General features: G+C 73.3%; 49 protein-coding genes and 2 tRNA genes (2 of these 51 cut by a window edge). 17 read left to right on the forward strand and 34 right to left on the reverse strand.

The window, feature by feature from the left end; translation table 11 throughout:
- Positions 1 to 160: the 3' portion of a DUF2809 domain-containing protein gene (locus ACIRSU_RS15615; protein WP_403792290.1), read on the forward strand. It extends 263 nt beyond the left edge of the window; the window shows 160 of its 423 coding nt (coding positions 264-423); its start codon lies beyond the left edge, outside the window; its stop codon occupies positions 158 to 160.
- Here the strand turns inward: ACIRSU_RS15615 and def are convergent.
- From def to ACIRSU_RS15655, 8 genes are all read right to left on the reverse strand, one after another.
- The gene (def, locus tag ACIRSU_RS15620) at positions 136 to 786 is read right to left on the reverse strand and encodes a peptide deformylase (protein ID WP_403792291.1); all 651 of its coding nucleotides are present in this window, start codon (positions 784 to 786) and stop codon (positions 136 to 138) included. The two genes, ACIRSU_RS15615 and def, sit on opposite strands and share 25 nt — an antisense overlap.
- A gap of 78 nt (positions 787 to 864) precedes the next feature.
- The gene (locus tag ACIRSU_RS15625; protein ID WP_403792292.1) at positions 865 to 1,845 is read right to left on the reverse strand and encodes a tetratricopeptide repeat protein; all 981 of its coding nucleotides are present in this window, start codon (positions 1,843 to 1,845) and stop codon (positions 865 to 867) included.
- 79 nt (positions 1,846 to 1,924) lie between these two features.
- Complete coding sequence (locus ACIRSU_RS15630) at positions 1,925 to 3,226, reverse strand: HD-GYP domain-containing protein (protein WP_403792294.1); 1,302 nt, start codon at positions 3,224 to 3,226, stop codon at positions 1,925 to 1,927.
- The gene (locus tag ACIRSU_RS15635; protein WP_403792585.1) at positions 3,223 to 4,710 is read right to left on the reverse strand and encodes an HD-GYP domain-containing protein; all 1,488 of its coding nucleotides are present in this window, start codon (positions 4,708 to 4,710) and stop codon (positions 3,223 to 3,225) included. The genes ACIRSU_RS15630 and ACIRSU_RS15635 overlap by 4 nt, the downstream gene beginning before the upstream one ends.
- A gap of 197 nt (positions 4,711 to 4,907) precedes the next feature.
- Positions 4,908 to 5,219, reverse strand: coding sequence for a mycothiol system anti-sigma-R factor (gene rsrA, locus ACIRSU_RS15640; protein WP_403792296.1), 312 nt, complete (start codon positions 5,217 to 5,219; stop codon positions 4,908 to 4,910).
- A complete protein-coding gene (locus tag ACIRSU_RS15645) occupies positions 5,216 to 5,872 on the reverse strand; it encodes a sigma-70 family RNA polymerase sigma factor (RefSeq protein ID WP_403792298.1) in 657 nt (218 codons plus the stop codon). The genes rsrA and ACIRSU_RS15645 overlap by 4 nt, the downstream gene beginning before the upstream one ends.
- A 343-nt stretch (positions 5,873 to 6,215) precedes the next feature.
- Entirely contained in the window at positions 6,216 to 6,884 is a 669-nt protein-coding gene (locus tag ACIRSU_RS15650; protein ID WP_403792299.1) for an alpha/beta family hydrolase, read from the reverse strand.
- A 25-nt stretch (positions 6,885 to 6,909) separates the two neighbouring features.
- The gene (locus ACIRSU_RS15655) at positions 6,910 to 7,725 is read right to left on the reverse strand and encodes an SOS response-associated peptidase (protein ID WP_403792301.1); all 816 of its coding nucleotides are present in this window, start codon (positions 7,723 to 7,725) and stop codon (positions 6,910 to 6,912) included.
- Between the two features lie 60 nt (positions 7,726 to 7,785).
- Between ACIRSU_RS15655 and ACIRSU_RS15660 the strand changes: the two genes are divergently transcribed.
- The 4 genes from ACIRSU_RS15660 to ACIRSU_RS15675 all read left to right on the forward strand — a co-directional run bounded on the left by ACIRSU_RS15660 (position 7,786) and on the right by ACIRSU_RS15675 (position 11,300).
- Positions 7,786 to 8,472, forward strand: coding sequence for a M50 family metallopeptidase (locus ACIRSU_RS15660; protein WP_403792586.1), 687 nt, complete (start codon positions 7,786 to 7,788; stop codon positions 8,470 to 8,472).
- 31 nt (positions 8,473 to 8,503) lie between these two features.
- Complete coding sequence (gene aroA / locus ACIRSU_RS15665; RefSeq protein WP_403792303.1) at positions 8,504 to 9,856, forward strand: 3-phosphoshikimate 1-carboxyvinyltransferase; 1,353 nt, start codon at positions 8,504 to 8,506, stop codon at positions 9,854 to 9,856.
- Positions 9,857 to 9,859: 3 nt separating this feature from the next.
- The gene (gene rsgA, locus ACIRSU_RS15670) at positions 9,860 to 10,870 is read left to right on the forward strand and encodes a ribosome small subunit-dependent GTPase A (protein WP_403792305.1); all 1,011 of its coding nucleotides are present in this window, start codon (positions 9,860 to 9,862) and stop codon (positions 10,868 to 10,870) included.
- Positions 10,871 to 10,976: 106 nt separating this feature from the next.
- Positions 10,977 to 11,300 carry a DMT family transporter gene (locus ACIRSU_RS15675; protein WP_403792307.1) on the forward strand — a complete coding sequence of 108 codons (324 nt, stop codon included), beginning with the start codon at positions 10,977 to 10,979 and terminating at the stop codon, positions 11,298 to 11,300.
- Here ACIRSU_RS15675 and ACIRSU_RS15680 read toward each other — a convergent pair.
- A complete protein-coding gene (locus ACIRSU_RS15680; protein ID WP_403792310.1) occupies positions 11,192 to 11,830 on the reverse strand; it encodes a TetR/AcrR family transcriptional regulator in 639 nt (212 codons plus the stop codon). The genes ACIRSU_RS15675 and ACIRSU_RS15680 overlap by 109 nt on opposite strands.
- Positions 11,831 to 11,982: 152 nt before the next feature.
- Between ACIRSU_RS15680 and hisN the strand changes: the two genes are divergently transcribed.
- From hisN to ACIRSU_RS15695, 3 genes are all read left to right on the forward strand, one after another.
- A complete protein-coding gene (gene hisN, locus ACIRSU_RS15685; protein WP_403792312.1) occupies positions 11,983 to 12,795 on the forward strand; it encodes a histidinol-phosphatase in 813 nt (270 codons plus the stop codon).
- A 157-nt stretch (positions 12,796 to 12,952) separates the two neighbouring features.
- A complete protein-coding gene (locus tag ACIRSU_RS15690) occupies positions 12,953 to 13,339 on the forward strand; it encodes a cyclic nucleotide-binding/CBS domain-containing protein (RefSeq protein WP_403792313.1) in 387 nt (128 codons plus the stop codon).
- A 184-nt stretch (positions 13,340 to 13,523) separates the two neighbouring features.
- Positions 13,524 to 13,943: a Fur family transcriptional regulator gene (locus tag ACIRSU_RS15695; RefSeq protein WP_403792314.1), complete on the forward strand. Its 420-nt coding sequence runs from the start codon at positions 13,524 to 13,526 to the stop codon at positions 13,941 to 13,943.
- A 170-nt stretch (positions 13,944 to 14,113) separates the two neighbouring features.
- Here ACIRSU_RS15695 and ACIRSU_RS15700 read toward each other — a convergent pair.
- From ACIRSU_RS15700 to ACIRSU_RS15715, 4 genes are all read right to left on the reverse strand, one after another.
- Positions 14,114 to 14,187, reverse strand: a tRNA-Met gene (locus ACIRSU_RS15700).
- Positions 14,188 to 14,233: 46 nt separating this feature from the next.
- Positions 14,234 to 16,339, reverse strand: coding sequence for a tetratricopeptide repeat protein (locus ACIRSU_RS15705; RefSeq protein ID WP_403792316.1), 2,106 nt, complete (start codon positions 16,337 to 16,339; stop codon positions 14,234 to 14,236).
- Positions 16,340 to 16,544: 205 nt separating this feature from the next.
- Positions 16,545 to 16,618: transfer RNA gene (locus ACIRSU_RS15710), tRNA-Met, on the reverse strand.
- Between the two features lie 47 nt (positions 16,619 to 16,665).
- Positions 16,666 to 19,665 (reverse strand): UPF0182 family protein, encoded by a 3,000-nt coding sequence (locus ACIRSU_RS15715; protein ID WP_403792317.1) that lies wholly within the window; start codon positions 19,663 to 19,665, stop codon positions 16,666 to 16,668.
- A 174-nt stretch (positions 19,666 to 19,839) separates the two neighbouring features.
- Here ACIRSU_RS15715 and ACIRSU_RS15720 point away from each other — a divergent pair, with 174 nt between their 5' ends.
- Entirely contained in the window at positions 19,840 to 20,394 is a 555-nt protein-coding gene (locus ACIRSU_RS15720) for a PPA1309 family protein (RefSeq protein WP_403792319.1), read from the forward strand.
- Between the two features lie 33 nt (positions 20,395 to 20,427).
- Here ACIRSU_RS15720 and ACIRSU_RS15725 read toward each other — a convergent pair whose 3' ends face one another.
- The 4 genes from ACIRSU_RS15725 to ACIRSU_RS15740 all read right to left on the reverse strand — a co-directional run bounded on the left by ACIRSU_RS15725 (position 20,428) and on the right by ACIRSU_RS15740 (position 23,670).
- Entirely contained in the window at positions 20,428 to 21,516 is a 1,089-nt protein-coding gene (locus ACIRSU_RS15725) for a PDZ domain-containing protein (RefSeq protein WP_403792321.1), read from the reverse strand.
- Positions 21,517 to 21,573: 57 nt separating this feature from the next.
- Complete coding sequence (locus ACIRSU_RS15730) at positions 21,574 to 21,798, reverse strand: hypothetical protein (protein WP_403792323.1); 225 nt, start codon at positions 21,796 to 21,798, stop codon at positions 21,574 to 21,576.
- Positions 21,799 to 22,011: 213 nt separating this feature from the next.
- A complete protein-coding gene (locus ACIRSU_RS15735) occupies positions 22,012 to 22,482 on the reverse strand; it encodes a molybdenum cofactor biosynthesis protein MoaE (RefSeq protein WP_403792325.1) in 471 nt (156 codons plus the stop codon).
- A gap of 78 nt (positions 22,483 to 22,560) precedes the next feature.
- Positions 22,561 to 23,670, reverse strand: coding sequence for an SDR family oxidoreductase (locus ACIRSU_RS15740; protein ID WP_403792327.1), 1,110 nt, complete (start codon positions 23,668 to 23,670; stop codon positions 22,561 to 22,563).
- Between the two features lie 232 nt (positions 23,671 to 23,902).
- On the opposite strand from ACIRSU_RS15740, the gene ACIRSU_RS15745 reads away from it, so the two are divergent.
- Positions 23,903 to 25,366 carry a zinc-dependent metalloprotease gene (locus ACIRSU_RS15745; RefSeq protein WP_403792328.1) on the forward strand — a complete coding sequence of 488 codons (1,464 nt, stop codon included), beginning with the start codon at positions 23,903 to 23,905 and terminating at the stop codon, positions 25,364 to 25,366.
- On the forward strand, positions 25,363 to 25,884 hold the full coding sequence (locus ACIRSU_RS15750) for an NUDIX hydrolase (RefSeq protein ID WP_403792329.1): 522 nt from the start codon (positions 25,363 to 25,365) through the stop codon (positions 25,882 to 25,884). The genes ACIRSU_RS15745 and ACIRSU_RS15750 overlap by 4 nt, the downstream gene beginning before the upstream one ends.
- Positions 25,885 to 25,949: 65 nt before the next feature.
- Here the strand turns inward: ACIRSU_RS15750 and ACIRSU_RS15755 are convergent, their stop codons facing one another.
- The 4 genes from ACIRSU_RS15755 to ACIRSU_RS15770 all read right to left on the reverse strand — a co-directional run bounded on the left by ACIRSU_RS15755 (position 25,950) and on the right by ACIRSU_RS15770 (position 29,792).
- On the reverse strand, positions 25,950 to 26,705 hold the full coding sequence (locus ACIRSU_RS15755; protein ID WP_403792331.1) for an AIM24 family protein: 756 nt from the start codon (positions 26,703 to 26,705) through the stop codon (positions 25,950 to 25,952).
- 17 nt (positions 26,706 to 26,722) lie between these two features.
- Positions 26,723 to 27,403 carry an AIM24 family protein gene (locus tag ACIRSU_RS15760; protein ID WP_403792333.1) on the reverse strand — a complete coding sequence of 227 codons (681 nt, stop codon included), beginning with the start codon at positions 27,401 to 27,403 and terminating at the stop codon, positions 26,723 to 26,725.
- Positions 27,404 to 27,414: 11 nt separating this feature from the next.
- Positions 27,415 to 29,079, reverse strand: coding sequence for a TerD family protein (locus ACIRSU_RS15765; protein ID WP_403792335.1), 1,665 nt, complete (start codon positions 29,077 to 29,079; stop codon positions 27,415 to 27,417).
- Positions 29,080 to 29,216: 137 nt separating this feature from the next.
- Positions 29,217 to 29,792, reverse strand: coding sequence for a M48 family metallopeptidase (locus ACIRSU_RS15770; RefSeq protein WP_403792336.1), 576 nt, complete (start codon positions 29,790 to 29,792; stop codon positions 29,217 to 29,219).
- A gap of 165 nt (positions 29,793 to 29,957) precedes the next feature.
- Here ACIRSU_RS15770 and ACIRSU_RS15775 point away from each other — a divergent pair, with 165 nt between their 5' ends.
- On the forward strand, positions 29,958 to 31,115 hold the full coding sequence (locus ACIRSU_RS15775) for a TOMM precursor leader peptide-binding protein (RefSeq protein ID WP_403792338.1): 1,158 nt from the start codon (positions 29,958 to 29,960) through the stop codon (positions 31,113 to 31,115).
- A 56-nt stretch (positions 31,116 to 31,171) separates the two neighbouring features.
- A complete protein-coding gene (locus ACIRSU_RS15780) occupies positions 31,172 to 32,524 on the forward strand; it encodes an ABC1 kinase family protein (RefSeq protein WP_403792340.1) in 1,353 nt (450 codons plus the stop codon).
- A 12-nt stretch (positions 32,525 to 32,536) separates the two neighbouring features.
- Here the strand turns inward: ACIRSU_RS15780 and ACIRSU_RS15785 are convergent, their stop codons facing one another.
- From ACIRSU_RS15785 to ACIRSU_RS15805, 5 genes are all read right to left on the reverse strand, one after another.
- Positions 32,537 to 32,719, reverse strand: coding sequence for a hypothetical protein (locus ACIRSU_RS15785; RefSeq protein WP_403792341.1), 183 nt, complete (start codon positions 32,717 to 32,719; stop codon positions 32,537 to 32,539).
- Positions 32,720 to 32,817: 98 nt separating this feature from the next.
- The gene (locus tag ACIRSU_RS15790; RefSeq protein ID WP_403792343.1) at positions 32,818 to 33,141 is read right to left on the reverse strand and encodes a hypothetical protein; all 324 of its coding nucleotides are present in this window, start codon (positions 33,139 to 33,141) and stop codon (positions 32,818 to 32,820) included.
- Positions 33,138 to 33,515 (reverse strand): WhiB family transcriptional regulator, encoded by a 378-nt coding sequence (locus tag ACIRSU_RS15795; RefSeq protein WP_403792345.1) that lies wholly within the window; start codon positions 33,513 to 33,515, stop codon positions 33,138 to 33,140. Before ACIRSU_RS15795 ends, ACIRSU_RS15790 begins: the two co-directional genes overlap by 4 nt.
- Positions 33,516 to 33,689: 174 nt before the next feature.
- Positions 33,690 to 34,037, reverse strand: coding sequence for a hypothetical protein (locus tag ACIRSU_RS15800; RefSeq protein ID WP_403792347.1), 348 nt, complete (start codon positions 34,035 to 34,037; stop codon positions 33,690 to 33,692).
- A 171-nt stretch (positions 34,038 to 34,208) separates the two neighbouring features.
- Positions 34,209 to 36,392 (reverse strand): ATP-dependent DNA helicase UvrD2, encoded by a 2,184-nt coding sequence (locus tag ACIRSU_RS15805; RefSeq protein WP_403792349.1) that lies wholly within the window; start codon positions 36,390 to 36,392, stop codon positions 34,209 to 34,211.
- Between the two features lie 170 nt (positions 36,393 to 36,562).
- On the opposite strand from ACIRSU_RS15805, the gene ACIRSU_RS15810 reads away from it, so the two are divergent.
- On the forward strand, positions 36,563 to 36,820 hold the full coding sequence (locus ACIRSU_RS15810; protein WP_403792351.1) for a mycoredoxin: 258 nt from the start codon (positions 36,563 to 36,565) through the stop codon (positions 36,818 to 36,820).
- Positions 36,821 to 36,924: 104 nt separating this feature from the next.
- Here ACIRSU_RS15810 and nudC read toward each other — a convergent pair whose 3' ends face one another.
- The 7 genes from nudC to ACIRSU_RS15845 form a co-directional block, all read right to left on the reverse strand.
- Entirely contained in the window at positions 36,925 to 37,872 is a 948-nt protein-coding gene (gene nudC, locus ACIRSU_RS15815) for an NAD(+) diphosphatase (protein ID WP_403792353.1), read from the reverse strand.
- A gap of 44 nt (positions 37,873 to 37,916) precedes the next feature.
- A complete protein-coding gene (locus ACIRSU_RS15820; RefSeq protein WP_403792355.1) occupies positions 37,917 to 39,329 on the reverse strand; it encodes a dipeptidase in 1,413 nt (470 codons plus the stop codon).
- Between the two features lie 10 nt (positions 39,330 to 39,339).
- Entirely contained in the window at positions 39,340 to 42,777 is a 3,438-nt protein-coding gene (locus tag ACIRSU_RS15825; RefSeq protein ID WP_403792357.1) for a UvrD-helicase domain-containing protein, read from the reverse strand.
- Positions 42,778 to 42,906: 129 nt separating this feature from the next.
- Positions 42,907 to 43,725 carry a hypothetical protein gene (locus ACIRSU_RS15830; protein ID WP_403792359.1) on the reverse strand — a complete coding sequence of 273 codons (819 nt, stop codon included), beginning with the start codon at positions 43,723 to 43,725 and terminating at the stop codon, positions 42,907 to 42,909.
- A gap of 146 nt (positions 43,726 to 43,871) precedes the next feature.
- Entirely contained in the window at positions 43,872 to 44,711 is an 840-nt protein-coding gene (locus ACIRSU_RS15835; RefSeq protein WP_403792361.1) for a hypothetical protein, read from the reverse strand.
- A gap of 122 nt (positions 44,712 to 44,833) precedes the next feature.
- Complete coding sequence (locus tag ACIRSU_RS15840; protein ID WP_403792588.1) at positions 44,834 to 48,271, reverse strand: ATP-dependent helicase; 3,438 nt, start codon at positions 48,269 to 48,271, stop codon at positions 44,834 to 44,836.
- A gap of 159 nt (positions 48,272 to 48,430) precedes the next feature.
- Complete coding sequence (locus tag ACIRSU_RS15845) at positions 48,431 to 48,772, reverse strand: MGMT family protein (protein ID WP_403792363.1); 342 nt, start codon at positions 48,770 to 48,772, stop codon at positions 48,431 to 48,433.
- A gap of 189 nt (positions 48,773 to 48,961) precedes the next feature.
- Here ACIRSU_RS15845 and ACIRSU_RS15850 point away from each other — a divergent pair, with 189 nt between their 5' ends.
- Complete coding sequence (locus tag ACIRSU_RS15850; protein WP_403792365.1) at positions 48,962 to 51,763, forward strand: flippase-like domain-containing protein; 2,802 nt, start codon at positions 48,962 to 48,964, stop codon at positions 51,761 to 51,763.
- A gap of 15 nt (positions 51,764 to 51,778) precedes the next feature.
- On the opposite strand, the gene ACIRSU_RS15855 is transcribed toward ACIRSU_RS15850, so the two are convergent.
- On the reverse strand, positions 51,779 to 52,258 hold the full coding sequence (locus tag ACIRSU_RS15855; protein WP_403792366.1) for an IS5 family transposase: 480 nt from the start codon (positions 52,256 to 52,258) through the stop codon (positions 51,779 to 51,781).
- Positions 52,259 to 52,420: 162 nt separating this feature from the next.
- Between ACIRSU_RS15855 and ACIRSU_RS15860 the strand changes: the two genes are divergently transcribed.
- Positions 52,421 to 55,978 carry a protein kinase gene (locus ACIRSU_RS15860; protein WP_403792368.1) on the forward strand — a complete coding sequence of 1,186 codons (3,558 nt, stop codon included), beginning with the start codon at positions 52,421 to 52,423 and terminating at the stop codon, positions 55,976 to 55,978.
- 133 nt (positions 55,979 to 56,111) lie between these two features.
- Positions 56,112 to 56,738, forward strand: the 5' portion of a protein-coding gene (locus ACIRSU_RS15865; RefSeq protein ID WP_403792369.1) for an alpha/beta hydrolase. It continues 957 nt past the right edge of the window; the window shows 627 of its 1,584 coding nt (coding positions 1-627); it begins with the start codon at positions 56,112 to 56,114; its stop codon lies off the right edge, out of view.

The raw sequence follows: 56,738 nt of genomic DNA on the forward strand, positions 1-56,738 counted from the left end.
GCTGTCCGCGCGCAGCACGCTCGCGCGCCTCGTGCTCGGCACGACGTTCAACGTGCCGGACCTGTTCTGGTACGCGACCGGCGCGGCGGTCGGCTGGGCCGTCCACCGCGCCGTCGGTGCGCGAAGGGGCGGGCGTCAGTCGTTCGGGACGACCGGGTAGCGCGGCGTGCCCTCTTCCATCTGACGCAGGGCGTCCTTGCGGTCCCGCTTCGACAGCTTGTCGATGTAGAGGAAGCCGTAGAGGTGGTCCGTCTCGTGCTGGAGGCAGCGGGCGAAGTAGCCGGTGCCACGCACCTTGATCGGGTTGCCCTTCATGTCCTGGCCGGTGACCTCGGCGTAGTCCGGGCGGGCGAGCTCGGCGTACGCGGTCGGGACCGAGAGGCAGCCCTCGTTGGAATCGTCGAGGTGCCGCCGGTCGGCCGGCAGGTCGACGAGGACCGGGTTGATCACGTGACCGACGTGGCGCCTGCCCTCGTCGTCCATGCAGTCGTAGACGAAGACCTTCAGGTCGACGCCGATCTGGTTGGCGGCGAGGCCCACGCCCTCGGCGGTGCGCTGGCTGGCGAACATGTCGTCGATGAGCTGCGCCAGCTCCTCGTCGAAGTCGGTGACGTCCTTGCACTCCCGGTGCAGGACGGGGTTGCCCACGACCGTGATGGGGCGCGAGGTGCCGCGCTCGCGGTGGGCGGCCTCGCGGGCCTCGGTGTCCTCGGTGTCGACGATGAAGCCCTCGTCGTCCACCGCGTACACGCCCGTCTGCTCCTGCTCAGTGCCCTGCTGCGACATGTCCGCCGTACGCCTTCTTCCTCGACCCGGTACACCCCGACGGTAGATACGGGGCTGGGTACAGCCTACGGGCAGCGGTCAGCAGACTTCCTCCAGATCACGCCATTCCCGGCTGTCCGGACTGTCCGCCACCCAGCTGTCCAGCAGCCCCCGGACCAGGCCGGCGGGGGCCGCGATGCCGCATTCCCGCTCGGGCACCCACAGCTCGCCGGGCGAGCGGTGGCCGAGCGGACCGGGGTGCCCCGGCTCGCTGTGGTCGTGCGGGTCGAGGTGCTCGCCCTCGCCCTCGGCGCTGGGCATGGTCGACTCGGAGCAGGCGCGGCAGAGCAGCCGTACGGAGGACGACCAGTCCTCGGCGGCGAAGCCCGCGTCGGCGGCGAGCTGCTCCAGGGCGTCCCGGTCGGCCTCGGTGGCGGCCTCCAGGAGCACCACCCAGGTGGGCACCGGCGACGGCGCCCACAGCTCGATCTCGTCGAAGACCGGGTACGAGGGACCCGCGCTGGTGGTGCGCTCGCCGTTGGGCACGCCGTCGTGCAGCACGACCTCGCCCCAGCGCCGCCCGGACGACGGCAGCGGGATGGACAGGACCTCGATCCGGGCCGGGTCGAGCCGGCGGCCCCAGACGACCTCGGCCTCGCCCTCCGGGGAGAGCCGCACGGCCGCGCTGCCCAGCTCCATCCCGGCCGGCTCGCCGGTGCCGGCGGAGGCCCCGGGGACCTTCAGGCCGTACGCCTGCCAGGCGCGGCGGGCCAGCGGCCAGTCCTGCAGGGCGGTGGCGGCGATGCCCACGTTCCACCAGTCCGGGGCGCCGGTCTCCTTGTCGAGCAGCGCGACGGCCCGCAGGCCCGCGGCCCTGGCCTGCTCCCAGTCGTGGCGGAACTTGTGCAGCAGGGCCAGGTTGAACCAGGACTCGGAGAGCCAGGGCTCCAGGTCCGCCGCGCGCGTCAGCAGCGCGCCCGCGTCCTCGTACCGGCCGTCGCCGATCAGCGTGAACGCGCGGTCGGTGGCCTGCCGCCACGAGGCGGAGGGCCGATGCCGTACCTTCCCGAAGATCCTCACGATTCCCGCCTGCCGGTCGCTTCACCCTCTTGTTCGCATCCAACCATGCCCGGTCGGACGCGCGCTCATTACCCGTGGGTTACCCCGGCGGAACGGGGGCGATGCCGCCCTTGACGCCTCCTCTCGCGAGGACCCGGGCGAGCGATTCGACGACGTCGGGGTGGTAGTCGCGGGCGGTGCCGAGCCGGAGCCGTTCGAGCGCGCCCAGGCCGCCGCCCGCGCTGCCCGCGGCGAGGTCGTCGTAGGCGTTGACGACCCGGACGATCCGGGCGGGCAGCGGCTGCTCGCGGTACGGGTCGGCCTGCCGCTCGACGACGACGGCGACGGCCGCCGGGACGCCGGTCTGGCGCACCACGGCCGCGCCGAGCAGGGCGATCCGGCGCTGCTCCTCGGCGGGCAGCAGCGCGGTGGCGCCGCCGTCGACGGGATCGACGAGGGAGAGCTGACCGATGTCGTGCATCAGCGCGGCGTATTCGAGGACGGTCAGGTCGGGCCCGGACAGGCCCAGCTCCCGGCCCACCGCCCGGCTGAGCGCGGCGACCCGGTGGGCGTGGCCGGGCGGGGTGCAGCCGGCGATCTCGGTGGCCCGGGCGAGCGAGGCGATGGTCTCCCGGTTGGTGGTGCGCACGGCCGCGTACCGCCGGAAGGAGACCTGGGTGAGCAGCAGCGGCACCGCGAAGACGGGCAGCGCCCACAGTCCGGCGGCGGCCACACCGAGCGCCATGACGGCGCCGGTGGCGCCGACGGCGGAGCCGATGCCGAGCAGCGCGCGCAGCTCGTCCCGGAGCAGCGGACCGAAGGGGTGCCCGGTGCGGGCCCGGTGCAGGACGGCGCCGAGGACGGCGTCGCAGAGGGCGGTGAGGAGCAGCAGGGCGACCAGGAAGAGGGGGTAGGAGGGGCTCTGGCCGAGGTGGGCGGTGATGGTGCCCTGGTTGTAGAGGGGCTGGAAGCAGCTGGCGGCGAAGCCGACGGTGAGGATGCGCCGGGCGAGCTGGTCGAGGTCGGGGCCGTTGCCGCGGGCCACGTGGGGCACGATGCCGACGAGGCCGGCCGCGACGACGACGGCGACGGTCTGGAGCACGCCGTGGCTGGTGACCTGGCCGCCGTTCTGGCCGAGCAGCGCGTACGCGAGGGCGCCGGCGGAGGCGAGCGGCGCGGGTTCCCGCTCCTCGGGCTCTTCGAGCAGGGGAGGTGCCCCCACATTTCGTGGAGCTCCGCGCCGGGTGAGTTCGCCGAGCGCGATGAGGACGCCGAAGGCGACGGCGATGCCGGGGTCGGTGAGGCCGCGCCAGAGAGTGGCGCCGAGGCCGCCGAGGGTGAGCAGCAGGGCGGCCGCGCGGACGGTGCCGACGGTGGCGCAGGCGGCGGCCGGGGGACTCACGCCCGCTCCTGGAGGGGCGCGGTCCCGGTCTCCGGTACGGCTTCGGGCGCGGGTTCCGGTACGGCTCCGGGCGCCGGTACGGGGGGACGGGGCGCGGGCACGGCGGTCTCGTCGGCGGTGACCTCGGTCTGCCAGCCGTGCCGGGCCAGCGCGCGGGCGAGCGCCTCGACCATGCGCGGGTCGAAGTGGCTGCCGGCGCACCGCTCCAGTTCGGCGAGGGCCGCGCCGACCGGGCGGGCCCGGCTGTAGGAGCGGGTGGAGGTCATGGCGTCGAAGGCGTCGGCGACGGCGACCACCCGCGCGTACTCGGGGATCTGGTGGCCCTTGAGCCCGTACGGGTAGCCGGTGCCGTCCATCCGCTCGTGGTGGTGCAGGATCGCGCTGCGGGCCTCGCCGAGGAAGCCGATGCCGCGGACCATCTCGTGCCCGTACTCGGGGTGCAGCTCGATCACCCGGCGCTCCTCGGGGGTGAGCGGCCCGTCCTTGCGCAGCACCCGGGTCGGCACGCCGAGCTTGCCGACGTCGTGGAGGATGCCGGCGAACCGGACGACCTCCAGACGGGGCTCGGCCATGCCGAGTTCACGGGCGATCAGGAGGGAGGCCCGGCCGACGCGTTCGCTGTGGCCGCGGGTGTAGCGGTCCTTGATGTCGACGGCCTGGACGAGGGCCCGGATGGTGGCCTGGTGGCCGGCCCGCTCGCGGTGGTACTGGGCGAAGCCCCAGCAGGAGATGTACATGGGCAGCAGCACGAAGAGCGCGGCGACCGGCCCGTAGCCGCTGCGCCAGAGCACGGCCATCATCAGTCCGGCGAGGCCGTGCACGGCGTGCGGGGCGAGGGACAGGCCGAGCAGTCCGCGCCAGGCGGTGCGCGGCGGCAGCTGCTCGGCGGTGGCGCGGATGCCGCCGTCGAGGGCGGTGAGCACCAGGCAGAAGGCGAGCGCCCCGGCCCCGGCCGGGACCAGCACGTACGGGAAGTCGGGGATGACCTGGCCGCGGCCGAGGGCGCCCGGGCATTCGAGGAGCCGGCCGGTGCGGCCCGCGGCCCAGACGGCGAGGGCGAGTCGGGCGGCCCGCCAGGCCCGGCGCAGTCCGGCGGGCGGCTCGTCGACGCGGGCGAGGAGGGCGCCGGGCACGGCGGTGAGCGCGGCGGCGGCCGGCGGCAGGAGCAGCGCGGCGGCGAGCAGCACGGGGAAGAAGGAGCCCGCGCCCCTGGGGGCGTCGGCCCGGTGCACGGGGCCGCCGAGGACCCGGTCGGCGAGCCGGACGGGGGTCCCACCGGGCGGGCGGATCCGGGCCGGGAGGTGTACGGGCCGCTCGCACAGCGCGTAGAGGGCGGCGAGCAGCAGCACGGTCGGCCAGGGTGTGGCCGCGCCGGGGCGCAGGGCGGGCAGGGCGACCGCCGCGGCGGCGAGCACGGCACAGGCGACGTAACCGCGCGCCGCTCGCGGAACGCCCCGTCCGCGCGGAATGACCTTCACGCCCATCACGCCCGCCACGCTAGCGAGTTGGGGCGGCCGCACCCGGCGCGCCGGGGGCCGATTCGCACCATCGGGTGATACAAGCCGATGGGCACACGAATGGACACGCGAAAGGCCGGGCGACGCCTGTCGCCCGGCCTTCCGTACGTGTGCCTGCGCCGGTGGGACGCCTGGGGCGCGACCCGCCCCGGCCCCTGCCCCGGCTACTGCTCCTGCGGGGTCACCTGGCCCGCCGCGGGCTCCTGCTCGGGCACCACGTGGCCCGAGCGGATCAGCTCGATCCGGCCCATCACCTTCGACCGCAGGTCGACCGGTACGTCGTCACTGCCGCAGCAGCGCTTGACGAGCTTCTTCACGGCCTGCTCCAGGCCGTACTTCTCCAGGCACGGGGAGCACTCCTCGAAGTGCACCTCGAACTTGGTGCATTCACCGTCGGGCATCTCTCGGTCGAGGAACTCGTAGAGATGGTCCAGGACCTCCGAGCAGTCCGTCTCGTGCGGATCTCCGCAGCTCATGAGCCCGAGCCTTTCAGATCGTGCGACGACTCTCCGGCGCCCGCGGGAACCAGCCCGCGCTCACGAGCGTAGTCCTCGAGCATTCCGCGCAGCTGGCGGCGACCCCGGTGCAGCCGGGACATCACCGTGCCGATGGGAGTACCCATGATGTCCGCGATCTCCTTGTACGCAAAGCCCTCTACGTCCGCGAGATAGACGGCGATGCGGAACTCCTCGGGGATCGCCTGCAGCGCTTCCTTGACGTCGGAGTCCGGCAGGTGGTCGAGCGCCTGGGACTCGGCCGACCGCAGACCGGTCGACATGTGCGACTCGGCGCGGGCGAGCTGCCAGTCCTCGATCTCGTCCGCGGCGGAGCGCTGGGGCTCGCGCTGCTTCTTGCGGTACGAGTTGATGAACGTGTTCGTCAGGATGCGGTACAGCCAGGCCTTGAGGTTGGTGCCCTCGCGGAACTGGTGGAAGGAGCCGTACGCCTTCGCGTAGGTCTCCTGCACCAGGTCCTCCGCGTCCGCGGGGTTGCGCGTCATGCGCAGCGCGGCCGAGTACATCTGGTCGAGGTAGCCGAGGGCGTCCCGCTCGAAGCGCGCGTTGCGCTCCTCGGTCGTCTCCTCGGGGCCGTCGTCGGTCCCTGTGTCGGTCCCAGTGACCGGACCCACCTCCTCCAGCGCTGCGGCGAATCCGAAGGCGGACCCGCTCGCTTCGGAGGATAGACGAGGAACCGCTCCGCCCGCCGCCCGAATAGGACTGGTCCTGGGCGCCGGCAGCACGGTCCAGTCCAGGTCAGCCGCCTGCGGGCGCTGCGGGCAGATGATCGAACCCATTCGACGGACTCCCTCTTCCTTCGCTCTTCACGCACCGATGTCCGACTCAACAGCGGCCCCGCCCGCAACATTCCCGGCCCCGTCTCCCGGCCGTGCGGGGCCACTTCGCGGGGCGACTCCGCAGGACGACTTCGCGGGGTCACTTCGCGGGGCGACCTCGCAAGGCGACTTCGCGGGGTCACTTCAGGGACGTGATCCACTCCGACACCGCGCGCACGATCGTGTCGAGCGCCTCCTCCTGGGTGAGCGGGGCGCGCTTGGGCACGGCGAAGCCGTGGTCGCCGTACGGGATCTCGACGAGGGAGTGGTCGCCGGCCGGGAACTCGGCGGGCCTGCCGAAGGGGTCGCTGCCGCCCTGCACGACGAGGGTGGGCAGCCCGGTGCCGAGGAGTTCGTCGGCCCGGGAGCGCTCCGGCTTGCCCGGCGGGTGCAGCGGGAAGCTCAGCGCGAGCACGGCGCTCGCCCCCAGCTCGCGCCCGGTGCGGCAGGCGACCCGGGCGCCGGCGCTGCGCCCGCCGGCGATCACCGGGAGGCCGGGCGCGGCGAGCGCGGGCCACAGCCCGCGCCAGCCGGTGTCGAGGGTCTTCGGGGCGGGCGCCACCTTCTTGCCGGCGACCCGCCAGGGCTGCTCGACCAGGGCCACGGTCACGCCCTCGGCGGGCAGGGCCGCGGCGAGCGCCTGGAGGTCGCGGGCCTCGACGCCGCCGCCGGCGCCGTGGCTCACGGCGAGCACGGTCCACGGCTTCCTCGCGGCGATCCAGGTGATCCGGGCGTCCCCGGCTCCGGTCGCGACGATCTCGCTCTTGGGCTCGCTCTTGCTCTCGCTCTTCGTCTCGCGCTTCGTCACTCCTCCATCCTCTCCTCCGGAGAGGTCAGAAGAGGGTGGCCACCTCCGGGCCGGCCAGCTCCGTCAGCAGTTCGGGCCCGTTGTTCCGCACGTTGCTGACCGCCGTCGGCACCGGATAGGCCCGCATCAGGCCCTCCGGCGGCGGCGCGAGCAGCGAGCGCAGCTCGTCGAGCTCGGTGCGGGCCGGGTCCAGCCAGGCGTCCCAGCGGTCCGGGGTGAGCATCAGCGGCATCCGGGGGTGGATGTCGGCGAGCGAGCGCGGGCCCTCGGCGGGGGCGACGCCCAGCGGGCCGCTCTCCGCCTCCGTGGTGACCACCGAGCAGGTCACCCACCACGCCTGCGGGTGGTCGTCGGGCAGGGTCCGGTCGCGCCAGAACTCGTACAGCCCGGCCATCGCGAAGACGGAGCCGTCGGCCGGGGTCACGAAGTACGGCTGCTTGCGGGGCCGCTTCTTCTTGCCCTCGACCTCGAGCTCGCGCTCGTCGGAGCCGGTCACCCACTCGTAATAACCGTCGGCCGGCAGGATGCAGCGGCGCTGCGCGAAGGCCCGCTTGAAGGACGGCTTCTCGTGCAGGGTCTCCGCGCGGGCGTTGATCATCCGGGCGGCGCCCTCCGGGTTCTTCGCCCAGGACGGCACGAGCCCCCACTTCAGGACGCGCATCTGGCGAACCGGCCGCCGGGATTCCGCGTCTTTCAGAGGACGCTCCAGGATCGCGTAGACCTCCTTGGTGGGGGCCACGTTCCAGTCGGGGGCCAGGGTCTCCTCCGGCTCCCACTTCTCCACCTCGAAGACCCCGACCAGGTCCTCGGGGCGCCTGCTCGCCGCATACCGTCCGCACATAAGTGCCACACTGCCACGTCCCACCCGTCTCCCGAGGAGCCCGTCCAGGAAATGACCTCGATGACCCTCGTCCTCGGCACCCAGCCCGCGCCCGAGCGGTGGATCGTGATCGCCACGGCGGTCGCGGCCCTCCTCGCGGTGCTGCCCCGCCCGATATGGCGGCTGTCCCGGAACGCGATCACCATCGCGCACGAGGGCGGCCACGGCCTGATCGCCCTCGCCACCAACCGCCGCCTCCAGTCGATCCGGCTGCACTCGGACACCAGCGGGCTGACCGTCTCGCGCGGCCGCCCCACCGGCCTCGGCATGATCCTGACGGCCGCCGCCGGCTACACCGCCGCCCCGCTGCTCGGCCTCGGCGGCGCCGCGCTGCTCGCCACCCACCACGTGACGCTGCTGCTGTGGCTGGCGACGGCGCTGCTGCTCGCGCTCCTGGTGATGGTCCGCAACGCGTACGGGATCTTCACCGTGCTGCTGACCTGTGGTCTGTTCGTCATGGTGTCCTGGCTGGCCGGCCCGGACGTGCAGTCCGTGTTCGCGTACGCGGCGGTCTGGTTCCTGCTCATGGGCGGCGTCCGCCCGGCCTTCGAGCTCCAGGCCAGACGCCGGCGCGGGGGCGCCGGCGACTCCGACGCCGACCAGCTCGGCCGGCTCACCCACGTGCCGCCGGCGCTGTGGCTGTTCTTCTTCCACGCCGTGTCGATCTGCTGCCTGATCGGCGGCGGACGCTGGCTGCTCGGCGTGTAGCGGGTCCCCTTCACCCCCGTAAAGTGAGGGCATGACCGAAAGCTCCGCGTCCACCGATCCGCTCACCGGCCTCTGGCCCGCCCCGTACGCGGGCGGCGCCGTCGACGCCACCGTCACCGTGCCCGGATCGAAGTCGGTCACCAACCGCGCCCTCGTGCTGGCCGCGCTGGCCGCCGAGCCGGGCTGGATCCGCCGCCCGCTGCGCTCGCGCGACACTCTGCTGATGGCGGAGGGCCTGCGCACCCTGGGCGTGAAGATCGAGGAGACCGTGTCTTCCAGCTCCTCCGTCGCGGGCGGCCCGCGCGGCACCGGCGAGGCGTGGCGGGTCATCCCGGCCGGGCTGCGCGGCGGGGCGACCGTGGACGTCGGCAACGCCGGCACGGTCATGCGCTTCCTGCCGCCGGTCGCGGCCCTCGCCGACGGCCCGGTCCGCTTCGACGGCGACCCGCGCTCGCACGAGCGCCCGCTGCACGGCGTCATCGACGCGCTGCGCGCGCTCGGCGCCCGGATCGACGACGACGGGCGCGGCGCGCTGCCGATGACGGTGCACGGCGGCGGCGGTGTGGAGGGCGGGGTCGTGGAGATCGACGCCTCCTCGTCGTCCCAGTTCGTCAGCGCCCTGCTGCTGTCGGGCGCGCGCTTCAACCACGGCGTGGAGGTGCGGCACGTCGGCGGCCGGCTGCCGTCGATGCCGCACATCCGGATGACCGTCGACATGCTGCGCGCGGTCGGCGCCCAGGTCGACGAGCCGGAGCACGGCGGCCGGCCCGACGTGTGGCGGGTCACCCCGTCCGCGCTGCTCGGCCGCGACCTGGTGGTGGAGCCCGACCTGTCGAACGCCCAGCCGTTCCTGGCGGCGGCGCTGGTCACCGGCGGCCGGGTCACCGTGCCGGACTGGCCGGCCAGGACCACCCAGCCCGGTGACGCGCTGCGGGAGATCTTCACCGAGATGGGTGGCTCCTGCGAGCTGACCGACCGGGGCCTGACCTTCACCGGAACGGGCGAGATCCACGGCATCGACGTCGACCTGAGCGAGGTCGGCGAGCTGACCCCCGGCATCGCGGCCGTCGCCGCGCTCGCCGACTCCCCGTCGACCCTGCGCGGCGTGGCCCATCTGCGGCTCCACGAGACCGACCGGCTCGCCGCGCTCACCAAGGAGATCAACGGTCTCGGCGGTGACGTCACGGAGACCGAGGACGGCCTGCACATCCGCCCGCGCGCGCTGCACGGCGGGGTCTTCCACACGTACCACGACCACCGGATGGCGACCGCGGGCGCGCTGATCGGCCTGGTGGTGAAGGGCGTGGAGATCGAGAACGTGAAGACGACGGAGAAGACCTTGCCCGACTTCCCGAGGATGTGGACCGAAATGCTCGGAGCCTGAGCCATGCGGCGTTACGGCAAGCACACGGACGCGGACGACATCCGCCAGCGGCCCAACCGCAAGGGCAGCCGCCCCCGTACGAACATCCGCCCCAAGCACGAGGACGCCGTCGAGGGGATGGTCCTCACCGTCGACCGGGGCCGGCTGACCTGTCTGGTCGACGACCGGCAGGTGCTCGCGATGAAGGCCCGCGAGCTGGGCCGCAAGGCCGCCGTGGTGGGCGACCGGGTCTCCCTGGTGGGCGACCTGTCGGGCGAGAAGGACACCCTGGCGCGGATCGTGCGGATCGGCGAGCGCAGCTCGGTGCTGCGCCGGACGGCCGACGACGACGACCCGTACGAGCGCGTGGTGGTCGCCAACGCCGACCAGCTGGCGATCGTGACGGCGCTCGCCGACCCCGAGCCGCGCCCGCGGCTCATCGACCGCTGTCTGGTCGCGGCCTACGACGGCGGCCTCGAGCCCTTCCTGGTGCTGACCAAGTCGGACCTGGCGCCGCCCACGACGCTGCTCGAGCTGTACGGCGCCCTCGACATCCCGTACGTGGTGGTGAACCGCGACGAGCTGTACGACGGCGGGGCGGCCGACCGGGTGCGGGAGTATCTGGACGGCCGGGTGACGGCGTTCGTCGGCCACTCGGGCGTGGGCAAGACGACGCTGGTCAACGCCCTCGTACCGGAGTCGCGGCGGCGGATCACCGGCCATGTCAACGCGGTGACGGGCCGCGGCCGGCACACCACCACCTCGGCGCTCGCGCTGCCGCTCGACAAGGCCGAGGGCTGGGTCGTCGACACGCCGGGCGTGCGCTCCTTCGGACTGAACCACGTCGACCCGTCCCGGGTCATCCACGCCTTCCCCGACCTGGAGCCGGGCACGGAGGAGTGCCCGCGGGCCTGCTCGCACGACGAGCCGGACTGCGCGCTCGACGCCTGGGTCGAGGAGGGCCACGCCGATCCCGCGCGGCTGTTCTCGCTGCGGCGGCTGCTCGCGACGCGCGAGCGGCGCGAGGGCGACTGACGACGCGTCACCCGTGTCGCTCACGTTTGCGAGCGCGGACTGCCGGTAAGTGCATAATCGCACCAAGTGACACGAAGCAGTCACCGAGGCGTGGGAGGCACTGACGATGGCGTGGCTGCTCGTGGTGGTCGCGGGACTGCTTGAGACGGGCTTCGCCGTGTGCCTCAAGCTGTCGCACGGCTTCACCCGCCTCTGGCCGACGATCGCGTTCGCCGCCTTCGCCCTCGGCAGCTTCGGCCTGCTGACCCTCGCGCTGCGCAAGCTCGACGTGGGTCCGGCGTACGCGGTGTGGACCGGGATCGGGGCGGCCGGGACGGCGATCTACGGCATGGTGTTCCTGGGCGACCTGGTGTCCACGCTCAAGATCGTCTCGATCACCCTGGTGATCGTCGGCGTCATCGGCCTCCAGCTCTCCGGATCGGCGCACTGACCGTTCGCGGAGATCACCGCGGGCGCCACGACATGGCTGAGGGCGATCCGTACGGCGAGCTCGCAGCCGGCCGCCCACCGCTCCCCGGCGCAGGCCGCGGTCTCGGCGACCAGTTCGCCCGGCGCGGGCGGTCCGGCGTCGGCACGCCGCTGCGCCGGTACGGGCGCGAGCCGGGAGCCCGGCCTGACGGGCCGCGGCCGGGGCAGCCGCTCGCTCCAGGCGTCGGTGAGCAGGGCCCGGAGCACCGGGCGCTCGGCGGCGCGGACGACGGTCCACTCGGCGACGGCGGCCAGGTTCCGCGCGGGCGGCGCGGGGGCGGCGAGCATCGTCCGTACGCCCTGGAGGTAGGTGTCGGCCTCGCGGCGGGCGAGCGCGCGGGCGAGCCCCTCCTTGCTGCCGAACTCGTTGTAGAGGGTCTGCCGGGAGACCCGGGCGGCCTTCGCCACGTCGATCATCCGCACGGCGGACCAGGGCCCGTGCGCGAGGGCGGTGAGCGCGGCGTCGATGAGCGCGTCGCGGGCGGTCGGCATGGGCGCCTCCCCGGACCGTACGGAACTGTGCGCACCCCGAAGGGTGTGCAGCGGGACATGTGCAGCGGAACTGTGCTCAGCGTCGGCAGCCGGCCACGCACTGTCAAGGCCCGCCGCCGGGTGGGGCACCTTCGGGGGATAGAGTTTCGACCATGGCCGATTACCACGACGATCTGCGTCTCGCCCATGTCCTCGCGGATGCCGCGGACGCGGCCACGATGGACCGGTTCCAGGCGCTCGACCTGAAGGTCGAGACGAAGCCCGACATGACCCCGGTGAGCGAGGCCGACAAGGCCGCCGAGGAGCTGATCCGCGGGCAGCTGCAGCGCGCCCGGCCGCGGGACGCGATCCTCGGCGAGGAGTTCGGCGTCGAGGGCTCGGGCCCGCGCCGCTGGGTGATCGATCCGATCGACGGCACCAAGAACTACGTGCGCGGGGTGCCGGTGTGGGCGACCCTGATCGCACTGATGGAGGCCGGGGACACCGGTTTCCAGCCGGTGGTGGGCGTGGTGTCCGCGCCCGCGCTCGGCCGCCGCTGGTGGGCCGCGAAGGGGCTCGGTGCGTACACCGGCCGCAGCCTGGCCTCGGCGACCCGGATCGGCGTGTCCCGCGTCGGGCGCCTGGAGGACTCCTCGTTCGCGTACTCCAGCCTGAGCGGCTGGGAGGAGCGCGGCCGGCTCGACGGCTTCCTCGACCTCACCCGGGCGGTCTGGCGGACCCGGGCGTATGGCGACTTCTGGCCGTACATGATGGTCGCCGAGGGCTCGGTGGACATGTGCGCGGAGCCCGAGCTGTCGCTCTGGGACATGGCGGCCACGGCGATCGTGGTGCAGGAGGCCGGCGGCACCTTCACCGGCCTGGACGGGCGGCACGGCCCGCACAGCGGGAACGCGGCGGCGTCCAACGGTCTGCTCCACGGCGAGCTGCTGAGCTATCTCAACCAGCGGACGACCACGGAGGACTGACCGCCCCTCAGTGCCCCCGGGGGCGCTCCGCGCGCCCCCTTGTCGACCCTCTCCACCGGTGTCACTCTGAGACTCCCCCACTTTGTGAACTTGTGAATTCGTTCTCGAAGTCCGCGAAGTCCACAAAGCCCTCCCCCGATCAGGAGGTGGTCGTTTCATGCTCGTCCGCGACGCCATGAGTTCCGTGTCCGTGACCATCGGCCCCGCCCACACCCTCCGCCAGGCAGCCCGCCTCATGTCGGCGCGCCGCGTCGGCGCCGCCATCGTGCAGGACGGCGACTCCGGCGGCTTCGGCATCCTCACCGAACGCGACATCCTCGACGCCATCGGCCTCGACCGGGACCCCGACCTGGAGACCGCCGACGCCCACACCACCCGGGACGTCGTCTTCGCCGCGCCGACCTGGACCCTGGAGGAGGCCGCGGAGGCGATGACCCGCGGCGGCTTCCGCCACCTGGTGGTCCTCGACGACCACGGGCCGGTCGGCATCGTCTCCGTGCGCGACATCATCCGCTGCTGGGTCCCGGCGCGGCTCGTGGCCTGATCTCGCCACCTACGGCAGGCGGCCGTCGGCCACGCAGGGCCTGGAGCGCGGCGTCGAGCCGCCTGCCGAAGTTCCCCGACCCTACAGTGGACACTGTCCAAGTCAAGTAGGGATCCAGGATCATCTAAGGTCCAAACTCACACCGATTCGGGACACTCTTGCGCCGACTGTTAGGCTGACCCCCATGAGTGACCTGTTGGAACGACTGCGCGGCCGCGGCTGGCGGATGACCGCGCAGCGTCGTGTCGTGGCCGAGGTGCTCGACGGGGACCACGTGCACCTGACCGCCGACGAGGTCCACGCCCGAGCCGTGACCCGGCTGCCCGAGATCTCCCGGGCGACCGTCTACAACACGCTCGGCGAGATGGTCACCCTCGGCGAGGTGATCGAGGTCGCGACGGACGGCCGCGCCAAGCGGTACGACCCGAACGCGCACCGTCCGCACCAGCACCTGGTCTGCGCCCGCTGCGGCGCGATCCGTGACGTCCACCCGGCGGGCGACCCGCTGGCGGACCTGCCCGCCTCGGAGCGCTTCGGCTTCACGATCTCGGACGTCGAGGTCACGTACCGGGGCATCTGCCCGAGCTGCGCGACGACCGCCTGACGACTGAGCGCGAGAAAGGCCCCTGCCTGCCGGCGGGGGCCTTCTTCATGGGCGCATGCCCGTGTCCGCCCGCCGCGCACACGACGGGCGCGTACACGATGGCACACGACCGGCGCGTACACGACGAAGGCCCGGATCGTCGAAACGATCCGGGCCTTCGTGCTACTGAGTAGCGGGGACAGGATTTGAACCTGCGACCTCTGGGTTATGAGCCCAGCGAGCTACCGAGCTGCTCCACCCCGCGTCGGTGAACCCAACCTTACGGGACCCCTCGGACCAGCGCAAATCCGTTAGGCGGTGAGCTCCTGGTGCAGCGCCTCGCTCAGCCGCGCCGCCCGCTCCGCCACCTCCGCCGGGCCGAGCTCGACCGCGCGGGCGCACCAGCGGCGCCCCTCGGTGAGCTCGCCGCGGCGCGCGGCGAGCAGGGCGAGCCGGAGCGCGGCGCGGCCGTGGCCGGCGTGGGCGGCACGGGTCCACCACAGCGCGGCCTCGCGCTCGCCGCCCTCGCGGGCGAGCAGCAGCCCGAGGTTGAAGGCGCCGTTGCGGGAGCCCGCCTCGGCCGCCTCCCGGTACCAGCGGGCCGCCTCGGCCACGTCGCCGCGGGCGGCGGCGAGCATCCCGACCCGTACCTGGGCACGGCGGTGGCCCTGCTGGGCGGCGCGCTCGTACCACTCCTCGCACTCGCTCTTCTCGGCGCGCGGAGCGCCGAGCTCCGGCGGGCCGGGCTCCGGACGGCGGGCGTCCAGGACGGTGGCGAGCCGGTACGCGGCCTCGGCGCTGCCGCCGCCCGCCGCGCACCGCAGATGGCGCTCGGCGGCCTGCTCGTCGCCGTCGCGCAGGTACGCGATGCCGACCTGGAGGGCGGCCTCGGTGTGCCCGGCGGCGGCGGCCCGCTCGTACCAGATCAGCGCGGTGCGGTCGTCGTCGCGGCCGGCGTGCAGGATGCCGAGGTTGAAGGCGGCGTCGACGCTGCCGGCCTCGGCGGCCTTGGAGAACCAGGGCTCGGCGCCGTTCGCGTCGCCCGCCTGGAGCAGCAGCACGGCGAGCGCGTTGGCGGCCTCGCGGTGGCCGGCGTAGGCGGCCCGGCGGTACCACTGCTCGGCCTGCGCGGTGCGCTCCTGGGCGGCGCAGAGCAGCCCGAGGTTGTAGGCGCCGTTCACGTCGCCCGCGTCCATGGCGGCGCGGTACCAGCGCTCGGCGGTCTGCTGCTCGCCACGGGCGGCGTGCAGCGCGCCGAGCGCGTTGGCGGCGTTGCCGTCGCCGTCCTGGGCGGCGCGCAGCCACCACACGGCGGCGCTCTCCTCGTCACCGGCGTCGCGCAGCAGGAAGGCGAGCGCGCAGGCGGCCTTGGCCTCGCCGTCCTTGGCGGACATCAGGTACCAGCGGCCGGCCTCCTTGAGCTCGCCGCGCTTCTCCAGGATCGCGCCGAGGTGCAGGGCGGCCCGGCGGTGCCCGCGCGCGGCGGCCTGCCGGAACCACTGCTCGGCCTCGCCGAGCCCGTCCTTGGCCACGGCCGGCCGCTCGCCGGAGCCGCTGCCACCGGCGGCGCCGGCGGCGTCCGCGGCACGCAGCCCGGTACCGGTCCCGGGACCGGGGCCCGTACCGGTGCGCCGGCCGGCGCCGTCGGCGGGCCCGGCCGCCCCACTCGCACGCGGTCCGGAGCCCGTACCCGTACCGTCCGGGCCCGTCCCCGTGCCGGAGTCCGCGGCCAGTCCGGCCACGGCGGTGCGCAGCCCGGTGCCCGTGTCGTACGCGTGCGGGCCGCGGGCCGGCGCCGTCGCGCGCCGCTCCACGGCGAGGGCGAGGCGGTACGCGGCCTCGCGGTGACCCTGTTCGGCGGCGGCGCGCAGCCAGCGCTCGGCACCGACGTCGCTGCGGTGCTCCAGGAGGTCGGCGAGCGCGTACGCGCCGAGGGCGTGGCCCTGCTCGGCGGACTGGCGCAGCCAGTACTCGGCGGCGGGCTCGTCGCCGCGCTCGCGGTGGTGGCGCCCGAGGGCGTGCGCGGCCGGCGCGGAGCCCGCGACGGCGGCGACCCGCCACCAGCCGGCGGCCTCGTCGGGGTAGCCGCGCTGGTGCAGCAGCACGCCCAGGTTGTTGGCGGCGGCGCGGTCGCCGTGGGCGCTGGCCGCGCGCAGCCAGCGCTCGGCGCCGTCGAGGTCGCCGCGGCGCAGCAGCATGGCGCCGAGGACGCTCATGGAGCCGGCGTCGCCCTTCTCGGCGGCGAGGCGGTGGCGGGCCTCGGTCTCGGCCTCGGTCTCCTGCTCGGCGGTGGTGGTGTCGACAGCTGCACCGACGGCCGGTACGGCCTCGATGATCTCGTCCGCGGCGCTCTTGGAATGCCGCTGCACAAACCGCCCTGTCTCCAACAGAGTTGCCCTGTCCCCCATAAATACCATCGTCGCACCACCTGCAACCCGCGTACACCTGGTATACCGCAGCCAGTGAGGTCACTTCAGCGTTTTGTCGACATGCCCACAGGGAGATAAGTCAAACACGTCTCACCCCAACTCGCCCCATGCGAGGCGCTCTTCGGGGCGCGTGGCGTGGTCCGGAACGCGCCGAGGGCCCGAATCCATCCGGATTCGGGCCCTCGAACTTCAGTAGCGGGGACAGGATTTGAACCTGCGACCTCTGGGTTATGAGCCCAGCGAGCTACCGAGCTGCTCCACCCCGCGTCGGTAAACCAACCGTATCACGACATGGGGTGAAGCCATGGCGACGGTCAGCCGCCGGGGCTCGGGGACGGGCTCCCGGAAGGAGCCGACGGCTTCGCCGACGGTGCCGCGGAGGGCGGGGCGGACGGTGCCGTGGAGGGCGCCGTGGACGGTGCCGGGGACGGGCTCTTGAGCTTCGCGCCCTCGTCGGCCGCCCGCTGGAGCGCCTGCTGCAGGGCCGCCTGCGACTTGCCGTAGGCGTCCCAGTCGCCCTTCTTGAGCGCCTCCTGGCCGTCGTCGTACGCCTTCTGCGCGTCCGCGATGGCCTGCTTCAGCGCGGCGTCGGCGGTCGTCGGCGTCGGCGGGGTGGTGGTGCCCGGCGGCGTGACCGGCGGCGGGGTGGTGCCCTCGACGCCGAACACCGCGTTCAGCGCCTCGGCCAGGGTGTCCTTGAAGACCGTGACGTCCTTGGTGGTGTCGCCCTTCGGCTGGTCCGCGTCCACGTAGGACGCCGCGACCTTCTTCAGGAGCGGGTAGTGCGCGTTGCGGCCCTGCGCGTACACCGGCTCGACGTACAGGAAGCCGCCGTCCAGCGGGACGGTGAGCAGGTTGCCGTACTCGATGTCGGAGTCGGCGCCCTTCATGTCGCGGACGAAGGTCGCCACCTCGGGCAGGCCGTTGAGCTTGTTCTGCACCTGCTCGGGCCCCGGCACGTCCTCGCCGACCCGGAGCAGCCTGATCCGGCCGTACTCCTTGCTGGTGGCGTCGGCGTCGATGGCCATGAACCCGCCCAGGTTGGGCCGGCCGTTCGGCGTGAACGTCGTGGTCAGCGAGAAGCGCTCCGCCGGGTCGCCGGGCATCTTCATGCTCAGGTAGTACGGCGGGACCGCGTTGCCGTCCTTGTTGGTCGGGTCGTCCGGCACCTGCCAGGCGTCCGAGCCGCTGTAGAACTGCGCCGGGTCGGTCACGTGGTAGCGGGTCAGCAGCTCGCGCTGGACCTTGAACATGTCCTGCGGGTAGCGCAGGTGCGCGAGGAGGTCCGGCTTGATCTCCGAACGCTCCTTGACCGTGCCGGGGAAGGCCTTCATCCAGGTCTTCAGGACCGGGTCCTTCGTGTCCCACTGGTAGAGGTTCACCGTGCCGTCGTAGGCGTCGACGGTGGCCTTCACCGAGTTGCGGATGTAGTTCACCTGGTTCTGCTGGGCGACCACCGCGCGCTGCTGGTTGCCGACCGTCAGCGCGTCCGCCGTCGTCTCGCCGAGCGTCGTACGGGAGGCGTACGGGTAGCCGTTGGTGGTGGTGTACGCGTCGACGATCCACTGGATGCGGCCGTCGACGACCGCCGGGTAGGCGTCGCCGTCGATGGTCAGCCAGGGCGCGACGGCCTCGACCCGCTCCTTGGGGGTGCGGTTGTAGAGGATCCGCGAGCCGTCGCCGATGGCCCCCGAGTAGAGGATCTGCGGCTCGCTGAACGCGACCGCGTACGCGGCGCGGTTGAAGGCGCTGGAGAGGCTGACCCCGCTCGTGCCCTGGTAGCTGGTGGTCTTCTCGCCGTTCTCCTCGTAGTCGAGCTCCTTCTGGGGCCCGCCCACGATCGAGTACTGGTCGGTCTTCTCGCCGTAGTAGATGCGCTGCTCGTACGGGGGGAGCTGGCCGGTCGTCGGCAGCCCCGCCTCGGTGAAGACCGGCGAACCGTTGGCGTCCGTCTGCGTGCCGGCCGCCAGGATGGCGCCGTAGCCGTGGGTGTAGGTGAAGTGGTCGTTGATCCAGTTCCGCTTCGGGATGCCCTTGATGTTGAGCTCACGCAGACCGATGACCGTGTCCTTGCCCTGGTACCGGTCGACGTCGAGGGTGAGCGGGAACTGGTAGTACTTCCGCTTCTGCTCCAGCTGCTGGAACGTCGGCGAGACGATGTTCGGGTCGATCAGGCGGTAGGCGGCGGCCGTGTCGGCGTCGGCGCGCAGCCGGCTCTTGTCCTTGACCGTCGACTTGCCCGAGTACTCCTCCGGCCTGGTGGAGTCGATGGCGTACGCCTTGCGGGTCGCGTCGATGTTCTTCTGGATGTACGGCGCTTCCTTGGCCTGCTCGTTCGGCTGGACCTGGAACTTCTGCACGATGGCCGGGTACAGGCCGCCGATCAGGATCGCCGAGAGCACCATCAGGCCGAAGCCGATCACCGGCAGCTGCCAGGTGCGCCGCCACAGCGTCGCGAAGAACAGCAGCGCGCAGATCACGGCGATGCAGAACAGGATCGTCTTCGCCGGCAGGAACGCGTTGGCGTCCACGTACCGCAGACCCGTCCAGTTGCCGGTCGCCTTGAAGTCGCTGGACTTCACGGCGAGCCCGTAGCGGTCGAGCCAGTACGCCACGGCCTTGAGCGACACGAAGACGCCGAGCAGCACGGAGAGATGGCCGGTCGCGGCGGCGGTCGCGCGGGCGCCCGGGCTGGTGATGCGCAGCCCGCCGTACAGGTAGTGCGTGAGGACGGCGGCGATCAGCGACAGGATCGTGGCGGCGAAGCCGAAGGCCAGCAGGAAGCGGTACCAGGGCAGGTCGAAGGCGTAGAACGACACGTCCAGATGGAACTGCGGGTCCTTCTCACCGAACGAGACCCCGTTCACCCACATCAGCCAGGTGCGCCACTGGCCGGAGGCGGAGGCTCCGGAGATCAGGCCGACCAGGACGGTGATGCCGAGCAGCAGCCACTTCTTGAAGGGCGCGATGCCCATCCGGTACCGGTCGAGGCTCTGCTGCTCCATGGACATCGCGCTGAGCGGCGGCCGGAGCCGGTGGGCCAGCCAGATGTTCAGCCCCACGGCCAGCGCCATCAGCAGACCGAAGACCAGGAAGAGGCCGATCTTGGTCCACAGCGTCGTGGTGAACACCGACGAGTAGTGGACCGAGCGGAACCAGAGCCAGTCCGTCCAGAAGCCGGCGAACATCACGAACGCCATGCCGAGGACGGCCAGGACGCCCAGCGTCATCAGCAGCGTACGGGCGCGGCGGGACGGCCGGCCGACTCTCGTCCTCGGTCCGGAAGGACCTGTGCCGCCTCCGCGGTCCGGCATCTGGAAAGCCAACGTGCGCCCCTCGTGGTTGAAGCTGAGATGCGTCGGTCAAGGCGATCGACGCGTCCATGGCGGGCCCGGCGACCGTTCCGCGATCGTAGAGCCCACTGATGCAACTTACTGAGGGTTTACCTAGTTCCCGACTTCCGGTGAAGACGAGGCAGGATATTGCCCATGTCCAACTTTTCCCCCTCCGGTCCCCCGATGGCCGCGAACCCCCTCACCCGTGCCGTGCTCGAGATCGACGAGTACGCCTCGGGTCTCGGCTGGGACCGGCCGGCCCGGCTCTTCGCCCTGGTCAAGACCGCCGAGCTGCGCAAGTCCGCGCCGTCCCTCGCCGGCCAGCTCGGCGGCAAGGACGACGCCGCCGGCGGCTACACCCCGATCGAGCAGGACCAGCTGCCGGCCGGCAAGCCGCTGGACGAGTTCCTCGGCACCATCGCCTGGCCCAAGGCGGTGGTGGGCTGCGCGCTCACCGTGGAGCGGCTGATGCTGCCGCCGTCGGCGGAGGCGTCGGTGCCGAAGGGCCTGAACGAGGCGGCGCTCGCCAAGTGGGTGGCCGCGCACCCGGACCGCCAGGAGGTCCGGATGACCGTCGCGGTGCTGCGGAACGGGAAGCGCGAGGCGGCGATCCGGCTGCGCGAGAAGGACTCGCCGAACGAGGTCCTCACCGGCCCGGACCTGGTGCCGGGGCTCGCGGAGGCGCTGGCGGCGACGTTCGCGTCGTGATGCGCGGGGCGCCCCGGGGCGCCCCGTTCCGCATCAGCTCCTGGAGCAGCTGGGCAGGGACGCCGTGTCGCCCTTGCGCAGCTTCTCCAGGGACTTCGTCGCGTCGTCGATGGTGTTCACCTTGATCAGGGTGAGGCCGTCGGGGGTGTCGGCCGCGGCGGCCGCGCAGTTGTCGGCGGGGGTGAGGAAGTACCGGGCGCCGGCGTTGCGCGCGCCGACCAGCTTCATCTCGATGCCGCCGATCGGGCCGACCTTTCCGTCGTCGTCGATGGTGCCGGTGCCGGCGATGAACTTGCCGCCGGTGAGCGAGTCCGGGGTGAGCTTGTCGAGGATGCCGAGCGAGAACATCAGGCCGGCGCTGGGGCCGCCGACGTCGGCGAGCTTGATGTCGATGGTGAACGGGAAGACGTGGTCGGTGCCGGCCTGGATGCCGACGATGGCCCGGTCGCCCTCCGCCGACCTGGCCGTCGTGAGGACGACCTTCTCGGACTCGGTGGCGTCCTTGTGCGCCTTCTCCGCGGCGGCGGCCGTCTTGGCCGGGACGATCGTGAAGACCACCTTCTCGCCGGGCTTGTGCCTGGTGACGAGCTTGGCCACGTCGCCGGGCTGCTTGACGGCGGTGCCGTCCACGGCCCGGATGACGTCGCCCGCGTGCAGCCGGCCCTCGGCGGGGGTGCCCTTGACGACGGTGGCCACGACGACCCGGGTGGTCACCGGGATGCCGAGCTCGCGCAGCGCGGAGACCTTGGCGCTCTCCTGCGACTGGCTGAACTCCTCGGCGTTCTCCTGGCTGGACTGCTCCTCGGTCTTGCCGTCCGGGTAGAGCGTCTCGTGCGGGACGATCACGCTGTCGTGCGCCAGCCAGCCGTAGACGGCCTCGACCGCGTTCATCTTGTAGTCCGCGCTGGTGACCCGGACCGTCGTCATGTTGAGGTTGCCGGTGGTCGGGTACGTCTGGTGTCCCGAGATGCTCAGGACCGGCTCCCCGCGCGCCTCACCGAGGGTGTTCACCGTCGGGCCGGGGCTCATCTCCGAGTAGGGCACCGGAATGAGGACGCCGACACAGAGCAGCGTGATCAGGACCAGGGTGGAGGCGAGCATCGTCGCGGTGCGGCGTGGCATGGAACGACAGTACGGGACCGGCCTGTGAGTGCACCCGCGGGGCGGTCCGTACGAGGATCAGCCGACGGTGGTCGCGGGCGAGGTCTCACGCTCCGCCCGCACGGAAGCGGGAGGCTCGGCGGACGCGGTGGGGTGGGACCGCTCCATGGCGTCCCGGAACCGCGCGTAGCCCGCGAGCTCGGCGACGTCCCCGATGGTCTTGTTCCTCGATGCCCAGCTCGCCCATATCGCCGCGCCGACGACTGCGAAAACCGGAATCAGCAACCAGGCCAGCGCTGCCATCCCGACCTCCCATCCCCAATGATCCCCAGTGAGTTGATCAGCAGATTATTCATCCGCGTCCTCAACGCTCACGCCTGGGGGCCGGTTACGCAAATCGGGGCGTTCGACTACGAGTCGTCGGCGTGGCGCCTTGCCAGAAGGTCAGACCCTCAGCAGGCCCCCACCCTCCCCCAGCCTTCGGCCGGGGGCACCCCCAGACTCGGGGCGAAGGTCTCAGCAGGCGCCGACCCACTCCTCGGTGCCGTCCGAGAACGTCTGGTGCTTCCAGATCGGGACCTCGTGCTTGAGGTCGTCGATGAGCTTCCGGCAGGCTTCGAAGGCCTCGCCGCGGTGCGGGCAGGAGACGGCGACGACGACCGCGAGGTCACCCACATGGAGGTCACCCACTCGGTGCACGGCGGCCAGGGCGCGGACGGGGTAGTCGGCGACGACCTTCTCGGCGACGCGGCGCAGCTCCGCCTCGGCGGTGGGGTGGCAGGAGTAGCCGAGCGCGTCGACGTCCGCGCCGCCGTCGTGGTTGCGGACGGTGCCAACGAAGAGGGTGGTGCCGCCGGCCGCGTCGTCGCCGACCGCGCGGAAGACCTCGTCGACCGAGAGCGGCGTGTCCCGGATCGCGAGGAGCTTGATCGGGTCCGCGGCCGCCTGCTCGCCGGGGTGGTCGCCGGGCGCGTGGTTCTCTGCCATGGACCCATCGTGCCGTACGGCACCGACAGGCCGGAAGAGAGATTTCGCCCGGCGAGACGGACCCTCCGTAGGAGGGTCCTACAGGCCGCGCCGCTTCCGCATCTGCCGGACCAGCGCCGCCGTGCCCAGCAGCGCCACCGTCGCACCGGCCGCGCCCGCCGCCGTCGCGTCCTTGCGGCCCAGGCGGCGGCCGGCGACCGTGTGCCGGCCCGCGGCCTCCTCCAGGAGCGCGGCGAGCACCTCCTCGTTGGTCCACTTCGGCCGCCAGCCCGCGTCGTGCAGGCGTCCGACGCTGACCACCCAGGGGTGCATCGTGTACGCGAGGTCACCGGCCGGCGACGGGGTGAGCCCGATCCGGTGCAGCCGGGCCGCCGCGCCCAGGGCCACCGCCGAGGGCAGCTCCATGCGCCGGATGCCCGACAGCTCCTCGACCTCCTCCTGCTCCAGCCAGCCCTCGCAGCCGACCGCGAACTCCCCGTCGACCTTCTCCAGGGCGGCGTACTCCAGCGCGCTGACCAGGTCCTCTACGTGGCAGAACTGCCAGGTCGGACGCGATCCGGCGACGACCAGCAGCCGCGGCGACTCGAAGTAGCGGGTCAGCGCCGTGTCCGTACCGCCGACCAGGACCGCCGGCCGGACCACGGTCACGTTGAGCCCGGGGTGGGCGCGCGGCGCCCGGCGGGCCAGGCGCTCGATCTCCAGGAGGTCGCCGACACCGGTCGCCTCGGCCGTGGCGCGCAGCTCGGCGTCCTCGGAGAGCGGGATGTCGTTGTCGGGCAGCGCCCCGTAGACCATCGCCGAGGTGCACAGCACCACCCGGTGCACCCCGGCCGCCGCGGCGGCGGTGAGCACGGTCTGGGTGCCGCGCACGTTGTACGCCGTGCGCGCGGCCGGGTCGGTCTCCAGGTCGAGGTCGACCGCGAGGTGCACGACGACGTCCGCGCCGCGCAGCTTCTCGGCGATGGCCGGGTCGCGCACGTCGAGGATGTGCCACTGCGCCTCCGACACCTCACCGCGGCGCTCGTCGATCGCGATGACCTGCTTGACCTCCTCGGACTCGGCGAGTCGCCGGGTCAGCAGGTCGCCGATGCCGGACGCGGCACCGGTGACCGCGACGACGGGCCCGCGCGCGGCGGGGCGGGTTGACGGGTTTCGCGCTGCGCGAACCTGAGGATCTGGGGAACTCACCGGGCGTCTCCAGCGGTTGTCTTCAGTACGTACCCGAATGACGCGTACGTACCAGGTGGCGTCCATCCTGCCCCAGGCCACGGCCCGGCGGAGCACCGAGCCCGGATCCGGTGCGGATGTCGGGGCGGCGGCCCGCCGGTCGGCCCGGCCTGACCGGCAGGCCACCGCCTACGCTGGTGGTGAGAGTCCGCCGTCGGCAGCAAGCCGGCGGCCCTACGAGCCGAGGAAACCTGTGAGCGACACCCCATTCGGATTCGGCCTTCCGCCGGAGGAGCCGGAGAACGGCGACGAGGGCAAGAAGAAGGACCCCGCCGGAGGTGGCCAGGGGTCCGGTGGCCAGGGCGGCAACCCGTTCGGTTTCGGCGGGCTGCCGGGCATGGGCGGAGCCGGCGGCGCGGACAATCCGTTCGCCGCGATGTTCGGTTCGATGAACCCCCAGGACCTTGGCGCGGCCTTCCAGCAGCTCGGCCAGATGCTCAGCTACGAGGGCGGGCCGGTCAACTGGGACATGGCCAAGCAGATCGCGCGCCAGGTGGTGGCGCAGGGCACGCCCGACGGCACCAAGGACGCGAGCGTCGGCCCCGCCGAGAAGGCGGCGGTCGAGGAGGCGGTGCGCCTGGCCGACCTGTGGCTGGACCAGGTGACCTCCCTGCCCTCGGGCGCGAACACCGCCGTGGCGTGGAGCCGCGCCGAGTGGGTCGAGGCGACCCTGCCGGCCTGGAAGCAGCTCGTGGACCCGGTCGCCGAGCGGGTCGGCTCGGCGATGGGCGAGGTGCTGCCGCAGGAGATGCAGGCCATGGCGGGCCCGCTGATCGGCATGATGCGCTCCATGGGCGGCGCCATGTTCGGCCAGCAGATCGGGCAGGCCGTGGGCGTGCTCGCGGGCGAGGTCGTCGGCTCGACGGACGTCGGCCTGCCGCTCGGCCCGGCCGGCAAGGCCGCGCTGCTGCCGCTGAACGTCCAGGCCTTCGGCAAGGACCTGAGCGTCCCGGCGGACGAGGTCCGGCTGTACCTGGCCCTGCGCGAGGCCGCCCACCAGCGTCTCTTCGCGCACGTGCCGTGGCTGCGCGCGCACCTGTTCGGCGCGGTCGAGGGCTACGCCCGGGGCATCAAGGTCGACACCTCCAAGCTCGAGGAGGCCGTGGGGCAGCTGGACCCGACGAACCCGGAGCAGCTGCAGGAGGCTCTCCAGCAGGGCATGTTCCAGCCCGAGGAGACCCCGGAGCAGAAGGCCGCCCTGGCCCGTCTGGAGACGGCGCTCGCGCTGGTCGAGGGCTGGGTTGACGCGGTCGTGCACGAGGCCGCGAAGGCCCGGCTGACCTCGGCGGACGCGCTGCGCGAGACGCTGCGCCGGCGCCGGGCGACCGGTGGCCCCGCGGAGCAGACCTTCGCCACCCTGATCGGCCTCCAGCTGCGTCCGCGCCGGCTGCGGGACGCCTCGCGCCTGTGGGCCTCGCTCACCGACGCGCGTGGCATGGACGGCCGCGACGCCCTGTGGGAGCACCCGGACATGCTGCCGACGGCGACGGACCTGGACGACCCGGACGGCTTCGTCCACCGCGAGCAGCTGGACTTCTCCGAGCTGGACAGGATGCTCGGCGAGGCGGCGGCCGGCGGCGGTTCCCAGGCCGACGGCGGGAACGCCGGCACGGACGAGGGCAAGAACGACGAGGGCAAGGACGACACCCAGAAGTGAGCCTGTACGACGACGCGGTCCTGGTGCTGAAGGAGTACGAGGACCAGCCGGAGTTTCGTGACGTCTATCTGGAGCACCTCGCGGCCCACCCCGACGGCATGTACAAGCCGTGCGGGGCCGGTCACCTCACCAGCAGCGCGCTGGTGATCGACCCCTCGCGGGGGCAGGTGCTCCTCACCCTGCACAAGAAGCTGAACATGTGGCTGCAGATGGGCGGCCACTGCGAGCCGGGCGACCCGACGGTCGAGGCGGCGGCGCTGCGCGAGGCGACGGAGGAGTCCGGCATCGCGGGTCTGACGCTGCTGCCGGGTGGCCCGGTGCGCCTCGACAGGCATCCGATCCCGGCGCCGTGCCACTGGCACCTGGACGTGCAGTACGCGGCGCTCGCCCCGGCCGGGGCGGCGGCGGAGATCAGCGACGAGTCGCTGGACCTGCGCTGGTTCGCGTACGACGAGGTGGCGGACGTGGCGGACACGTCGGTGGTGCGGCTCCTGGAGCGCACGCTGAAGCGCCTGTGACACACGGGTAAGGGGCGGTCGCCATGGGCGACCGCCCCTTACCCGTCACTCCGCGGCCCTCCGCGTCAGCTCCAGACGTTGCCCTGGTTCTGGGCGTGCGCTCCGTGCTGGCCCATGCCGAACTGGGCGGCGATGCCCTGGCCGATCACCGCGTTCTGAGGCGGAAGCAGCTCGCTGGGCTGGACGAGCGCGAAGCCGGTGCCCATGAAGCTGAGCTCCCAGCCCTCGCCCGTGTTGCCGCGCCGCCGCCACACGCCGGAGGAGTGCGTCTGTGCCTGCATCTGCACGCGCAGCCCGGTGGACCAGGCGACGATCGCGTCGGCGTCGCAGTTCACGTACCGGTCCGGTGTGACCCGCATGAGCAGCGGCGCGCCGGAGGTCATGAGAGCGACCTTGCCCTGGCCGGTGATGTTCAGCTGGTACTTCCCCGAGCCGGAGATGCCGTACAGGCTGTCGACCGCGATGACCTCGTGGTGCAGCGAGGAGTCCATGGCCAGCACGTAGCTGCTGTCCACGGTGAGCCCTTCCTGCTCCACGTCCATCACATGGACGTGCTGGGCGAGGTTGGCGAGGTAGACGGTGCCCTGCCCGTGGCAGCGCATGAGGTCCAGGCCCTCACCGGTGTGCGCGCGGGCGCGCGCCTGGCTGTTGCTGCGGTACTCGGCGTCGAACTCGACGAGCCCCTGGTAGGCGACCATCGTGCCCTTGCGGGCGAGCACGTCGTCGTGGCCCTGCAGGGTGACGCGCAGCATCTGCTTGTTCTGCAGACTCCAGCGTTCCTGGGTCTGCTGGTCGTTGAAGGCGAAAAGCGGGCTCTGCATGATCTCTGACTCCCCCTTCAGCCCCGGACGCGGAGACGGTCGGTGCTGTCCTCGCTCGGCTGGACGACGACGATGCCCTGGCCGGAGAAGGCCATCTGGAACGCCTCACCGCTGCCGCGGCCGATCAGCGACTGCGCCTTGAAACTGCGCTTGCCCTTCACCTTGAGGTTCGGGGACCAGGCGACGAGCGCGTCCGGGTCGACGTACGTCTCGTCCTCCCCGCCGCCGCAGTCGACGACGATCGGCTTGCCCCGGGAGGTCAGCGCGACCCAGCCCTGTCCGGAGATGGTGGTGTTCCACAGCCCCTGTCCGGCGAACTTCGCGAGGCCCTTCACCCGCTCGACGCCCCAGGTCAGATGGGCGTCGAAGGCGAGGAGGTTGGTGGCGTTGACGGAGATGCCGTCGCCGTTGAGCTGGATGACGACGACGTTCGCCCCGTAGTCGGCGAGGTAGAGCAGTCCGTCGCCCGAGCACTTCATCAGGGGCGCGCCCTCGCCGGTGATCCAGTCACGGGCGATCTGGCGCACGGCCGGCGGGTTGGGCTCGTACTGGACGAAGCCCTCGTAGGCGACCATCGACCCGACGCGCGCGAGGAGGTCGTGTCCCGTCTGGAGGGCGACCTTGAGCATGTGGTTGCCGTGGTTCTCCATGCGGGCGGTGACGGGTGCGGGGGCGTATCCCGCGATCGACTGGTTCATGACGGGCTCCCTCAGACCTCGTACGGCTGGACGACGATGAAGTTGCCGGGTGCGCCCCGGAACTGGAGGTTGACGCCTTCTCCGGTGTCGCCGGGGTAGGCGTTGCGGCGCATGCGCACCTGGCTGGAGACGACGACCTGGGAGGCCGCCGACCAGGCGACCACCGCGTTGGAGTCGGCGAACGTGGTCGGCGTGACGGGCAGGACCACGGGCACGCCGTGGGTCTTCACGACGACCGTGCCGACGCCCTGGAACTGCATGGTGAACAGGGCGCCGCCGGGGATGCCGTGTCCCTCGATGCGGCGGACCTCGTACTGCAACGACTCGTCGAAGGCGAGCACGTTCTCCGCGGACACGCAGATGGCGTCGCCCTGGAGCTCGACCGGGTGCAGGTGGGTGGCCTGCTCGGCGAGGAACACCTGGCCGTGGCCGGTGCAGCGCATCAGCTGCATCTCCTGGCCGGTGGCGCCGCCGACGATGCGTCCGGCGAAGCCGGCGCCCTTGTAGCTGAAGTCGACCTTGCCCTGGTAGAGCACCATGCTGCCCTGCTTGGCGAGCACGGGCTGGCCGCCGACGCCGAGGTCGACGCGGACGAGCTTGGCGTTCTGCGGCGTCCACCGCTGCCCGGTCGGCGTCTCCTTGAACGTCTGGAGCGCGGCCGCGACGCCGGGAGCCTGGGGTGATCCCTGAGGCATGCCGTAGGGCTGCTGGCCCGGGACCTGCCCGTACGGCGCGGGTTGCCCGTACTGCGGCGGCTGGCCGTACGGGGCCGGGCCGGGCCGGCCGTACTGCGGGGGCTGCGGCTGCTGCCCGTACTGCGGGGGTGCCGGCGGCTGCTGTCCGTACGGGGCGGGCGGCGGGGTCGGCGCGTGCGGGGCGGGAGCGGGCGGGGCCGGCGGCGCGGGGGCGGGCGGCGGGGTCGGCGCGTGCGGGGCCGGGGGCGTCAGGGGCCCGACCATGGTCGGCGCGGCGTGCACCGGCACCCCGGCGGGCGGGGTGCCGAACGCCGGGGCGGGGGCCGGAGCGGGCGCGGGAACGGGGGCCGGGGGTGCGGCAGGGGCGGCGAACGCGGGCGGCGCGGCGGCCTGGGCGGGCGGGGCGAAGCCGGGGGCGGCGGCCGGAGGCTGCTGCTGCGGGGCCTGCTCCTCCTCGACGACCTCGCCGCCGAAGTTCTTCAGGAGCGCTTCGAGGCCGCCGTCGAAGCCCTGGCCGACGGCGGCGAAACGCCACACGTCCTTCAGGTAGAAGTCGCCGAGCATGACCGCGCGTTCGGTGGAGAACTCCGCACCCGTGAAGGCGTAGCGGGCGACCTCCTCGCCGCCCGCGACGATCCGGATCCAGCCGGGGCCGATCTGCGACATCTGCCCGGCGCCGTCGATGGTCGCGGTGAACGACAGCTTGTGGATGTGCGCCGGAACGCGGTCCAGGGTGACGCGGAAGGACTCGGTGTCACCGGCCTGCGCGCCGAGCAGCTGGATGGACTCCTCGGGCGACTTCGGCTGGTTGAAGAAGACGAAGTAGCGGTCGTCGGAGAGCCGCTCGTCGGCGTCGAGGCCGAAGCAGCTGATGTCGAAGGTCAGGCCGGGCGCCGCGATCTGCACGCCCACGTACAGATCGGTCCCCGCCGTGAGATCGCTGATCTTGGCCTTGTGGCCGCGTTGGAATTCCCTGGCCATGTGTGACGACCGTCCCCCATCCCGAATGTACGAGTGCGTCGCGCCAGGCTAACGGCTGGTCGTGACAACGGGGCAGGCGCGTACCCGATCGGTACGAAACCGGCACCGGACCGACTCGCGGGCCGGCCCGGCGGGTGTCACTCCTCGCGCGCGTGCGGCAGCTGCGGGAGGCGGGCGGCGGCGGCCACGCCCTCCAGGTAGCCGCGGGCCCGCTCGGTGCGCGGGTACGCCTCCAGGAGCCGCCAGAACCGCGGCCCGTGACCGGGCACCAGGAGGTGGGCGAGCTCGTGGCACAGGACGTAGTCGACGACGTACTCGGGCATGCCCTGGAGCCGGTGGGAGAGCCGGATGCTGCCCTCGGCCGGAGTGCAGGAGCCCCAGCGGGTGTTCTGATTGGTCACCCAGCGCACGGAGGCGGGGCGGGCCCGGCCGCCGAAGTACTGCTCCGACAGGCGCGCGGCGCGCTCGGTCAGCTCCTGGTCGCCGAGGACGCGCCTGCTCTCCTGGGCCGCCAGCTTGTCCAGCATGACGGTGACCCAGCGCCGCTCCTCCGCCTCGGACATCCGGGCCGGGATGAGCACGACGGTCCGGTCGCCCTCGCGGTAGGCGGAGACCGTCCTGCTGCGGCGGGAACTTCTGCGCACCTCGACCGCGCTCGTCCCCGAGCCGCGGGGCGGTCTGCTGGTCACGCTGGGCTTCGGGTCGGCCGGCACGGCCCCGACGTTACCCGCTGCGCGCGGCGGAAGTCCCGCACCCCCGCATTCGGATGATGAACGCCAGTGCCTGTGGACAACTCTCCGCACCGCCGGCGCGGCCGGGGCAACCTGATCGCGGGAACGACGAACGGAGATCGTTCACGTGGTTCACGGGGGTGGGTCGTGCATCCGATGGTGAAGCCGGCGCTGCGGCGCGCCTGGCGGAATCTGCAGTACGTGCAGTTCGGGGTGACGCCCGCGCACGCGGTGGTCCTCGGGCCGGTGGACCCGACGACGGGCAGTCTGATCGGGCTCTTCGACGGGACGCGCGGAATGGAGCTCCTCGCGGCGGAGGCGAAGCGGCTCGGACTGCGAGAGGGGCATCTGGAGGAGTTGCTCGGGCGGCTCGCGGCCGCCGGGTTGATCGCCGACGCGTCGGTACTGCCACCGGGCGGCGGCCCACCGGACGCGGCGCCCGGGCGGGCGGACCCGGAACTCGACGCGGTGCGGGCGGACCTGGCCTCGCTGTCGGTGGTACACCCGGCGCCGGACGGTGCGGCGCGGGCGCTGGCGGCACGCCGGGCCCAGCGGGTGCAGGTGCGGGGCGCGGGGCGGGTGGGCGCGGCCGTTGCGGCGCTGCTGTCGGCGGCGGGCGTGGGCCGGGTGGAGGTCCTGGACTCCGGCACGGTCGCGCCGTGGGAGGTCTCGCCGGGCGGGCTGCCGGCCGAGGCGGTCGGCGAGCGCCGGGCAGCGGCGGCGCGGCGACTGGTGGGCCGGTCGCGGCCGGGCGGGCGGTCGCCGAGGAGCCCGGACGGCGGCGAGGAGCCGGGGCTCTCGCTCGTGGTGGTGACGCCCCGGGACGGGCTGGGCGCCTATGTGCCGGACCCGCTGCCGGCGGAGAGCTGGCTCGCCACGGGCACTCCGCACCTCTACGCGGGGGTGCTCGAAGCGACCGGTGTGGTGGGGCCGTTGGTGCTGCCGGGCGGGACGGCCTGTGCGGGCTGCATACAGCGGGAACAGGCCGACCGCGAGCCCGTCTGGCCGCGGCTTCCGGCCCAGTGGCGCTCGGGCGCGCCGCATCCGCTGCCCGCCTGCGACGTGTCGCTCGCGACGGCGGTCGCTGGGCTCGCGGCGGCGCACGCCCTGGCGTTCCTGGACGGCGATCTGCCGTCGAGCACCGGGGCCCGGTGGGAGGTTTCGCTGCCGCTGCTCGAGTGGCGCTCGGCGCCGGTCCGGCCGCACCCGGCGTGTCCGTGCGGGGCGCGGCTCGCCGCGCGGGGGGAGCATGCCTCGGCGGCCGTGCCGTGCCGGAAGGGCAGGCAGGACACAATGGCGGGGTAACGAGCTTGTGCGGCACGGAATCTGGGACTTCACGGCACACGGGACTTGGAGGGCGCATGTCTGATCTTCCCCGGAAGGCGGTCACCCGGACCGCCAAGCTGGCCGCGTTGCCGCTGGGCTTCGCCGGGCGCGCGACCTGGGGCCTGGGGAAGCGGATCGGCGGGAAGTCCGCGGAGATAGTGGCGCGGGAGCTTCAGCAGCGGACGGCCGATCAGTTGTTCCGGACGCTGGGCGAGTTGAAGGGCGGGGCCATGAAACTGGGTCAGGCCCTGTCCGTCTTCGAGTCGGCCCTGCCCGAGGACATCGCCGGCCCCTATCGGGCCGCGCTGACCAAGCTGCAGGAGGCGGCGCCGCCGCTGCCGGTGGCCACGGTGCACGGGGTGCTCGCGGAGCGGCTCGGCGAGGGGTGGCGGGAGCTGTTCCTGGACTTCGAGGACAAGCCCGCGGCGGCGGCCTCGATCGGCCAGGTGCACCGGGCGGTGTGGCACGACGGCCGCGAGGTCGCGGTGAAGGTGCAGTACCCGGGGGCCGGGGCGGCGCTGCTCTCGGATCTGACGCAGCTGAGCCGTTTCGCGCGGCTGCTCGGCCCGCTGATCCCCGGCATGGACCTCAAGCCGCTGATCACGGAGTTGCGGGACCGGGTCGCGGAGGAGCTGGACTACGGCCTGGAGGCCGAGGCGCAGCGCCGGCACGCGGAGGAGTTCGCGGGCGACCCGGACGTGGTGGTGCCGGCGGTGGTGCACCAGTCGGAGCAGGTCCTGGTGACAGAGTGGCTGGACGGGGTGCCGCTGTCGGAGATCATCGCGGACGGCACGCCGGAGCAGCGCGACCGGGCCGGGCAGCTGCTCGCCCGGTTCCTCTTCTCGGGTCCCGCGCGCACCGGGCTGTTGCACGCCGATCCGCATCCGGGGAACTTCCGGCTGCTGCCCGGCCCCGAGGACGGCGAGGGTGCGGGCTCGTGGCGGCTGGGCGTACTGGACTTCGGCACGGTGGACCGGCTGCCGGGCGGGCTGCCGGAGACGATCGGCAGCTGTCTGCGGCTGACGCTGGCCGGCGAGGCGGAGACCGTGTACGAGCTGCTGTGCGCGGAGGGCTTCGTGAAGAAGTCGATCGCGCTGGACCCGGACGCGGTCCTGGAGTACCTGCTGCCGATCATCGAGCCGGCCGAGGTGGACGCGTTCGGTTTCACCCGCGGCTGGATGCGCGCCCAGGCGGCCCGGATCGCCGATCCGCGCTCGCCCGCCCACCAGTTGGGCAGGCAGTTGAACCTGCCGCCCTCGTATCTGCTGATACACCGTGTGACGTTGAGCACGATCGGGGTGCTGTGCCAGCTGGGCGCGACCGTACGGCTGCGGGACGAGCTGGCGCGGTGGCTGCCCGGGTTCACGGAACCGCCGGAGGCGTCCTGAGGGGGCGCCCGGTCACCACCAGGAGGAGTCGAGGCGGCCCTCGATGGCCCTGATGTTGGCGCGGGCGCACTCCTCGCAGAAGTAGCGGCGGCTGCCGTTCTCCACCGAACAGGTCCAGGTGACGGGGAGTTCCCGGGCGGTCTTGCCGCAGCGGGCGCAGACGTAGCGGGGCTCGGGGGCGGGGTCGTCGTTCACCTTGGTGACGATAACCCGGCGGGCAGCCGCGACCGGTGCAACGCACCGCGGGGGCCGGTCCGTTCGGACCGGCCCCCGCGGATCGGTGGCTGCCTGGCTCAGTGCATGACGGCCATGGCGAGCGCGCGGCGGGCGCGCAGCGACACGCGCTCGGCGCGCCGCTGCATCCGTCGGGCGGCGACCAGGCGCAGGGCCTGGCGTTCCGCGTCGACTTCCCGCAGGCGCTCATGCATATGGGCACGGGCCAGGGCTTCTGGGATGAGTTGCATTTCACGGGTCCTGTTCTGACGCGAGCGCATCGCGCCGTTCATCGAAAGTTCTGGGGTCGCGGAGCCGACCGGCTCGGGGGCGGACGAGGTCATCGGGGCCTGCTTCTGGGGATCGTGCGTGAGGGGACGGTCGATGGTTCCGAGGGCGTTCATGCCGCGACCGGGTTCTTGCGCGGGCGGCCGCGGGGCCGCTTGCGGGCCACGACCACGCCCTGGACGAAGAGCTCGCCACCCCAGACGCCCCAGGGCTCGCGACGCTCGATGGCGCCGGCGAGGCAGGCCTCCATGAGCGGACAGGTCTTGCAGAGCGACTTGGCGTACTCGACGTCGGCCGGGGACTCGGCGAAGAAGACCTCGGGGTCGTACGAGCGGCAGGGGACCGGTACGCCGAGGTTCTCGATGGCGTCGTCGAGCGCGGTGAGCGCGGTGAGGGGGGCGAGGGGGGTCAAGGCGGAGTCCTCCGTGAGGCCGGGCGGGGGGATCGTTTCGGAAGGCGGTACGGACGGGGCGTGCGCTTCGAGTTGCACGGGTTTTCTTCCTCGTCTTGTCGTTCCGGCCTGTTGGGCCGGGGTTTCTGCTGGTACCGGTCGCTGCTGGTCCCGAGGCCCCTTCGCTCCGTCAGCCCCGTTCGGGGACAAACAGAAGGGCCGCGGATCCCGGGTGGGGTTCCGCGGCCCTGAAGGCGCCGGCCTGATCGTCGATCAGGCTGGATCACTCCAGGGTTCGAGCCCACGGAAGGCCCACATCGTGTGGTGCTGCGTCGTCTGCTGCTGGATACCGGCACCGGTCGCGATGGCCGCAAAGCCATAGGCCGTGGCCTGGGCCTTGCCCACTACTCCTGCTTCCAGTGCCTTGGTCGGTCGCTCGTTGCGCTCCGGGCGATCCATCAGCAGACCGGACATGCCAAGAGGCAGTCCGGCGCCGGACAGACCGGTGCCACGGAGGCTGGAGGACGCGAAGGCGGAGAGGCCGAGCGAGCATGCGGAGGCGACGACCGAGAGATCGGTCATTTTGGCGGTGCTGGTCTTGATGTTCTTGATGCTGATCACTGGAATCGCCTCCCTTCGGCGTCTCGGAGGGCTCGGGGTGAGCCGGACCCTCATGTTCGATTGGACAAGTACAGCACGAAGACAGGGCTTCCAAGAAGCCGCTGTTTCCGTGGTTAAGAACCTATGGGGCTTGACGGGGCGGGCGCAAACTATTTTTCCGACGAGTTTTCCTCAGACCTCGTCGTCGCTTCCGCCAGGCTCCTCACCTGCGCAGATGGCGAGAACATCGGTGCCGAAGCGGTCCAGCTTGCGGGCGCCCACGCCGGAGATCGCCGCGAGCTCGCCGCCGGAGCCCGGCAGCTGCTCGGCGATCGCCATGAGCGTCTTGTCGGTGAACACGCAATAGGCGGGCTGGCCGAGCGCCCGGGCCTGCTCCGCGCGCCACTCCCGCAGCCGCTCGTACAGCCCCTCGTCCATGTCCGAGGGGCAGTCCTCGCAGCGCATCAGCTTCATCTCGCCGGCCTCGGTGAGCGTGGCGCCGCAGACCCGGCAGAGCACCGGTCCGCGCCGCTTGCGCCGCGTGGAGCCCCCGCCGATGCCCCGTTCGACGCCTCCGCCGCCGCCCGCTCCGGCCGCACCGAGGGAGCCGGAGCCGGGCCGCAGGCCCTTGAGGAAGCGGGTGGGGCGCCGGGAGGCGCGGCCGCCCGGGGAGCGGGACAGCGCCCATGACAGCGAGAGGTGGACCCGGGCGCGGGTGACGCCCACGTAGAGCAGCCGGCGTTCCTCCTCGATCTGCTCGTCGGTCTTGGCGTAGGTGATCGGCATCATGCCCTCGGTGAGGCCGACCAGGAACACGGCGTCCCACTCCAGGCCCTTGGCGGCGTGCAGCGAGGCGAGCGTGACGCCCTGGACGGTGGGGGCGTGCTGGGCGGCGGCCCGCTCGTCGAGTTCGGCGACCAGGTCGGAGAGGGTCGCGCCGGGCTTGGCCCGGGCGAAGTCCTCGGCGAGCCGGACCAGGGCGGCCAGCGACTCCCAGCGGTCCCGGGCGGCACCGGAGCCGGCGGGCGGCTCGCTGGTCCAGCCCTTGGTGGAGAGCACGGCCCGCACCTGGGCGGGCAGGTCCTCGGCGTTGTCGAGCAGCGTGTCGTTCCCGCCGGCGCGTGCGGCGCCGCGCAGGGCGACACCCGCCTCGCGCACCTCCTGGCGCTCGAAGAAGCGCTCGGCGCCGCGCAGCTGGTAGGGCACGCCGGCGTCGGCGAGCGCCTGCTCGTAGACCTCCGACTGGGCGTTGACCCGGTAGAGCACGGCGATCTCGCCGGCCGGGACGCCGGCGGCGACGAGGTCGCGGATCCGGCGGGCGGTGCCCTCGGCCTCGGCGGGCTCGTCCGCGTACTCGGTGTGGACCGGCTCGGGGCCGGGGTCGCGCTGGGAGACCAGCTCCAGGCGGTGCTCGGCGGCCCGGCCCCTGGCCTGGCCGAGCAGCCCGTTGGCCAGGTGCACGACCTGTGGGGTGGAGCGGTAGTCGCGGATCAGCTTGACCACGGTCGCGTGCGGGTGGCGGGTGCGGAAGTTCAGCAGGTGCTCGGGGGTGGCGCCGGTGAAGGAATAGATCGTCTGGCTCGCGTCGCCGACCACGCAGAGGTTGTCCCGGTCGCCGAGCCACAGGTCGAGCAGCCGCTGCTGGAGCGGCGAGACGTCCTGGTACTCGTCGACCACGAAGTGCTGGTACTGGCGGCGGATCTGGTCGGCGATGTCGTGCCGCTCCTGGAGGATGCCGACGGTGAGCAGCAGCACGTCCTCGAAGTCGATCACGTCGCGGTCGCGCTTCAGCTGCTCGTACATCGCGTAGATCTGCCCGATCTCCGCGGGGTCGCGCGGGGCGTCGCGCAGCGACTTGGCGACGGCGGCCGGATAGTCGGCGGGGACGGTCTGGGTGACCTTGGCCCACTCGATCTCGCTCGTGACGTCCCGCAGCTCGTTGCGGTCGAGCCGGACGCGGCAGCGCGCGGCGGCCTCGGCGACCAGCTGGACCTTCCGCTCCAGGAGCCGGGGCAGCTGGCCACCGACTGCTTTCGGCCAGAAGTACTGCAGCTGGCGGAGGGCGGCCGAGTGGAACGTGCGGGCCTGCACCCCGCCCGCGCCGAGCTGCCGCAGCCGGCCGCGCATCTCGCCGGCGGCGCGGTTGGTGAAGGTGACGGCAAGCACACTGGAGGGCGCGAGTACGCCCGCCCGCACCCCGTAGGCGATGCGGTGGGTGATGGCCCGCGTCTTGCCCGTACCGGCTCCGGCAAGGACGCACACCGGGCCGCTCAGGGCCAGGGCGACCTCGCGCTGCTCCGGGTCGAGCCCGTCGAGCACCGCGTCGGCCGAGTCCGGGACCTGCGGGAAGAGAGTGGAGTGCGTTGCTGCTGTCACCCCGCCATGCTGCCAGGTCGGGCGGGGTCGGTGCGGCGCGTTGTCCACAGGCGTGAGGCAGTAGTCATACGAATCCGGGGTATCCGCGTTCCGGGAATGGCCGGGTGACGGCGTACGTTCTTCCTCTCGGCACCGACCCCGAGCAACCCCTACACGAGGAGCGCCAGGCCATGCAGGGCACTGTGACGATGTACAGCACGACGTGGTGCGGCTACTGCCGCCGGCTGAAGAGCCAGCTGGACCGGGAGGGCATCGCGTACACCGAGATCAACATCGAGCAGGACCCGGAGTCGGCGAAGTTCGTCGAGAGCGTCAACAACGGCAACCAGCTCGTCCCGACCGTGGTCGTGGTCCCGGCGTCCGGCGCCGAGCAGGTCGCCATGCCGAACCCGAGCCTGGCCCAGGTCAAGCAGGCCCTGGCCGTCTGACCGCCGGCACCCACGGCGGCCGCCTGGCCGAAAACAGCCCCCTCCCGAGGTCTCGGGAGGGGGCTGTTCCGGTTCCGCTTGAGGAGCCGCGGCCGTCGACGGCGTCAGGCCGCGTCGCCGGGCTTCGGCAGCGGCTTGCCGTACCAGAGCTCGATCAGCCGCGAGGCGATCGAGATCCCGTACGGCGGCAGCACCTCGCCCGACTCGAAGCCCGCGGCCAGGTCCTCGCGGGAGAACCAGCGGGCCTCGTGGATCTCCTCGCCGTCCACGTTGATCTCCGAGGAGGTCGCCCGGGCCATGAAGCCCAGCATCAGGCTGGACGGGAACGGCCACGGCTGGCTCGCCACGTACTCGACCTCGCCGACCGTGACGCCCGCCTCCTCGAAGACCTCGCGCGCCACGGACTGCTCGATGGACTCGCCCGGCTCGACGAAGCCCGCGAGCGTCGAGAAGCGGCCCTCCGGCCAGTGCACCTGGCGGCCGAGCAGCGCCCGGTCCTGGTCGTCGGTGACCAGCATGATCACCGCCGGGTCGGTGCGCGGGTAGTGCTCGGCGCCGCACACCGGGCAGCGCCGGACGTGCCCGGCGGCCGCGACCACCGTGCGCTCGCCGCAGCGCGAACAGAAGCGGTGCAGCCGCTGCCAGTTCTCCAGGGCCACCGCGTGCGTCATCAGACCGGCGTCCCGCGCCGAGAGCAGCAGCCCCGCCTCGCGCAGCCCGGCCGGCCGCGCCGACTGGTCCATGCGCCCCGGCAGGCTGTCCTTCTGCAGCGCGAAGTAGGAGACGCCGTCCTCGTCCGTGCCCAGGAAGTAGCGGTGCGTCTCGGTCAGCGGGGCCTCGAAGGCCGGGGTCATGACCAGCTCGGTCCGGCCGTCGGGCGTGTCGTCGATCAGCGCCTGGCCGCCCGAGACCACGAAGACCCGGGTCGTCGGGTGGCTCCAGGCGGCGGCGAGCCACGCCTCGTCGAGGCGGTGGTGCGCGGCCCGGTCGATCCCGCTCGGGGCCGTGAGCGAGATCGGGCGGTCCGCGAACGTGTTGTTCAAGGTGCTCACAGGTGCTTCCAGCTCCCCCGGATCGGTGTCAGTGCAGACGAAGTTCAGCGGACGGCGGCGGGCAGGTCGCCCCACAGGTGGGCGGTCGTCTCGACGCCCTTCATGAGGAGATCGAGCTCGATCTTCTCGTTGGGGGCGTGCCAGCCGTCGGACGGGACCGAGATGCCCAGGAACAGTACCGGCGTGCCGAGCACCTCCTGGAGGTCGGCGGCCGGCCCCGAGCCGCCCTCACGGGTGTAGCGGACCTTGGCGCCGTCGAAGGCGCGGCTCATCGCGCCGGCCACGGCCTTGAGGGCCGGGTGGTCGAGCGGGGTGAGGCACGGCCGGGTCGGGGCGCCGAAGACGATCTCGTACCGGATGCCCGCCGGCACCAGGCCGGCCAGCCACTCCCGTACGGCCGTCTCGATGCGCGCCGGGTCCTGGCCGGCGACGAGCCGGAACGACAGCTTCAGATGGGCGGAGGCGGGGACGATCGTCTTGCCGCCGGGGCCCTGGTAGCCGCCGCCGATGCCGTTGACCTCGGCCGTCGGGCGGGCCCAGACGCGCTCCAGGGTGGAGTAGCCGGCCTCGCCGAGGGTGCCGTGCGACTTGGCCGTGGACAGCCAGCCGGCCTCGTCGAAGGGCAGCTCCGCGACGAGCGCCCGCTCGGCCTCGGACAGCTCGGTGACGCCCTCGTAGAAGCCGGGGATCGCCACCCGCTCGTCGGCGTCGTGCAGCGCGGCGACGATCCGGCCGGCGACGGTCGCCGGGTTCGGCACGGCGCCGCCGAAGGAACCGGAGTGGATGTCCTGGTCCGGCCCGAACAGGTCGATCTCGCAGTCCGCGACCCCGCGCATGCCGGTGCACACGGTCGGCGTGGTCTCCGACCACATGCCGGTGTCGGAGACGATCACCAGATCGGCGGCGAGCCGGTCCGCGTGCTTCTCCACCAGGGCGCGGAAGTGCGGCGAACCCGACTCCTCCTCACCCTCCACGAGCAGCTTGAGGTTGACGGCGGGCGCGGTGCGGCCGGTCGCGGCGAGGTGCGCGCGCACACCGAGCGTGTGGAAGAAGACCTGGCCCTTGTCGTCGGCCGCGCCCCGCGCGTACAACCGGCCGTCGACCAGCGTCGGCTCGAACGGCTCCGTGTGCCAGCCGTCCTCGCGGGCGGCAGGCTGCACGTCGTGGTGCCCGTAGACCAGGACCGTCGGCGCGTCCGGCTCGCCGGACGGCCAGTCGGCGAAGACGGCCGGAGCGCCGTCCGTCTCCCACACCTCGACCGTCGCGAAGCCGGTGTCCGCCAGCTTGGCGGCGAGCCACTCGGCGCTGCGCCGCACGTCCCCGGCCCGCTCGGGCTGCGCCGACACGGACGGGATCCGCAGCCACTCGGCGAGGTCGTCGAGGAAGGCGGCGCGGTGCTGCTCGATGTACGCGCGCACGGCAGCGGTGTGGACGGCGTTGTCCGGGGTCTCGCTCATGCCCACGAGCCTATCCGGCGCCGGAAGGCGCCCCGTCGTCGGCCGGGGCGTTCCCGCGCAGGAGCGCCTCGAGCTCCGCCCGGCCGGGCAGCCGCCGCGGCCGTACGACCTCTCCGGTCCGTACGTACACGAACGCGGCGGCCACCTCCTCCGGGTCCAGACCGTGCTGCTCGGCCCAGGCGAGGCGGTAGATCGCCAGCTGGAGCGGGTCGGCGTTGCGCAGATGGCTGGTCTTCCAGTCGACGATCTCGTACGCGCCGGTGTCCGCGTCCCGGTAGACGGCGTCGATCCTGCCCCGGACCACGCGGCCCGCGAGCGAGAGGTGGACGGGTATCTCGACCTTGTACGGGGTGCGGCGGGCGTACGGCGTGCGGTCGAAGGCCTCCTTCAGCGCCTCCAGGTCCCGCTCGTCGAGGATCTCCGGCTCACCGGCGAACTCCTCGCCGCCGGGCAGCTCGTCCGGGCCCAGCATCGGCAGCGGAAGCTCGTCGAACCGCGACTCCACCCAGGCGTGGAACCGCGTGCCGCGCCGGGCCGCGGGCTGCGGCGGTTTCGGCATCGGCCGCGCCAGCTCCTTGGCGAAGCCGTCGGGGTCGGCGGCGAGCCGCAGCACCTGGGAGGCGGACAGGTACGCGGGCAGCAGGACGTCACGGGTGGTGGCGCGGGAGCGGTGGAGCTCGGCGGTGAGGGAGGTGAGGTCGCGGTCCCAGGAGGCGATCGTTCGGGCGTCTTCGGGAGTGAGGTCCGCGCGGGGCGCGGGGATCCCCGCGTGCGCGGGGGGCACGTCCCACTCGGCGTCGTACGGAGGCTCTTCCAGGTCCTCCGGGAGCCAGAGGTCGTCGGGGTCGGGGTCCTGGGGAACGGGCGCCGTGCTCGTGGGTGTGTGCCCACCCGTTCCTCCCCCTGGCTTCGCCGGGGGGACCGCCGGCGGAACGTATGCCCACAAACGCCGCAGAACCGCGTCTGCTGCCTCTCGTCTTCTGTCGAGGGACTCCTTGTCCAAGGGCAGCGGCCAGGCCTGGTCTCTCGTCTCCGCCGCCAGGAGCGGGTTCTCCTCGCCCTCGTCCGGCTGGTCCGCCCAGGCCTCGATCTCGCCGTGGCCGGCGGCGCAGTGGTCGTAGAGGGCCTGGAGGAAGTCCGAGGGGCCGCGGGGCTTCTTCTGGGAGGGGCCCCACCAGTGGGCGGAGCCCAGGAGGAGGGAGCGGGGGCGGGTGAAGGTCACGTAACCGAGGCGGAGCTCCTCGGTGTGCTGGTGGGCGCGGAGGTCCTCCTTGAAGGACTTCATGGCGGCCGGGGTCCAGGCGTCGAGCGCGGGCAGGGTCGCCGCGTCGCCGCGCAGGGCGTGCGGGAGGACCTGGGGCTGGGCGGTCCAGGACTCGCGGGCGCGGGTGGACGGGAACTGGCCGGTGACCAGGCCGGGCACCGCGACGACGTCCCACTCCAGGCCCTTGGACTTGTGGGCGGTCATCACCTTGACGGTGTCCTCGCCGCCGGGGAGCGCGTTGTCCAGGCCCTTCTCGTACTGCGCGGCCGTGCGCAGGAAGCCGAGGAAGGCGAGCAGGGTGGCCTCGCCGTCGAGGGAGGCGAAGCCGGCGGCGATGTCGAGGAAGTTGCCGAGGGTCTCGCGGCGGCGGGCGGCCAGGGCGTGCGGGGAGGCCGACAGCTCGACCTCCAGGCCGGTGGCGGCGAGGACCCGGTGCAGCACGTCCATCAGCGGGTCGGCGAGCGAGGTGCGCAGCGAGCGCAGCTCGGCGGCGAGGCGGGCGAAGCGGACCCGGGCCTCGGCGGAGAACGGCAGGCCGTCGTCCTCGCCGCCGCCCGAGTCGAGGAAGGTGTCGAGCGCGTCGGCGAGGGAGACCACCTCGGCCGGGTCGACGCCCTCGACGGCGGCGGCGAGCCGCTGGTCGGCGTCGGCGGCCTCCTCGCCCGGCCGGTGCACCAGGAGCCGGGCGCGGCGGCCCAGGAGGGCGAGGTCGCGGGGGCCGATGCGCCAGCGGGGGCCGGTGAGGAGTCGGACGAGGGAGGCGTTGGCCCCCGGGTCCTGGAGGACCTCGCAGACGGCGACGAGGTCGGCGATCTCCGGCAGGTGGAGCAGGCCGGAGAGGCCGACGACCTCGACGGGGACGTCGCGGGCGACGAGGGCGGCCTGGATCGCGGGGAAGTCGGTGGCGGTGCGGCACAGGACGGCGATCTCGCCGGGCGGGGTGCCGGTGCGGACCAGGTGGGCGAGGGAGTTGGCGAGCCAGTCGAGCTCCTCGGCGTGGGTGGGCAGGAGGGCGATCCGCACGCTGCCGTCGCGCTCGGCGCCGGGCGCGGGCCGCAGCGCCTCGACGCCCTCGTGCATGGCGCGCAGCGGGGCGGCGAGGCCGTTGGCGAGGTCGAGGAGGCGGCCGCCGCTGCGGCGGTTCTCGGAGAGCGCGAAGCGGGTGGCGGGGCGGCCGTCCTCGTACGGGAAGTGCTCGGGGAAGTCGTCGAGGTTGGCCACGGAGGCGCCGCGCCAGCCGTAGATGGCCTGACAGGGGTCGCCGACGGCGGTGACGGCGTGCCCGGTGCCCTGGCCGAAGAGGCCGGAGAGCAGCAGCCGCTGGGCGACGGAGGTGTCCTGGTACTCGTCGAGGAGCACGACCCGGAACTCGTCGCGGAGGATCGCGCCGACCTCGGGGCGGGTGGTGGCGAGCTCGGCGGAGAGCGCGATCTGGTCGCCGAAGTCGAGCAGGTCGCGGGAGCGTTTGGCGGCGCGGTAGCGCACGACGAGGTCGAGCAGCTCCCGGCGCGCGGCGCCGGCCTCGGGGAGTTTGCGCAGGTCGGCGTTGGTGAGCTTGGCGCCGGCGAGGTCGGCGAGCAGCTCCGTGTCGTACGCGAGGAGGCGCTCGGGCCGTACGAGGTGCTCGGCCAGCTCGGCGTCGAGGGCGAGGAGGTCGCCGACGAGGGTCGGGAAGGAGCGGGTGAGCGCCGGGTACGGGCCGGGGGCCTCGCGCAGGACGCGGGCGGCGAGCTGGTAGCGAGTGGCGTCGGCGAGGAGGCGGGAGGTGGGCTCCAGGCCGATACGCAGGCCGTGGTCGGTGAGGAGCTGTCCGGCGAAGGCGTGGTACGTGGAGATGCGCGGCTCGCCCGGCGGGTCGTCCGGGTGCGCCGGATCGGACGCCGGGCCGGGGGCCGGGTCCGGGTCGGTGACGCCGGCGCGGACGAGGGCGGTACGCACGCGCTCGGCGAGCTCGCCGGCGGCCTTGTTGGTGAAGGTCAGGCCGAGGACCTGCTCGGGGGCGACCTGGCCCGTGCCGACCAGCCAGACCACCCGGGCGGCCATCACCGTCGTCTTGCCGGAACCGGCTCCGGCCACGATGACCTGCGGCGCGGGCGGCGCGGTGATGCAGGCCGTCTGCTCCGGGGTGAACGGGATGCCGAGCAGCTCCTTGAGCTGCTCGGGGTCGGTGATGCGTGCGGTCACTCGAAAAAGGCTAACGGGCCGCACTGACAGTCCCGCCCCGGCAGACGTCGGTCGGCCCCGGCCGGGGTCAGGCCGGTCAGGCCGGGGGCAGGCCGGGGTCAGACCGGGGTCAGACCCCGTCAGGCCGGGTCAGACCGGGGTGCTGCTGCCCTGCTCCAGCTTGGAGAGGTCGACGGTCTGGTCGGCGGGCGGGACGACGACCTTCACGGGCTTGTCGTAGTCGGAGAGGACCACGACGCCGGGCTCGGGGCCGCCCCGCTTGACCATCCTGAGGATGTACGGCTTGCCGCGCTCCGACACGGACACGGTGGTGGTCTGGACCGCGGTGCCTTCGGCCTTCCGCTTCACGAGCGTGGCGACCGGGGTGCCCTTGACCCGGGCGTCCGGGCCGCGGGTCAGTCCGGTGCGCTCGGCCTTGTTGCGGCCGAGGTCGGCGAGGAGGGCCTTGAGGTCGCAGACGCCGCTCAGGTTCTCGGTGCCGGGCTGCCCCTGCGGGATCTTCAGCCAGCGGCCCTTGAGCAGCTCGATCGTGGCCTCGATCTGCGGTTCGGGCATCCCCTGGGAGGTCAGGGAGGCGCGCCAGAACGCCTCGTCGCCCTTCATGTACGTGACGGTGCCGGTCTGCCGCAGTTCGGCGGCGCCGCCCTGGAGCCTGACCACGCCGGCGCACTGGTGGTGGTCGTTCACGGAGAAGTCGACGTCCAGCGGCTGACCGCCGGAGACGACCCGGCCGGCGAGGCGGAGCGAGGTCGCCGACTGGGTGGCGGTGACCGCCTTGTCGGCGATCTGGTCGGCGGTGAGGCCCTTGAAGGGGTCGGGCGGCGGGGCCTGGGCGGCGGCGGCCAGGGCGGCGGGCCCGGCGCCCGCGACCAGGGCGGCGCAGAGGGTGGTGGTGACGGCGGCGGCGCGGAGCCTGGGCAGCCTCGGCAGCTTGGTGTGGGACGCCATGCGAGCCTCCTCGCGGTTCTCCCGGACCCCGGACGTGTCCCCGATCTTCCAGCGTGCCGGAGCGGACGCACCCGCGCGACCGCTCGGCCGGCTCGACCGCTCGGCCCGCCCCACCGCTCGGGCCGCCCGGCGGGAGGCGGTCGGCCTCAGAAGCCGGCGTCGAGCCGCTGCAGGTCGACGATGTCGTGCTCGGCGGGCCGGCCCGCCACGACCGACTTGCCGTGGTCGCTGAAGGTGTAGGTGGTGGTGGCCGGGGTCGCGGTGGCCGGCGTGGTGTCGTCGGTCCGGACGGACCTGAGGAGGTACGGCACGCCTTCCTTCGCCACGTACAGCGTGAGCCTGCGGTTCTTGAGGACGATGGCCTTCCGGCCGTTCACGCTGGCGTCGTCGACCCGGGTCAGCCCGGTGCGCGCGGAGCGGTCCTGGTCGACGCGGTCGCGCAGGGTGTCCAGGTCGCAGACGGTGCCGAGGTCGAGGTCCCGGGTGAGGTCGGCGTCGGCGACCTTCAGCCAGCGGCCCGGGAGGCTGAGGTAGCCGACCATGGCCTCGGTCTCCGCCGGGTCGGCCCCGTGCTTGCCGGCCGCGACGGCGGCCCGCCAGAAGGGCTCCTCGGCCCGTAGGAACAGGGCGCCGTCCGCCGCGATCAGGTCGGCGGTGGTGCCCTGCCGGTCCATCGTGCCGGCGCAGGCGCCGCGCTCGTCGGCGGCGACGTCGATCCGGAGCCCGTCCTGGAGGTCTTCGTCGGGGCCGCCGGTCACGTGCAGGCCGATGGCCTCCTTGGTGACCTGGACGGCCTGCTCGGCGATCGCGTCGGCGTCCGCGCCGGTGCGCGGGTCGGGGGCGGCGGCCGGGGCGTGGTGGCCCGGCGCCCCGGTGGCGGCGCCGGCGGCGCAGCCGGTCACACCGACGGCGGCGGTGGCGGCGGTGGCGCAGACCAGTGCCGTGATCCAGGGTTTCCGGCCGGCGGCCATGCGTACTGCGGCCATGCGCACTCCCGTACTCCTCGCAGGCTTTGTTTACAGAAGGGTTAAGTCATATGCGACAGGAGGTGTACGAGGAAAGGGCGCGCGTCACTTCGGGCGCCGGTGCGGGGCGTCGGCCGGCACGTCTAGTCCACGATGTGGCGGCCCTCCGGGCGGGCGCTGCAGGAGGCGCGGAAGGCGCAGGTGGTGCAGTGCTGGCCCGTGGTCGGGGTGAAGCGCTCGTCGAGGACGCGGCCGGCGGCGGTGGCGAGGAGGTCGCCGACCCACTCGCCGGACAGCGGCTCCTGGGCCTGGACCTTCGGGAGCGCGTCGCCGCCCTCCTTCTTGGGTGCGGCCTGGCGGAGGTGGACGAGTTCGGCGCCGCCGGGTTCGGGGGTGCGGCCGCCGAAGACCTCGTCGACGGCGCCCTCGCGGACGGCGAGCTGGTAGACGGCGAGCTGCGGGTGGTGGGCGACCTCGTCCTTGGTGGGCGCGGACTTGCCGGTCTTGAAGTCGACGACGTAGGCGCGGCCGTGCTCGTCGGCCTCGACGCGGTCCATGGAACCGCGGATGCGGACCTGGTACGCGCCGGCCTCGAGGGTCACGTCGAAGTCGTGCTCGGTCGCGGCGGGCGTGCGGCCCGCGCCCCGGTTCAGGACGTGCCAGTGGAGGAAGCGCTCCAGGGCGATCCGGGCGTTCTCCTTCTCCTGCGCGGACTTCCAGGGCGCGTCGAAGGCGAGCGCGTCCCAGACGGAGTCCAGGCGGGCCATGAGGACGTCGAGGTCGGCGGGGGTACGGCCGGAGGCGACCTCGTCGGCGAGGACGTGGACGACGTTGCCGAAGCCCTGGGCGGCGGTGGCCGGGGCGTCCGCCTTGACCTCGCGGCCCAGGAACCACTGGAGCGCGCAGGTGTTGGCCAGCTGGTCGAGCGCGGAGCCGGACAGCGCGACCGGGTGGTCGCGGTCGCGCAGCGGGGCCTCGCTGCGGGTCGGCTCGGCGAGTCCCCACCAGCGGTCCGGGTGGGCCGCGGGGACGAGCGGGTTGCCGTCCTCGTCCGCGAGCGCGGCGAGGGCCGCGAGCCGTTCGGCGGCGGCGGCGCGCAGCTCCGGCGAGGCGTCGGGGTCGACGGTGGTCGCGCGCAGTTCGGCGACGAGCGCGGAGACGGCGAGGGGGCGGCGGGGGCGGCCCGTGACCTCCTTCGGCTCGACGCCGAGTTCGGTGAGGAAGCGGGAGGGCTGGTCGCCGTCCTCGGCGGGCGCCTTGACGGCGGTGACGACGAGACGCTCGCGGGCGCGGGTGGCCGCCACGTAGAACAGCCGGCGCTCCTCGGCGAGCAGCGCGCCGGGCGTCAGCGGCTCGGCCAGCCCGTCCCGCCCGATCCGGTCGGCCTCCAGGAGCGAGCCGCGGCGCCGCAGGTCGGGCCAGACGCCCTCCTGCACGCCCGCCACGACGACCAGGTCCCATTCCAGGCCCTTGGCCCGGTGCGCCGTCATCAGGCGTACGGCGTCGGGGCGGGTGTGGCGGCGGGTGAGCGTGTCGGCGGCGATGTCCTGCGCGTCGAGCTCCTCCAGGAAGTTGAGCGCGCCTCGGCCGCCGACCCGGTCCTCGGCGCGGGCGGCCGTCTCGAACAGGGCGCACACCGCGTCGAGGTCCCGGTCGGCGTTCCGGCCCGCCGGGCCGCCGCGCAGCGAGGCCCGTTCGAGCCGCCCGGGCCAGGGCGTGCCGTCCCACAGCAGCCACAACGCCTCCTCGGCGGTGCCGCCCCCGGCCAGCCGGTGCCGCGCGGCCCGCAACAGCTCGCCCAGCCGCCGCGCCCCGCGCGCGTACGCCTGATCATGCGCCACCAACCGCTCCGGCTCGGCCAGCGCCCGCGCGAGCAGCACGTCCGACGGCGCGGGCACCTTGTTCCCCCCGGCCCGCTCCTCGTCCCGCAGCGCCCTCCCGAGCCGCCGCAGATCGGCGGGATCCATCCCGGCGAGGGGCGAGGCGAGCAACGCGACGGCGGTCTCGGTGTCGAGCCAGACGGGCGCGGAGGCGTCGGGGCCGGGGGCGTCGGGGGCGGGGGCGTCAGGGGCGGGGGCGTCGGGGGCGGCCGGGGCGGCGTCTTCAGTGGCGGGTGCGTCCGGCGCGTCCGGCGCCTCGGGCGCTTCCGGTGCCTCGGGTGCGTCCGGCGCCTCGGGTGCGTCCGGCGCCTCGGGTGCGTCGGCGTCAGCGGCGTCCGGTGCCTCGGGTGCGTCGGCGTCAGCGGCGTCCGGCGCCTCGGGCACATCAGGCGCGTCGGCGTCAGCGGCGTTCGGCCCCGCGCCGCCCGCCACCGCCCTCAGCGCGAGCAGCAGGGCCGCTACCGCGGGCTCGTGGCGCAGGGGGATGTCCGCCGCGTCCGTCTCCACCGGGACGCCGGCCGAGGTCAGGGCGCGGCGGAGGACGGGGAGGGGGGTGGCGGAGCGGGTGAGGACGGCCATGGTGTGCCAGGGGAGGCCGTCTTCGAGGTGGGCGCGGCGGAGGAGGTCGGCGATGTTGTCGGTCTCGGTGGAGGGCGTCGGGTACGTGTAGACCTCGGCGTGGCCGCCCTCGCGGACCGGGGCGAGCGCGCGGTGGGCGCGGACGCGGTCGGCGGGGAGGCGGGGCAGGGGCATGCGCGCGGCGAGGAGGCGGGTGGCGGCGAGCAGCTCCGCGCCGGAGCGGCGGGAGGTGCCGAGGACGCGTACGCCGCCCCCGAAGGTGGCGGGGAAGTCGAGGATGCCGTTGACGTCGGCGCCGCGGAACGCGTAGATCGACTGGTCGGGATCGCCGAAGGCCACCACCGACCCCGCGGTCAGCCCGCGCAGCAGCCGGACCTGGGCCGGGTCGGTGTCCTGGTACTCGTCGACGAAGATCGCGTCGTACGCGGGCAGCGTCCCCGGCGCCGCGGACTCGGTCAGCCGCACGGCCCGCTGCACCAGCTCGGTGTAGTCGACGACGCCCTGCAGGTCCATGACGTCCAGGTACTCGGCGAGGAAGCCGGCCGCGGCCCGCCAGTCGGGCCGGCCGACCCGGCGGGCGAAGGCGTCGAGGGCGCCGGGCCCGAGGCCCAGCTCGCGGGAGCGGGCGATGACGGCGCGGACCTCGTCGGCGAAGCCCCGGGTGGTCAGGCAGGCACGCAGCTCGTCGGGCCAGCGGACCCTGCCGAGCCCGGCCTTCTCCAGGTCGATCTGCCCGGCGAGCAGCTCGCGCACGGCCAGGTCCTGCTCGGGGCCGGAGAGCAGCCGCAGCGGTTCGGCGAAGAGGTCGGCGTCCTGGTGGGCGCGGACGAGGGCGTAGCAGTACGAGTGGAAGGTGGTGGCCTGCGGCGGGCGCCGGCCGCCGAGCCGGGCCGCCATCCGGTCGCGGAGCTCCACGGCGGCCTTGCGGCTGAAGGTCAGGACGAGCAGCCGCTCCGGGTCCGCGCCCCGCTCCAAGCGCGCCGCGACCGCCTCGACCAGCGTCGCCGTCTTCCCGGTGCCGGGTCCGGCGAGGACCAGAAGCGGTCCTTCCGCGTGCTCAACCACCGCCCGCTGGGCTGCGTCAAGCACAGGGGGCCGGGCCGGCGCCGGGACGGCCCGCACCAGCCGGTACGCACCGGGTCCCCGCGTGGACGCGAGGGTGGAGGAGGAAGTCACGTGGGTCGCCGGTCCTGCTGGGTCTGCGGAGTAGGGGTGCGCGGAAACGCGAACCTCGACGTTACGCGATTCCGCGCGCCCGGACCCCGTACCTCGCCCCGCGCCTCACTCCTCGGCGCCGGCTCCGCCGTCCCACCGCGCCGCCCGCATGTCCAGCTTCACCGGGCCTCCCCTGGGTTCCCGCAGCGGCGTGCCCTCGGCCCGGTAGTGACCGAGCGCACGTCGCTCGTGTCCGGGCAGCAGCACGCCGTCCGACCGCACCACGCGCCACCACGGCACGGAGCCCCCGTACAGCGCCATGACCCGGCCGACCTGCCGCGGCCCGCCCTCGCCCAGCCATTCGGCGACGTCGCCGTAGGTCATCACCCGGCCGGGCGGGATCTCCTCGGCGACCTGAAGGACCCGTTCCGCGTACTCGGGCAGCTCGGGCAGCTCCTGTGTCTCCATTCGGGTCATCCTGCCTCACCCCACCGACAACCCCCTGATGCCTCCGTTCGGCCCCGCTTCGTGCCACCATCGTCCGGGCGGTGACTGGTGATACGAGATCAAGAACAAGATCAAGAACGCGATCAAGAGCAAGAGACCACGCTGGAGACGACGGCCACGACGGCCACGGCACAGCACGCAGAGACGGACATGGTGATGACGCACGACAGCCCGCCCGAGCGCGGGCCCGAGCCCGAGCCCGCTCGGGAGCGTGGTCCTCAGCCTGATCCGGAACAGCAGCCCGGTCCGAAGCGTCCGGAACAGCCCGGCCGGCCCCACCAGCCGGAACAGCCGGGACGGACCGGGCAGCCGGAGCGGTCCGCGCCGGCCCCGGACGGGGCCCCCGAGCGCGTGTCCGGTGACGAGCCGCTCCTCGCCGCCCGCGTGCACCGGCCGTCCGACCTGATGCGGCTGCTCGTCGGCGTCCTGGCCATCGCCCTCGTCCTGGCCATCGCCGCCTTCGCCCACGGCACCACCTCCGGCCTGGAGCAGGACATCAACAAGGGCGCCGGCGGCGCCCCGGACGTCTTCGTCAAGATCGCCGGCCTGGTGTCCTCGATCGCCGTCCTGTGCGTCCCGGTCGCCTTCGCGATCGAGCGCCTGGTCAAACGGGACGGGCTGCGGATCGCCGACGGCGTCCTCGCCGCCGTCCTGGCGCACGGCGTGACCCTCGCCACCGACCTGTGGGTGGCGAACGCGGCGCCCGGCACCATCCAGGACGCGCTGACGCAGCCGCAGTCCGGCGGCGGGCTCACCGACCCCGTACACAACTACCTCGCCCCGGTCATCGCGTACATGACCGCCGTCGGCATGGCCCGCAGACCGCGCTGGCGGGTGGCGCTGTGGGGCGTGCTGCTGCTCGACGCGTTCACGATGCTGGTGGCCGGCTACACCACCGCCTTCTCGATCATCCTGACCGTGCTGATCGGCTGGACGGTGGCGTACGGAACGCTGTACGCGGTCGGCTCGCCGAACGTCCGGCCGACCGGCCAGACGCTCCTCGCCGGTCTCCGCCGGGTCGGCTTCCGGCCGGTGACGGCGCTGCGCGCCGAGGGCGTGCCCGAGACCACGGACAAGGACAAGGACCGGGACAAGGACGCCGGTGACCGCGGCCGCCGCTACATCGTGACCCTGGAGGACGGGCCGCCGCTCGACGTCACGGTCGTCGACCGGGAGCAGCAGGCGCACGGCTTCTTCTACCGGGCCTGGCGGCGCATCACCCTGCGCACCATCACCACCCGCCGCTCGATCGTGTCCCTGCGCCAGGCCCTGGAGCAGGAGGCGCTGCTCGCGTACGCGGCGATCGCGGCGGGCGCGAACGCGCCGAAGCTGATCGCCACCTCCGAGCTCGGCCCGGACGCCGTGATGCTCGTGTACGAGCACCTGGGCGGCCGGACCCTGGACTCGCTCGACGACGAGGAGATCACCGACGACCTGGTGCGCAGCGCGTACCGGCAGGTCAAGGCGCTCCAGTCGCGCCGGATCGCGCACCGCAGGCTCGCCGGCGACGCGATTCTGGTGGATCGTTCCGGCAAGGTGATCCTCACGGACCTGCGGGGCGGCGAGATCGCGGCCGGCGATCTGGTGCTGCGGATGGACATCGCCCAGCTGCTCACCACGCTCGGACTGCGGGTCGGCGCCGAGCGGGCGGTCGCCGCTGCCGTGGAGGTGCTCGGCCCGGACGCGATCGCCGACTGTCTGCCGCTGCTCCAGCCGATCGCGCTCAGCCGGTCGACCCGCGCCGAGCTGCGCCGGCTCGCCCGCGAGCGGTCCAAGCGGGAGCGCGAGGCGGTCCTCGCGGCCTCCGAGGCGGCCAAGCAGGCCCGGGCGGAGGCGCGCGCCCACGCCAATCTGGAGACCGACCGGAAGGCGGCCCGGGCGGAGAAGCAGGCCGACAAGAAGGCCGAGAAGCGGGCGCTCGACTCGGCCCTGGACGAGGCCCGCGAGGAGGACCTGCTCGCCCAGATCCGGCAGCAGGTGCTGCGGATCCGGCCGCAGGCGCCGGTGGAGCCGGTCCGGCTCGAACGCATCAAGCCGCGCACCCTCGTCTCGCTCATCGCGGGCGCGGTCGCCGCGTACTTCCTGCTCTCGCAGATCGCCCGCACCCCGCTGTCGACGATCAGCCAGGCCGACTGGGCCTGGGTCGCGGCCGCCGTCGTCTTCTCGGCGCTCAGCTATGTGGCCGCCGCGATGAGCCTGCTCGGCTTCGTGCCGGAGCGGGTGGGCTTCTGGCGCACGGTGGTGGCGCAGGTCGCCGGCTCCTTCGTGAAGATCGTCGCCCCGGCGGCGGTCGGCGGCGTCGCCCTGAACACCCGCTTCCTCCAGCGCTCGGGCGTGCGCCCGGGGCTCGCGGTGGCGAGCGTCGGCGCCTCCCAGCTCTTCGGTCTCGGCGCCCACATCCTGCTCCTGCTGTCCTTCGGCTATCTCACCGGCACGGAACGGTCGCAGTCGTTCACCCCGTCGAGGACGGTGATCGCCGGTCTGCTGACGGTCGCGGTGCTCGTGCTCGTCGTGACGGCCATCCCGTTCATGCGGAAGTTCGTGTCGACCCGGCTGCGGTCGCTCTTCGCGGGCGTCGTGCCGCGCATGCTGGACGTGCTCCAGCGGCCCGTGAAGCTGGCCACGGGCATCGGCGGCATGCTGCTGCTCACCGCCTGCTTCGTCTTCTGCCTGGACGCCTCGGTCCGCGCCTTCGGGCACGGCGACACGACGCTCAGCTACGCGAGCGTCGCCGTCGTCTTCCTCGCCGGCAACGCGCTCGGCTCGGCGGCCCCGACGCCGGGCGGCGTCGGCGCGGTCGAGGGCGCGCTCACCTTCGGCCTGGTGGCGGTGGGCCTCCCGCTGGAGGTCGCCACGCCCGCGGTGCTGCTCTTCCGCCTCCTGACGCTGTGGCTGCCGGTGCTGCCGGGCTGGCTGTGCTTCAACTGGCTGACGAAGCGGGAGGCGCTCTAGGCGGCGTTTTGTCGATCATGTGTCGAGCCAGATGAGGGTGCCGGCGAGGGTGACGGCGGCGAGGTAGCGGTCGGGACGCTTGTCGTAGCGGGTGGCGATGCCGCGCCATTGCTTGAGGCGGTGGAAACAGCGCTCGACGGCGTTGCGGCGCCGGTAGGCCTGCTTGTCGAACCCGCAGGGCCGTTCACGACGCCGTTTCCGGCCTGCGAGTTGGTCGATGCCTTCGGGGATCGTTGCCTTGATCCCGCGCCGTCGGAGGTAGGCCCGGAACGTGCGGGCCGAGTAGCCCTTGTCCGCGACGACGTGGTCGGGCCGGGTCCTGGGCCTTCCCGGACCCGGATGGGTCACACGGATCAAGCCGATGACCGTCTCGGCCTGGGTGCAGTCGTTGCGGTTGCCAGCCGTGACCAGGAAGGCCAGCGGCCGGCCCTGGCCGTCGCAGGCGAGGTGGATTTTGCTGGTCAGCCCGCCGCGGGAGCGTCCGCCCCCCGCCACCGTCGCTTTCCAGCCGCCTTACGGACCCCGCACCCCCGCCGCCGAACCGATTCGCCGTGCCCCACGTCTTCCCGTCGTGGCACGAGGGCCACATCCGTCCGGCACCCGTCCGGAACACCCCGTCCAGCACCACCACCCACCGACACCCTGGGAGGCAAGGTCTTGGCGACACCGCTTCTTCCCACCGACCCACGGCAGCTGGGCGGTTACTACCTCGACGGGCGGCTCGGCGCCGGCGGCCAGGGCGTGGTGTACGAGGGGTACGGCGCCGACGGCCGGCGCGTGGCCGTCAAGGCGTTGCACGAGGCGAGCTTCGGCGACCGGGCCATGCTCCGCAAGGAGATGGAGGCGTGGCGCCGCGTCGCGCCGTTCTGCACCACGAAGGTGCTGGCCGACGACCTCGACGGCCCCGTCCCGTACATCGTCTGCGAGTACGTCGCCGGCCCCGACCTGCGCCGTGCCGTCGACGGCGGAGCCCCGTACGGCCCCGAGGAGCTGCGCCGCCTCGCGATCGGCGTGGCCACGGCGCTGGTGGCCATCCACCGGGCCGGCGTGGTCCACCGCGACCTCAAGCCCGAGAACATCCTCCTCGGCTCCGACGGCCCGCGCGTCATCGACTTCGGCATCGCCCGCATCGTCGAGGGCACCACCACCGCCGGCGTGCCCATGGGCACCCTGCGCTACATGCCGCCCGAGCGATACCGCGGCGAGAACGGCGACGCGAAGGTCGACGTGTGGGGCTGGGGCGCGGTCGTCCTGTTCGCCGCGACCGGCCGGCACGCCTTCGACGCCGACAGCGCGGGCGCGCTCGTCACCCAGGTCGCCTCGCACGAGCCCGACACCTCGGCCCTTGACGAACCACTCCGCTCCCTGGTGACGGCCTCGCTCGCCAAGGACCCGGTCGACCGGCCGACTTCGGAGCAGCTGCTCCTCTCCCTCGTCGGCCGCGCCGACCTCGCCGACGTCGTCGAGGGCGTCCCCCTCGGCATCACGCCCGGCCCCGCCGAGCCGTCCCGCGCCGAACTCGCGGAGGCGGCCTTCGGCAGCCTGGACGTCGCGGCCCAGGAGGCCGTCTCGTCGGTGCTGCTCCGCCTGGTCGCGCCCGGCGAACGCGCCGAGGACACCCTCCGTACCGCACACCGTGCCGAGTTCACCGATGGCCTGACCCCCGAACCGGTCCTCGACCGGGTCCTGCGCGCCTTCACCGAAGCCGGGATCCTGGTCTGGGAGGACCAGGCCGTCGGTCTCTGCAGCGCCGCCCTCATCCGCGCCTGGCCCCGGCTGCGCGACTGGGTCGAGGCCGAACGCGCCGGACTCGCCCTGCACCAGCGCCTGTCCGAGGCGTCCCGCGACTGGGACACCAACGGCCGCAAGAGCGGCGACCTGTTCCAGGGCACGGCCCTGGAACGCGCCCGCGACTGGGCCGCGACCGGCCGCCGCCACCTCACCCTCAACCGCGTCGAACGCGGCTTCCTGGCCGCCGCTGCCGAACTCGCCCGCCGCCGCGGCCGCTTGCGGGTCTGGCTCAGCGCCGCACTGGCCTTCCTGACCGTCGTCGCCGCCGGCGGCGTGGTCGTCGCCGTCGACCAGTGGCAGACCACCGTCGCCCAACGCGACCGCGCCGCCTCCGCCCAGGTCGCCGGCGCCGCGCTCGCCGTCCGCCGCGACGACCCCCAGCTGGCGCGACGGCTGGCGATAGCGTCGGCGCGGCTGGGCGACACGTCCGAGTCGCACTCGGCCCTCCTGGCCCTGCGCAACCAGTGGGAGGACGACGCGCTCACGCTGCCCGGCGTCTCGCCGTCGCAGTCCGCCCTGGACGCCACCGGGCACACGCTGGCGGCCGCGGACGGCACCCGGGTGGAGTTCTGGAACGTGGACGCGCGCAAGCGGATCAGCTCGTACACCGCCCCGGCCCGGGTCAGCCGGCTGGCCCTCTCCGACGACGGCCGGACGGCCGCCGTGAGCACGGACGACGGCTCCACGCGCCTGGTCGACACCGCCACGGCGCGCCCGCGCGACACGCACACCTACCCGGCCCCGCCGTATTCGAGGATGAAGCTCAGCCCGCACGGCACCTATCTGATGGTCCAGTCGGGGCCGCAGAACACCCTGACCGTCTGGGACACCCGCGAGGCCCGGAGCATCATCACCGTGACCACGCCCGGAGACGGCTTCCTGCTCAGGGAGACCTCGCTCTCCCCCGACGAGGCGGTGCTCTCACTCCCCGGCGACCCCGTGCACCGCTTCGCCTGGTTCGACACGCGCACGAAGAAGCGACTGCCCGTCCCCCTGCCGAGCGCCGGTGTGAAAGCCGCCGACATCAAGGGCCCCGTCGTCTTCAGCCCGGACGGCACCCACGCGGCCGTCCTCACCAAGAGCGGCGCGATCAGCGTGTTCGACCGCGCCTACGGGGCTTACGGCATCTCGCGCAAGGGCGCCCAGTGGGACACGGACTATCCGCTCCTCTTCAGCCAGGACGGCCGCTACCTCGTGCAGGGCGCCGTCATCTGGGACGCGACGGGATCGGGCTCCGAGGACCCCGTCCTGCGCTTCTCGACCACCGCGAGCGAGTGCGCTCCCACGACGGCCCTGCGTTTCACCGTCAGCCGCTCCAAGCTCCGCTGCGCCGGAACCGACGGCGTCGTCCGGTCGCTCGACGTCGGCTTCTTCACCCATCCGCCCAAGGACACCGAGCGGACCTACGACGACACCGTCGTGAGCGCGGACCGGCGCACCATCGCCCTGGTCCACGGCCCCGAGGTCGACATCATGTCCCTGGAGTCACGGACCAGGAAGCTCACGGTGACCCCGGCCCCGGCCGATGCGATGAACGCCGTGGAAGACGTCCGGCTGAGCCGCGACGGCCGTGTGCTGGCCGCCCTCAGGTACACCGGCATCGAGATCTGGGACCTCGGAGGGAAGTCGGCCGGGAAGGCGACGGCACGCGGCACCCTGACCGTGATCCAGGCGAGCGAACGCAACGGAACGGACGTGGCATTCGGCTTCTCGCCGGACGCCAGGACGCTCGCCGTGCAGGTCGTGAAGACGGACGGCACCAACAGGCTCACCTTCTGGGACCTGACCACCATGCGCCCGAGCCACGAGACCAAGGCGGACCTCGGCCCCGCGCCCAACGGCGGGGCGGTCCTCTTCGCGCCCGACGGCAGGAGCCTGGTCGCCGCCCCGAACTTCGGCCGGGTCGCCTTCCCGTCCGGCGCCGTCCTCACGAAGGGTTCCCCCGGGCTGCAGGCGGACTCGCTCAGCGACGACGGTACGAAGCTCTACGGCCACGCCCGCGGCTCCCGGCCCACGATCCGGACCTGGGACGCCCAGCGGCTCACGCCCATGGGCGAGGACCTGCGCACGGGAATCGTGGCGGGCTCCGTGCTGAATCCGGAGAACGCCACCGCCGTCTCGTCCGACGGGCGTCTCTTCGCCACCGCCCACCAGGCCGGCGTCCTCCGACAGATCAAGCTGTGGGACAGCCGCGGCCGGATCCAGCTCGGCGTCCCGATGACCGCATCGCACGAGGACATCGTGGCGATGGTGTTCGCGCCCGACGGCAAGACGCTGACCGCCGTCGACGCGAAGGGCCGCACCATCACCTACCCCCTCGACCCGCAACGCCTGATCCGCGACCTCTGCGCCCGCTCCGGCGGCCTCACCGAGGAGGAGTGGCAGGCCCACATCCCCGACGTGCCCTACCGCAAGACCTGCTGACCGGCGCCGTGCCCGGCCGGCGCCGCCCAGGGGGTGTCCGGCGGCGCGGACCCGGACGAGCACGGCGTCCCGTGCGCCACCCGCATGGCCCTCCTCCCGCGCGGCGCCCCGGCCGCCGAACCAGGATGGGGTCATGCCGATCTCCGCCGGCCACCGCGCCGCTCTGCTCACCGCGACGCTCACCGCGACCGCCCTGCTGCTGACCGCCGGGTGTTCCGACGACGGGGGCGAGGCGGCGGTCCCCGAGGCCAGCGGGCCCACCGGGCTGGACCGGCTCGCGGCGCAGAAGCTGGAATGGGCGCCGTGTCTGCCGCCGAACGCGGCGGAGGGCGGCGGGCCGGCGCCGACGCCGCTGCCGGGCGGAACGGGCTGGGAGTGCAGTTTCCTCGCCGCGCCGCTCGACTACGGCAAGCCCGACGGCGACACCGTCGACCTCGCCCTGATCCGCGCCAAGGCCCGCGACCAGGGGCAGCGGATCGGCTCGCTGATCTTCAACTTCGGCGGGCCGGGCGGCTCCGGCGTCACCGGCCTGCCCGGCTTCGCGAACGACTTCGAGTCGCTGCGCTCCCGCTACGACCTGGTCTCCTTCGACCCGCGCGGGGTCGGCCGCAGCAAGCCCGTGGAGTGCCTCTCCGACAAGCAGCTGGACGTCTACTACGCCCTGGACTTCACGCCGGACGACGCCGCCGAGGAGAAGACACTCGCCGACGCGCAGAAGAAGTACGTCAACGGCTGCGAGAAGCAGTCCGGCGCCCAGCTG

The organism is Streptomyces sp. NPDC101160 (assembly GCF_044768205.1).
Lineage (GTDB): Bacteria > Actinomycetota > Actinomycetes > Streptomycetales > Streptomycetaceae > Streptomyces.

Coding starts and splice junctions, on each gene's coding strand:
- ACIRSU_RS15680 (WP_403792310.1), bottom strand. CDS start 11,830: ATGCCGACCGCCCGCGACGCGCTCATCGACGCCGCGCTCACCGCCCTC.
- ACIRSU_RS15835 (WP_403792361.1), bottom strand. CDS start 44,711: ATGGCCGCAGTACGCATGGCCGCCGGCCGGAAACCCTGGATCACGGCA.
- rsrA (WP_403792296.1), bottom strand. CDS start 5,219: ATGAGCTGCGGAGATCCGCACGAGACGGACTGCTCGGAGGTCCTGGAC.
- ACIRSU_RS15720 (WP_403792319.1), top strand. CDS start 19,840: ATGTCCAACTTTTCCCCCTCCGGTCCCCCGATGGCCGCGAACCCCCTC.
- ACIRSU_RS15845 (WP_403792363.1), bottom strand. CDS start 48,772: ATGGAGACACAGGAGCTGCCCGAGCTGCCCGAGTACGCGGAACGGGTC.
- ACIRSU_RS15705 (WP_403792316.1), bottom strand. CDS start 16,339: ATGGTATTTATGGGGGACAGGGCAACTCTGTTGGAGACAGGGCGGTTT.
- ACIRSU_RS15780 (WP_403792340.1), top strand. CDS start 31,172: ATGTCTGATCTTCCCCGGAAGGCGGTCACCCGGACCGCCAAGCTGGCC.
- ACIRSU_RS15730 (WP_403792323.1), bottom strand. CDS start 21,798: ATGGCAGCGCTGGCCTGGTTGCTGATTCCGGTTTTCGCAGTCGTCGGC.
- hisN (WP_403792312.1), top strand. CDS start 11,983: ATGGCCGATTACCACGACGATCTGCGTCTCGCCCATGTCCTCGCGGAT.
- ACIRSU_RS15810 (WP_403792351.1), top strand. CDS start 36,563: ATGCAGGGCACTGTGACGATGTACAGCACGACGTGGTGCGGCTACTGC.
- ACIRSU_RS15635 (WP_403792585.1), bottom strand. CDS start 4,710: ATGGGCGTGAAGGTCATTCCGCGCGGACGGGGCGTTCCGCGAGCGGCG.
- ACIRSU_RS15655 (WP_403792301.1), bottom strand. CDS start 7,725: ATGTGCGGACGGTATGCGGCGAGCAGGCGCCCCGAGGACCTGGTCGGG.
- ACIRSU_RS15695 (WP_403792314.1), top strand. CDS start 13,524: ATGAGTGACCTGTTGGAACGACTGCGCGGCCGCGGCTGGCGGATGACC.
- ACIRSU_RS15690 (WP_403792313.1), top strand. CDS start 12,953: ATGCTCGTCCGCGACGCCATGAGTTCCGTGTCCGTGACCATCGGCCCC.
- ACIRSU_RS15660 (WP_403792586.1), top strand. CDS start 7,786: ATGACCCTCGTCCTCGGCACCCAGCCCGCGCCCGAGCGGTGGATCGTG.
- ACIRSU_RS15755 (WP_403792331.1), bottom strand. CDS start 26,705: ATGCAGAGCCCGCTTTTCGCCTTCAACGACCAGCAGACCCAGGAACGC.
- ACIRSU_RS15850 (WP_403792365.1), top strand. CDS start 48,962: ATGGTGATGACGCACGACAGCCCGCCCGAGCGCGGGCCCGAGCCCGAG.
- ACIRSU_RS15725 (WP_403792321.1), bottom strand. CDS start 21,516: ATGCCACGCCGCACCGCGACGATGCTCGCCTCCACCCTGGTCCTGATC.
- def (WP_403792291.1), bottom strand. CDS start 786: ATGTCGCAGCAGGGCACTGAGCAGGAGCAGACGGGCGTGTACGCGGTG.
- aroA (WP_403792303.1), top strand. CDS start 8,504: ATGACCGAAAGCTCCGCGTCCACCGATCCGCTCACCGGCCTCTGGCCC.
- ACIRSU_RS15830 (WP_403792359.1), bottom strand. CDS start 43,725: ATGGCGTCCCACACCAAGCTGCCGAGGCTGCCCAGGCTCCGCGCCGCC.
- ACIRSU_RS15760 (WP_403792333.1), bottom strand. CDS start 27,403: ATGAACCAGTCGATCGCGGGATACGCCCCCGCACCCGTCACCGCCCGC.
- ACIRSU_RS15735 (WP_403792325.1), bottom strand. CDS start 22,482: ATGGCAGAGAACCACGCGCCCGGCGACCACCCCGGCGAGCAGGCGGCC.
- rsgA (WP_403792305.1), top strand. CDS start 9,860: ATGCGGCGTTACGGCAAGCACACGGACGCGGACGACATCCGCCAGCGG.
- ACIRSU_RS15715 (WP_403792317.1), bottom strand. CDS start 19,665: ATGCCGGACCGCGGAGGCGGCACAGGTCCTTCCGGACCGAGGACGAGA.
- ACIRSU_RS15675 (WP_403792307.1), top strand. CDS start 10,977: ATGGCGTGGCTGCTCGTGGTGGTCGCGGGACTGCTTGAGACGGGCTTC.
- ACIRSU_RS15765 (WP_403792335.1), bottom strand. CDS start 29,079: ATGGCCAGGGAATTCCAACGCGGCCACAAGGCCAAGATCAGCGATCTC.
- ACIRSU_RS15820 (WP_403792355.1), bottom strand. CDS start 39,329: ATGAGCGAGACCCCGGACAACGCCGTCCACACCGCTGCCGTGCGCGCG.
- ACIRSU_RS15790 (WP_403792343.1), bottom strand. CDS start 33,141: ATGAACGCCCTCGGAACCATCGACCGTCCCCTCACGCACGATCCCCAG.